This window comes from Planococcus sp. TJ-307 (genome assembly GCF_058268435.1).
In genome coordinates, this window is record NZ_JBZDOJ010000004.1 from 339,587 (window position 1) to 394,297 (window position 54,711).

Here is a 54,711-nt window from a genome sequence, read left to right on the forward strand (position 1 = left end):
ACATCCGGAATTTGCCAGATATAAAAAACGTCAATTTGAACTTTGGTGCATCCAAACTGACAATCGATGGGAATGCAACGATTGAAGCGCTTGAAAAAGCAGGCGCCTTTGACCATATAAAGGTTTATCCCGAAAAAGAAAAACTGCAGCACGTTCCGTTCTATCAGCGCCGCCAGACGATCGAGACGGCTCTTTCGCTCTTGTTGCTGATTGCAGGAATTCTTGTGTCATTCCAGACTAGTGAAACGCATCCGTGGTCCATCGCACTGTTTGGCGGTTCCATGGCAATCGGCGGATACCACATGTTCTGGACGGGGCTGAAAAACCTCAGCACCTTCCAGTTCGATATGAAAACTTTGATGACGATCGCAATTATCGGTGCCGTCATTATCGGCGAGTGGCGTGAAGGCGCTGTAGTCGTCTTCCTCTTTGCTGTCAGTGAAGCATTGGAATCGTTCTCGATGAACAAAGCCCGCCAGTCGATTCGGAGCCTGATGGATTTGGCTCCGGCACGCGCACTCATTCAACGCAATGGTGAATTGATCGAAATGGATACCGAAGACATTCGTATCGGAGATGTTCTAATCGTTAAACCTGGCCAGAAGATTGCCATGGACGGTACGGTCCTTCGCGGACAATCTGCCGTCAATCAGGCAGCTATTACAGGGGAATCGATTCCTGCAGTCAAAACTGTTGGAGATGAGGTGTTCGCCGGTACGATGAATGAAGAAGGCGCACTTGAAGTCTCTGTCACCAAACGTGTAGAAGATACCACCATCGCGAAGATCATTCATCTTGTGGAAGAAGCGCAAGCTGAAAAAGCGCCCACTCAGAAGTTTATCGATCAGTTTGCCAAATACTACACCCCGGCCATTATCGCCATCGCTTTTTTCGTCGCCGTAATTCCAGGATTTGTGACCGGCGACTGGGAGATTTGGGTGTACCAAGGTTTAGCGGTGCTTGTTGTAGGTTGCCCATGTGCGCTGGTTGTGTCAACACCGGTTGCGATTGTTACAGCCATCGGCAATGCTGCGCGCCAAGGGGTACTCATTAAAGGCGGCGTGCACCTGGAAGAGACCGGACGGATCAATGCCATCGCTTTCGACAAAACGGGAACCTTGACCAAAGGTTATCCGGAAGTGACGGACGTTTCTTCTCAAGACACCATCGCCGATGAAGAACTGTTGAAACTGGCAGCATCCGTCGAAGCCATGTCGCAGCATCCTTTGGCAAAAGCCATTACAAAAGCATCAGCGGGTGTCTATGCTTCAGAAGGGTTTAATTCTGTAACCGGCAAAGGGGCTTATGCAGATGTCAATGGACGGATCGTCTATGTTGGCAGTTTGGACTGGGCAGAAGAAAAAGGTTTACGCATTCCGGAAAAGGCCCGGAAATTGCAAGAAAGTGGAAAGTCCGTTACTGCCGTATTTTCAGAAACGGAGCTGCTTGGAACGATTGCAGTCGCAGACGCCATCCGAAACGAAAGTCCCTCAATTATCAAAAAGTTGCAAGCGATGGGAATTCGTCAGACAATCATGCTGACTGGCGACCATCCGGCAACGGCAAAAGCAATTGCCGCTGAAATCGGTGTAACAGATGTCCGTGCAGGATTAATGCCGGAAGACAAACTATCTGCCATTAAAGAGTTGAAAACGCAGTACGGTCGAGTAGCGATGGTCGGTGATGGCATTAACGATGCACCAGCGCTGGCAGCATCCAGTATCGGCATTGCAATGGGTGGGGCAGGGACAGATGCTGCGCTGGAAACGGCAGATATTGCTTTGATGGCAGACGATTTAGAGAAACTTCCCTATACAATTCGACTTAGCCGAAAGACATTGCGTATAATAAAAGAAAATATCGTCTTTGCATTAGGGCTCAAGATCCTTGCATTGCTGTTGATTATTCCGGGCTGGCTAACACTGTGGATTGCGATCTTCGCAGACATGGGTGCCACACTCTTGGTAATCTTGAATGCATTGCGTCTTGTGAAAGTTCAGAAGTGAGGTACGTTTGGGGGTTTTGTGTTGAAGTTAACAGAATGGACGATGGAAGAGCAAGAGCAGCTGATTCATTTTATGACGACAAATTCATGGCCTTTTCATGGACATGAGCATCCAGTCCGGGCTTTGATTGAAAAAACGATTGAAGAAGGCGGCTATAAGTCAGATCAAGTGACAACGTTTTGGATTGAAAATGAAGAAAATCAGCAGATTGGCTTAGTAAAAATATTCGATTTGCAGGATGACATTCCGCTATTTGATTTACGGATTGCCGATCCTTACCGCCGCAAAGGCTACGGCCCAAAAGCATTAAAATTGGTCGCTGACTTTGTCTTTTCATTGCCGGAGAAGAAAATTCGATTGGAAGGCAATACACGACATGATAATTTTGCGATGCGTAAAGCTTTTGAACGAACTGGTTTCGTGAAAGAAGCACATCTTCGACAAGCCTGGTTTTCGCCAAGAGAGAACCGCTACTACGATGCGGTAACGTATGGCATGACACGGGAAGATTGGCAAGCGGGCATCACAACGCCGGTGCTGTGGGACGACGCCATCATCGAATCCAAAGAACCGCTGTTCAATCCGGTATTGCTCGATTTTCCAGATGAATTCGAATCGGAGCGGCTATTGATCCGTGCACCGAGACGTGAAGATGCGCAAGCGAGCTACGAAGCGGTTATGCATTCGCTGGAAGCATTTCGTCCGTGGCTGCCATTTGCCCAGCAAAAACCGGATCTGTCTGAAACGGAAGCGACTTTGATTGAAGCTGCGGCCGACTTTAAGCTGCGCAAAGACTTGCGACTGCATTTTTTCCTGAAGGAAAACGGGCAGTTTATCGGATCTACAGGACTTCACCGCATTGACTGGGAAGTCCGTAAATTTGAGATTGGCTATTGGGTCGACAGCCGATTTGAAGGCCAAGGGTTTGTCACAGAGGCAGTAGAACGCATTACGCGCTTTGCGTTTGAAGAACTCGGCGCTAACCGTGTTGAAATTCGCTGCGATCCGGACAATGTCCGCAGCCGCGCAGTTGCCAACCGCCTGCATTTTGAACTGGAAGGGGTTCTGCGCAACGATAAAGTCTCCCGAGTCGGCAACAAACTTCGGGATACCTGTGTGTATGCGAAAATTAGGGAATAATAAACGTTTCAAAAACAGGAGAAAACCAATCGGTATTGGTTTTCTCCTGTTTTGATTAGAGCTATTAGGCAAATAAAAAAGTTGCCCCAAGCCGTTTACTTCAGCTTTTGAGACAACTTTTTATGTTTAATCGTTGCTAAGGCTATACGCCTTTACGTCCAGTAACCAAGTTGATAACTAAAACGATTGCTGCAATGATTAAAAGAATGTGTATTAGTCCGCCTGCTACGTCCAATAAGAATCCGACTAGCCATACTACGATAATAACCGCTAAAATAATCCAAAGAATGCGTCCCATGTTTTTCACCTAACCTTTCGTTGATAAGTAATTTGTGTATAGTAGAATATACCCTAAAGACAATTGTGTTAAACCTTTCTGAAAAAACGGACTGTTGTCAGGGCACTCAAGTCCAGTTGTTTCAATGATGGCGGTATAGTAAACTGAACATAGCTACGTGAGGGAGGAAAGAATTTTGCCTACTCCAAGTATGGAAGACCATATTGAAATCATTTACTCATTAATTGAGCAAAAAGGCTATGCGCGCGTATCAGATATCGCGGAGGCCTTATCGGTGTTGCCTTCTTCTGTCACCAAGATGGTGCAGAAGCTGGATAAAGATGGCTACTTGATCTACGAACGCTATAGAGGCCTTGTACTGACGCCAAAAGGCCAAAAATTGGGCAAGAGGCTGTTGCAGCGGCATGGCCTGCTTGAGCAGTTTCTTCGTGTTATTGGTGTGGAAGAAGAACGCATCTATGGAGACGTGGAAGGAATCGAACACCACTTGAGCTGGAATTCAATCGATCGGATTGCCGATCTGGTCCAATTATTGGAAGAAAGCCCGGATTTCAGGGACAAACTTGAACAGTTGAAACAAGAAGGAAAAGACAGTTAACAAAAATAGGAGGATCATAATATGGCTTTACATCCAGGATTAAAAGCAATGCTACAAGTAAAAGACCGTTCCACATCGCAATGGATCTTATCAGATGGTTCAGGCGACGAGGTAATGATGAACGCGTCCGAAATAGAAGAGGGACAGGAAATCGGAGAAGAGATTGAAGTTTTCCTTTACCGCAACCGCCAAGGAGGCGTTTCGGCGACACCGATGATTCCTCACATTCTGCCAAGTGAGTATGGCTGGGCAAAAGTGTTGAAAGTGTCTCAACGAGAAGGCGCCGTAGTGGATATTGGCACAACGCGGGAAGTATACTTACTGCCTGCAGATCTTCCGCAAATCCTGGAATTATGGCCGCAGCAAGGCGACCATATTTTCATGACGCTCCGTACAGATCGCCATGGCGACCTATACGGACGCCTTGCAACTGAAGAAAAAGTTTTGGAATTGATGCAGCCGGCACCAGAAACGGCCTTTAACCAAAACTTGCAGGCACGCGCGTATCGCTTGTTGCCGGTTGGTACCTTTATGTTGTCTGTTCCGGAAATGTACCGAATTTTTGTCCACGAAACCGAGCGGGAAGAAGAACCGCGTCTTGGGGAAGAAAAAACAGTCCGCATTATCGATGTTAAAGACGATGGCACGTTAAATGGTTCTTTGCTTCCAAGAAAACAGGAGCGTTTGTCAGATGACGCGGATGAAATCATGCGTTATCTCGAAGAATCAGGCGGCAAAATGCCATTTACCGATAAATCTTCACCGGATGAAATCCTTGAAATTTTTGGCATGAGCAAAGCGGCATTCAAACGTGCACTCGGCAAACTATATAAAAACCGACAGATCATTCAAGAAGAAGGCTGGACCAAGTCGACCAAGTAACGGAACCTTTTCAAATTAATTTCGTATTTATAGAAGTTGAACTATTAATCTATTACACGGTGACTTTGCAAAACTGCTTCGCTTTTAGGTGATGTGATATGGATCATGGCTCTAGGAGCGGGGAAATCGTACTAATTCTTAAGTTCAACTGGTAGTAATTTGGGGAAGGGGCAAATAAAAATGAAAAAACTACTCACTGTTATAGCCATACTGTTTGCGTTTTCTGTTACGTTGCCGTCATACAGCTCAGCAAATGTCGGCATCAATGAAAAATTTGGACTGCCAATCGTTGTATACGGAGGCGATTTATCAGCCGATGAAAAAACATCTGTTGCCGATAGCTTGGATGTTGCAGGAGAAGCCGACGTGGAAGAAATTGAAGTAACCGGCGAAGATTTGGTTAATTACATTGAAGACGGCGATTCTCGTGCCAATATGTATTCATCCGCAAAAATCACCCGTAAAGATGAAGGCGCAGGCCTGGTCATTGAAATTGTGACGCCAGATAATATCACTCAAGTTACATCTGAAATGTATGCGAATGCGATGCTGACTGCGGGTATAGAAAATGCCACTGTTGAAGTGGCAGCACCCAAAGCAGTTACTGGCCATTCAGCACTTGTGGGAATATACAAAGCTTACGAAGTGAACGGGGAAGAACTGGACCCGGAACGGACAGATGTCGCGAATGATGAATTAACTGTCGCAACCGAACTTGCAGACGGCGGCGTTGAAGATGCCAAAGTCAGCGAACTGTTGACAGAAATCAAAAAGCAAATTGCTGAACAAAATCCAGCTACGCGTGAAGAAGTAGAACAAATTGTCGAAGATCAGTTGAACAATCTGCAAATCGAATTAAGCCCAGAAGACCGTCAGTTGTTGGTGGACTTAATGGACCGCATTCGTCAACTTGACATTGATTTCTCGCAATGGTCAACGCAATTGGAAGATTTGAGCCAAACCATCGAAGACCAAATCGGAACAATTGTGAACGATGAAGGATTTTGGGAAAGTGTAAAAAGTTTCTTCCGAAATATAGCCGATACAGTACGCGGTTGGTTGAATTAAGTGGAACGAGCAAACCTTGAAAACAAGGCTTGCTCGTTTTTTAATGGAGTTTAATGGCTTGCGAACAGTAAAAGACAGTGATAATATGAAATTAATATCTCGAATTCAAGATAAATGGGAGGAATTTAAATGAAATTAGAAGGAATTCATCACGTTTCTGCTTTAACAGCCAATGCCGATGCCAATCATGATTTTTTTACACGCATATTGGGCATGCGCTTAGTGAAGAAAAGTGTCAATCAGGACAATCCATCTTCATACCACTTATTTTATGCTGATGCTGTGGGAACTCCAGGCACTGATATGACGTATTTTGATATTCCGATGGCCGGACGTACACATCCAGGGGTTTCGAGTATCAGCAACACAGCATTCCGTGTAAAGAGTGAAAGTGCACTGGATTACTGGATCAATCGCTTTGACGAATTGCAGGTTCCTCATGGCCATATTGAAAAGCGCTTTAACCGTTCAACCTTAACGTTCCAGGATTTCGAAGGTTCGAGATTAATGCTGGTTGTTGACGATGGCAGCGGAATTGAATATGGAATACCTTGGGAAAGAGCTGGAATTCCGGAAGAATTTGCGATTGTCGGATTGGGGCATGTTCGTTTAACGGTCCGGAAAAGTGAGAAAACAGCATCCGTGTTGACAGACATTATGGGGTTTGAACTAGTGGGGGACTACCCGTCTACTGTAGAAGGACAAAAAGATATTTTGGTCTTTTCGACAGGAAAAGGAGGGCCTGCTGGCGAAATACACTTAGAAGAACGTTCAGACCTTCCGCCGGAGCGTCCAGGAAGAGGGAGTGTCCACCACGTTGCATTCCGAGTAAAAACGTACGAAGATTACAGCAAGTGGAATGACTATTTGCGATCGAATGGTTTTGTAACTTCAGGTGAAGTAGACCGCTATTACTTTAAGGCAATCTATTTCCGTGAGCCCAATGGCATTCTTTTTGAACTATCGACAGATGAACCGGGATTTGCGACAGATGAGTCAATGGATGCTTTAGGAGAAGAGTTGGCACTGCCACCATTCTTAGAGCCGAAACGTGCAGAGATCGAAGCATCTCTTCGGCCATTAAGCATCAATCAGTGAATAGGAGGAGAAGAGGAAATGGATTTTAAATTAATCGAATTGGGCAGCGAAGAGTTTGCTTATCGTTTAGAAGAAGAAGGAAAGACACAGGCGGAAATAACATGGACAGAATTGGCAAACGTGATGGTCATCGAGCACACATTCGTCGACGAATCGCTGCGCAACCAAGGATTGGCTAAAAAACTGTTAGACCGGGCAGCAGACTATGCACGCGAACACGATTATAAAATGGAACCCGTTTGCTCGTACGCTGTAACGGCTTTTGACCGTTACAAAGAATACGATGACGTCAAAATATAAAAAAGATCCTGATGCCATAAAACTGCCATCAGCTGTTTGCGAGAACGGAATAAAGAACACACAAAAAGCAATCCGCTGTCAGTCGAGTGGATTGCTTTTTCTAATTAAAAAACATTATGTAGTTATTCATTCGGTACCTCCGCTTTAGATGCTAGTGATAAAGAAAACGATTGCCGTTAAAACTGAAGCTCCTCCGATGCCGTACAAGAAATCTGCTTGGTTAAAAATGATGTTTTTTTCCATTATTTAGAACCCCTTTCAAATGTTTGATATTAATAATCTACCCGCACCTCAATTTTTTAAACAGGTTTTATTAATTTTATTACGGGAACATTGTAATATAAGAAACCAAATCCCCATTGATACGTATACTAATGCAGGGATTCAAAGTAAAAAAAGAAGAGGTGGATTAAATGGAGCAAAACACAGTCAACAGAGCGGGAGAGAAAGTGCTCGGTATTATCGGAATTATTTTAAACATTTTAGTTATTGCATTGATTGGCTTTGCAATGGCGAGTTATGCCAGTGTCGAGGGAACACCCGAATTTCAACAGTTTATAGAAGACGAGATCATGTCGGATCCGGCGTTCTCAAATCCGGAAGAAGCCCAAATGGTTGTTGATATGATCTCCTCAAGCTTTGGTGTAGTGGGATGGACGTTAATTGCACTGTTAGTATTGAGTACAATCTTTGCAATTCTTGCTTTGGTCAATCTTCGGAAAAATGGAAAAGCGTCTACTGCAGGTATATTCTTTATTCTTGCTGGGGTTTTTGATGGATTGTTGTCGTTAACATCTATTATTTTCTACATTGCTGCAATTATGTGTTTCGTTCGCAAACCACGTGTACAAACCAATCAAAATTCGCGCGATGATGATTTCAAATACCAGGAAGATCAGCTTCGCCGAAAAGAAGAGTCGGTACGCCGAGATGATACACCAACCCGCAATGATGACGATACACCTTACCGCCCACTGTAAGACAGGCAACAAGGTGAAAATAGAAAGAGACGGTTAGGCATGCGTGCCTAACCGTCTCTTTTACTGTTTCTGCAAAAAAAAACCACCTATAAGGCAGCTTCTTTCAAATGATAAACATATTTAGCCGTTTGCAAAGGATGCCCTTCGAATAACTCTTCGAACTCCTCTAAAAATTTAAAGCCGTTTGCTTCATAAAAGTTTCGGCCTTTTGTATTTTCGCTTTCCACATAAACGAATAGCTGGTTGCCGTTAAGCAAATAACTCAAGCCGCTGTTAAGCAATTGTTTGCCGTAACCCGAGCGCTGAAATTCCGGCTTCATGTAAATGGCAATTAACTCTGCATCGCCATCTTCATCCACTTTCGTGAAATTAGCAAAGCCGACGGGCTGGCCTTCGTGTTCTGCTAACAAGATAATGGTTCTTTTTAAACGCATCTCCATCATTGGAGTAGAATAAGACTTATCCAGAAAACTTTGTTGGACGGTAGAGGGAATGATGCCAGCATATGTATCATTCCAGCTAATTTTGGCAATTTCCTGAACAGATGTGATATCTGCGGATGTACCGGTTCGAATCATGCAATCACCTCTGAAATTCTTTCTGCAATCATATCAAAAAAAGAGCCCAATAGCCACCAATGTGGAATAATAGAAGCAAAAGGAGGATGGATGATATGAACTGGAAGACCTATCAATTTGACGAACTAACAGCGAGAAAGCTATATGAGGTATTAAAGTTGCGTGTGGATGTGTTTGTGGTGGAACAAAATTGTCCTTACCCGGAACTTGATGATTTAGATCAGCAGTCTATTCATTTGCTTTACAGTGAAAATAATGAAGTTTTGGCCTACGCACGATTGGTGCCGGCAGACGTCAAATATGACCTGCCATCTATTGGAAGAGTCATCGTCCGTAAAGATGCCCGAGGGCGTGGACTGGCGAAAGAACTGATTGAGAGAAGCGTTGATTACATTTTGACAGAATGGAAAGCACCTGCCATTCAATTACAGGGGCAGGTTTATCTCCAGGAGTTTTATCAATCATTTGGGTTTGAACCTGTGTCAGATAGCTACGATGAAGATGGAATTCCACACGTTGACATGAAACTTACATGCATCAAAATGTAATACTTTTGACATGTAAAAGAAGGTTAACTTCATGAGAATAAGGGTAAATATTAAATATCAAACAAAATTATAAAGAGGAGTGCTGCAAATGGCAAGAGGAAGAGGTCTTTTATTAGCTGGGTTAGCTGCTGGAGCATATGCATATTTTAAGAACCCTGAAAACCGTGAAAAAGCCACAAAGGCTTTCAATGATACGAAAGTGAAGGTGAATTCTTATATGGAATCGCAAAACCTTGATAAAGATGGCAATCCAATTTCAAAAACTGCTGAAGAGCCAAGCACCACTGAAAAACGTGAAAACAAAATGGTCGCAGAAGGTGGAGCATCAGCAAGTGTTCAGTACTATAATGAGCAACAGCAACATAAGCAAGATAAAGAAAAAAGCGATGTGAAGCTGTCATCAAACGATAACAGCAGCGAAAAAACTGAAAACACCACTTCAGCCGCTTCAGAAAACAAAATAGGTACAGATAACTTATAAGAGAAGGATGGTCCCGGACCATCCTTTTTATTGACTATTATCTTTTGGAGGTTATCGCATTTGCCGTAGCGATAAGAAGCAATAGCGAACCACTAGCGATAAAACCTTGGTTCGGGTTTAATGCAAGGGCTCCTGTAATGCTTGAGCCGGCCACGACACCAATTGAAAAAAAAGCGTAGAAATAACCGTATGCCCGGCCGCGGGATGCAGTGTTTGTCGAATCGATCAAGATGGAATTGATTGAAGGGAACAATAATGCAAAGCCAAGTCCATAAGTGCACATGGTGGCATAGAGCGACGGTTCAACCGATGCAGCACTCAGGAAAAATAGAGAAGCACCCATTATTGCAAACCCGGCAATTAACGTATAAATCGGTTTGGCGGCATCGAAAATCCGATTGACTGGAAGCAGAAACACCAGAATGGCTGAAATTCCGAAAGTGCTCAGCAGCAATCCGCTGAGCTGCGAATTTAGCCCAAGCGACTCGACTTTAAGCGGCAACATATAAGCAAGGACGCCCTGTGAAAACATAAGAAAAAAAGCACCAGTAAAAGATCGAATCAATCCGATATTTCTTACACTGCCTGCAAAGGAACCATGATTTTTAGTAACTGGCTCTTTCTTTATAGTGGTTTGCCGCAATGTGAAAAATGCAGCAACTCCCAGTAACAAGATTAGCGTGCCTGTCAGCAGCATGGTTTGGGGAACATCGTTGCGGCTCGCATAAATGGCTCCATAAGCAGGGCCGAGTATGGCTGCTAAACCGACAAAAGCCCCTGATACAGCTGCACCTTTTCCGCGTTTCGCGGACTCGGTGCGATTGGCCAGGTACGTAAAAGCTGCAGGCACTGTAAGGCCGGCAGCAAGGCCGTGAAGAAATCTGACAGCCAGCAAACTGTATGGACCATCTATGGCTGAATAAGTAAACAAGGCTATGCTAGTCGATAGCAAACCAATAACTAAAACTGCAAAAGGCCCTTTTCGATCGGAAAAAACACCGGAGATAACGTTCCCAAACGTATTGGATAAAGAATACATGCCAACGGCTAATCCGGCAATAAAAGGACCAGCCCCTAAAGACATTGCATAAGTGCTCATGATGGGAAGTTGGGCAAATAGGTCAAAAAAGGCAAAAAAGATAATAACATAAATGAAAAGGCGCAAGACAGCTCCTACTTTCTTGGACAAATCGCAGTTAGTCGTTTTGTTCACCCTGATAAGGGGATAAAGATAATTATAGCTGTATTATACCATCGGAGGTCTGATGATGAAAAAAGCAATGTTTATACTAAACCCATCTTCTGGAAAAGAGCGTGCTGCGGAATACCGTGAAGACGTAGAAGAAATGCTTGCCTCAATGGGGTATGAAGTAGATACAAGAGAAACGCAAAAGGCAAAGGATGCCACCCATTTTGCAGCTGAAGCCTGCGAAAAAGAATATGATTTTGTTGTCGCTATGGGTGGCGATGGGACGATAAACGAAGCAGTATCCGGTTTAGCGGAACAGCCGCATCAACCTTTGTTTTCATTGATCCCACTGGGCACTGTCAATGATTTTGCGCGTGCTTTAGGGATCTCGCTGGATCCCCCAGAGGCTATCGAAGCCCTTAAAACCGGTTATGAAAAGCGGGTGGACATCGCCAAAGTCGGAGACCATTTCTTTATGAATATATTGGCAATTGGAGATATTGCAGAATCCACTTACGACGTTGATCCTGACTTAAAAACCAAATTGGGTGCTTTAGCCTATTTTGTTGAAGGGATAAAGGCCATTACAGCAGATACAGAAACTTACTTTGAAATCGAGCATGACCATGGTGTATGGTCAGGAGAAGCGAAGCTTGTATTGGTCGCGTTGACAAACTCAGTAGGCGGTTTTGAGAAGTTGGCACCGGAAGCATTGACTGATGATGGTCTTTTGCATTTGTATATTGTAAAAAATGCAGCTTTGCCAGGATTTATCCGCATTGCCACTTCCGTTATAAGAGGGAAGCTGGAAGAAGATCCTTCTGTAGAGGCCGTCCATACAACAAAAGTATCGATTAAAACCAATGAACCCTTGTCTTGTAATATAGATGGAGACGAAGGCGCCACCACTCCATTTGTCATCGAAGTATTGCCGAGGCATATTCGGGCACTTATCCCACCTGATAAAGACGAATGAAAGCAAAATGCTTTACCGAATAGTTTTCTGGGGATAAACTTAATGATTCAATGGACGCTAAACAGGAATTTAGGGCAATCAGTCTTTTTCTGACGTTTGCTTTATATTCCTGTTAAACTTTTGCTTAGATAAAGTGAAATGAAACCTTTTTAAAAAGAATACGTTATATATAGTATAAATTTTGTATTAAAACATTACTGATGGCATAAGAGGGGGTTTTGATTAATAGAACAAATTACATAAAAAAATTACAAAATTAGCAGCATAACTCTATTCTTTTTGGCTATTTCAGTATATAGTTGAGGTATTGCTGCAAAAACTTGTAAAAAGAAAGACGGGGAAACGATGAATATTATCACAGCACCATCTATTCAAGAAACGGTTTCGAAAATTTTTATGACTGAAACAGAAAATTTAAACCAAATTGAAGGGTTGGATAAATTTTTTGAAATCGAAACACAGTTAATGTACGAGATTCATCATTTGGAAAAAGAACGGGCTAAAGAAACATTGCGAGAATTAATCGACATGCTTTCGCTTCGTTCGGAAAAAGACATTATCCGCTCTATCCGCAACTATTACATCATTTTATCTTCTGTCATGGCACGCAAACTTTATGAAATGCGTGTACCTCCTAAAAAAGCATTCGCTTTCAACTCGGCTTGTGTGGAATTAGTAGATAAGCACATGAATGATTCAGAATTTATGTTTGTAGCTGATGAACTGATTGAGTTCTTTGTATCGATTATCTCTGAACGCAAACAGCCTTCTTTTGGTCATCAGACAGTAAATAAAGTCGTGATCTACATCAACGATGAAGTAGAGCGTGATTTATCAGTTGAAGAAATCGCCAAGCACTTCAGTATTTCGACAAGCCATTTGTCCCGTATTTTTAGAGAACATGCTGGCATTACGCTTGTTGAATATTTAAACGTTCGCCGTGTTGAAGAATCTCAATACTACCTTCGCCACTCGGATAAAGGCATTTCCGATATTTCCAAGCAATTTCATTTCTGTAACCAAAGCTACTTTACGCGGATTTTCAAAAAATATACTGCCGTCACACCAAAGCAATTCCGTGACAGCCAACACATTCCATATTTCCGCTACACATTGCCTAATGCCAAGTAAGGAGAAGAAATTCTCCTTTTTTTCTTGCTCATTTTTCATTTAAGTCAAGTTGGGTTTGTCTGATTCAATAAGTAGTCTTTCAACTGTTGGAATTGCTGTCTGCAAGCGCTGCGAATGCATAGTTGAGCAGTAAATCAGCGATCCATCTTGCGGTATGGAAAGCCGTAATGTTGTCACAAAAATTAAAAAAACCAAGAGTGTTCTATCCATGGATTGAATTTTGTCGCGCTTATCGTTATACTTCTTAGTAGTTGAAAAAGGTGAAGGTGACTAAATTGAAAAAGAAAATTACATTATTAATGATGATGGCTGCTGCTGCTGTTATTTTGAGTGGGTGTTCGGCTGTTGAAAACAAAGAAGGAATCTTTTACACGATTTTTGTAAAACCGTTTGATATCTCTTTGGATTATTTAGGTGGATTGTTTGGCGGTAGTTACGGTATGGCTATTGTTGTCATTACAATCATTATCCGTTTGGTCTTAATGCCTTTCATGCTGCGCACATATAAGCGTCAGCAAGGAATGAAAGTCAAGATGGATAAAATGCGTCCCGAAATGGAAGATATCCAAAAGCGCTTGAAAGAAACAAAGGACAAAGAAGAGCAGATGAAACTGCAACAGGAAATGATGGGTCTTTATAAGAAACACGAAGTAAATCCGCTTAATATGGGATGTTTACCAGTCATTATCCAAATGCCAATCATCATGGGTCTTTATTTCGCAATTTTGTACTCGCCAGATGTTCGTTCTCACGAGTTCCTATGGTTTAATCTTGGATCACCCGATGTCATCATGACGTTGATTGCTGGAGCTGTGTATTTCTTCCAAGCGAAAGTCTCGTTGTGGACTATGCCTGAACAGCAGCAAAAGCAGATGAAATTGTTTGTATACATTTCACCAATTATGATTATGTTCATTTCGTTTACATCGATGGCGGCTTTACCAGTTTACTGGGCAGTCGGAGGGATCTTGTTGATCATCCAGACCTTCATTGGCCGTAAATTCTATTCGAATCATCCGGAAATAGCGCTTGAAGCAGTAGAAGATAAAAAATAATAATTGAAAAGCCGGCAAATATTGCCGGCTTTCTTTTTTGGGGGATACTTACGTGAATATGAAAATTTTGCAAGGAATCGGCATTGCTCTTTTGAGTGTCACCGCATTAACTTTTCTGATATTCGGCTATCTGGAAGTGGCTGTCTTGTTCATGACCTTGTTATTTGTTCTGACAAACAGCTTCCGGTATCGTCATATGAAAGCCCAAGGCATGCACCGGGAAGCCAAGTGGATGCTTGGCATGAGCGCTATTTTCGGTATCTTGTTCTTTGTCGTGTTAGGAACTATTTTAGTATAAAATTGAAAAACAGCGCAAACTCAATTATTGAGCTTGCGCTGTCTCTGTATATTCGTGCTTTTGTTTCATTCGTTCTTCGAGTAGTGTATCCAACTGGTTCATCAGTGTCTGGATATCACGTTTAGTTATGCGATCCACTGTTCCCACTCCTTGTGTGTTTCTACTCATTTATTCGAAAAAACCATAAGTCTTATGGGGGTCGTTTTTTACTTGGATGATCGAATTTGGAAGTAGGAAAACCGGTGTGGCATTTAGTAAAGTTGCAGATTAAAAACCGAGGGAATACCACCCGTCGAAGAAGAAATTCAGTAATAAAAATGGTAGAATAATAACAAGTTGACAGAAGGAAGGCTTAACATGAAGTTTATGGAAAAGGCAAAACAAAAAGAAAAAAAGTTTTATATAAAATGGGCGGTGATTAGTGTGTCAGCAATTATGGCTGCATTAGCAGCAGTGTGGCTTTACATACATGACTGGGACGTTGAGCAGAGCATGAGAGCATTGACAGAGACTGCGGCAATTGAAGAGAAGGCAACAGAAGCGCCAACAGAGGAAGTCGCAGTGCCAACTGAACCTGAAGAGCCGGCAACATCGGAGGAAGAACCTGCAGCAGAAGCGGCGCCTGATGCCACTGTTTATCCGGAAGACAGTGCATTGCCCACAGAACCAACCTTGATTGATGGCGTCCTGCTTGCGAACAAGCAGCATCCGCTGCCCGAAACTTATGCGCCTGGGGAAGTGCTGGAAGCACGGACAGCTTTTGAAGCGATGAAAGCTGCAGCGGCCGAAGATGGCTTAAATCTTTCGGCATTTAGTACCTACCGTGACTTTGCGCGGCAAAAACAGTTGTATGAAGGCTATGTAGCAAAGGATGGCCAACAAGCTGCAGACCGGTACAGCGCACGTCCTGGTTATTCAGAACACCAAACAGGTCTGGCATTTGATATTGGAGAAGCTGGGCAGGAACAACATTGGGCATCCGCATCTTTTGGGGACACGGATGGTGGCAAATGGCTGGCAGCCAATGCCCATGAGTACGGCTTTATACTGCGCTACCCAGAAGGCAGCGAGCAGATCACAGGGTATATGCACGAATCCTGGCATTTCCGATATGTTGGGACAGATGTGGCTGCGGAAATTTATCAAAAAGGCATCACACTGGAAGAATATTTAGGGATTTAACAAGCAAAAACGTCTCCGAGAAATAAGGAGACGTTTTTTTGTGAGGAAAAATGCTGCTGGTAGCTAAAGACAAGCGATGTTTTTCATAAGATCGGCGCTAAAAGACGCGCAATCGATTCTTTGGTTTTGATCATTCGGGTACGGTGCAAATACATCTCGTACGTTAATTCGGTCGACAGCTTCATGTCTCGATGAAACAGTTCTGCCAGGTCACTGGATACTTTTTCGTCATAAATGAAGGCATTGACTTCAAAATTCAGTTTAAAGCTTCTGACATCGATGTTGGCAGTTCCGACAGTAGAGGCTTTATTGTCTGTCACAATCATTTTCGTATGAAGAAAGCCATTGTCGTAAATAAATACCCTGGCTCCGGCTCTTAACATTTGTCCAGCGTATGAATAAGTAGCCCAATAGACGAAAGGATGATCGGGTTTATTTGGAATCATGATGCGTACATCGATTCCTGATAAAGCAGCGATGCGGATCGCATCGTAAAAACTAGCATCTGGAATAAAATAAGGAGTTTGAATATAAATATACTCCCTAGCCAGATTGATTAGCTTTAGGTAGCCATCTTTAATCTGTTCCCATTCCTCATCAGGGCCACTGGAAACGATTTGCATGGAAGTGTTTCCTCTTGCTGGCTTGACCGGAAAGAAAAATTCATCATACTCAATATCGTGATGTGCAGAAGCCTGGTTCCAATCTCGAATAAAGCGTGTCTGCAGTGGATGCAAGGCACTGCCTTCAAGACGTAGGTGAGTATCTCGCCAATAACCAAACTTTCGGCTTAAACCAATGTACTCGTCCCCCACGTTAAATCCGCCGATATAGCCGACTTGACCGTCAATTACAACAATCTTCCGGTGATTTCGGTAGTTTAGACGGGGGTTGATGATTGGCAAAATGGAAGGAAAGAAAGTTTCCACTTCGCCTCCCGCTGCCGTCAGTTTCTTGAAATGTCGTTTGCTCAAGCTGCGCGAACCCATATCATCGTACAGCAAGCGCACTTTCACGCCCTCTCTTGCTTTTTCAGTTAAAGCATCCACAATACGAGTGCCCAGTTCATCCAATCGGAAAATATAGTACTGGATATGGATGTGGTTTGTAGCCTTTGCGATATCGCGCAGCAGCGAATCGAATTTAACACGTCCATCATTAAAAATTTGGATGCTGTTATCCTGTGTCAGCAAAGCACCATTATTTCGCAGATGCAGATAAATCAAATCTTTGTAATTTTTCGTATTGGCATTTTTAAAATGAAAACTGTTATCGTGCAGTTCATTCATTTGGTGAGCAATAAGGCTTTCGATGCCAATCCGTTTCCCGCTGCCTTCCCATTTGAAAAGCGTTTTTTGGCGCAGCTTTCTGCCTAAAAACAGGTAAATAAAGAATCCTAATATGGGAACAAAAAATAGAACCAGCAGCCAAGCCCACGTTGAAGATGCATCCCGTCTTTCGAGAAAGACGAGCGCTGCTGCCAGAATAATATTGAAAATAAAAATAGCCGCAGTGAAAATACTGATAAGGGTCACGGTCATGGGAATTCTCCTAACTGATAGTTGTTGTATAAGCTGAGCTAAAGAAATCTACTTTTCTTCATCACTGCAATTGCTCAGGGCCAACCTCCACCATTTAAACTTTCGCATCGGATTTTTATATAGCAGGCTGCGGAATCTCAAGAGATGGCATTACTAGTTCAACTTTTATCTCATTATAAAAAAACTTCCTATATTATACAAATAATGCGGAGGAATTCAAAAAAATCCGGCCTCTTCAGAAAGCTAAGGCCGGAATGTATCAACTTAAATGCTCTTCTTGTTTTAGTTGCTCAACGATGCCTTCGACTTCCTGGCGGCTCATTTTTTCTTTTCCTGACTTTAATGCTTTTAAAGTGCTGTGCGCCAAAGCTAATGGAACTTTACAGAACATCAAAATTCGTTTGTTTTTGATTGGCTTCACATACAAATCAGCTTTCGCCAAATTATTTTTCGCGTAATTGAACATATCTTCACGTGTCCATCCTTCTGGGACGAATGTAACTCCGCGCTCAAAATCTTCGTCATAATTCCGCAGCATATTGACTGCTTGCAGTCCGCGGCCAAAAGCAATGGCGTGATCGGGATCTGTCTCAGTACCATCATACCAGTACCAAATGTCTGACAGCATAGTGCCAACAAGGCCCGCCACGTAATAAGTATATTCATCCAAGTCTTCTTTTGTTTTAATGACCCAATCTTTTTCTACCCATTTGGACATGCCGCCGGCCATAATGGCAGTGGACTCCATGACTTTTCCTTTAATGTCTTCAGGGCATACGCTGATCCAGTCAGCCAGGCGCATGGTGACAGGAGGCAGAAATTGTTCATAAGGAGTGACAAGTTCTAAATAGCGCGCCTCATCAAAGTCAGTAGCCAACATCTGCTGAATGCTGCTCAGCAAGTTGATTTTCACTTGGTCATCCAGCTCTGGATGATCTTCAATTTCATCAATTGCTCGCATACAAAGGTAGGCAGAGCCGACAGTTTTCTTTAAAGTGGGTTCCAAAAAGCTGATTGGGATGAAAAAGGTCCGGCTTGTTTCTTTTAGCATAACCAAGGACTCTTTTTGTAAATTCGAAACTTTGCTCATCTCAATTTCCTCCTGTTGTGGATTGACGTTAACTAACTTTATGTATACAAATCTTCTGATTATAAAATGGCTTCTTACTAAATATAAACCATATAGGCAAAAAAACAAACGATTACCTGCAGGCTTCTCCAATGGCGAATAAAATAACCCCCTTGAACAAATTGGTATGCTCAAAGGGGAGAGTGGTTAGTCCGTATAAAAATATTTCCATGCCTCATGGATGCCGCCAGCATATTTTTGCTTGGCTCGGTAAATAGATGGATGTTCTGCTTGTTCAAGCAGTTCAGGCTGTGCATTTCCAACGATGACTGAAGGAAAGCCCATGGTGAGCATCTCTATATCGTTGCCGGAATCACCAGCTACCAGCAACTTTGCTTCAGCCAGATTGTATTTATCGAGAATGTACCGCAAAGCTTGTCCTTTGCCGCTGGCTGGTGGCAAAATATCAACATCCCGGCCGCCGCTGTAAATTAATTTATGTGGAATATTACTTTTACTCAACTCCACAGCGAATTCTTCCACAACAGCAGTATCGGAAGCGAAATAGGAACAGCGATTGGTAATAGGGAGATTCTGAGACGAGAGCCCTGAAACTCGGCTGGCAACTGAATTTATTTGTTGGGGGTTCCAGCACTGTTCGAGGCGTCTGGTCCATTCCAAATCCTGATGCAGCTGCTTACCTGTATATATCCTGGTTCCTACATCCGTAATAAGGACTTGGGGAACCGGCAAATTTTCTTCATTAATGAGGGATAAGGCGGACTCATAGTGGCGGCCCGTAATGTAAATTAGGGAAACTTGATAAGGTTGGCTGTCGTAAAACGCCAATAGCTCTTTTAAACTGTTGGCATTACCGACCAGTGTTCCGTCCAAGTCTGTTGCTAACAAATGCGTTGCTCCGTGCACCGATGATCACCTCATACAATGAATTTATGCGAGTGGAAATGGAATCCCAATCAAAGTCTTTGCGGGCGATTTGCACCGCTTGACGGCTCAACCGTTCTGTTAACAGCGTATTTGCTGATAAAACTTCCATCGCGATTGCTAAGTCGATTTCGTTTTTCGTTTCAACGAGCAAGCCTGTGATGCCGTCTTGAACAACGTTTTTCAATCCGCCGACATCCGATGCAATGATTGGACTGCCGCAAGCTTGAGCTTCTGCAGCCACCATTCCAAAAGACTCGTAGAAACTGGGCACAATTGTTGCTGTAGCTGAATTGAATAAGAGAGCAAGTTCGGCTTGAGACTGGGGCCCAAGAAACTCAATGCGGTCCTCGATGCCTCTGACTGCTTCACGCAGCTTTTCATCTCTTGGCAGTTTGGTTTCCAAATCGATGGAATCCGCATCTCCGCCTGCTATTACTAGGTGTGGAGTGTTGGAAGGACCTGTTTTTTCTGCCAGTAACTGAAAAGCTTTTAGTAAGGTGAAAATACCTTTAGTTACTTCTAATCTTCCAGCAAAAACAAAGAGAGGATTGCTGTAGCCGAATTTTTTCCGTAAATGCGTTCGGTTGCCACGCACTTTGAATGCCTGGTCTACTCCGATGGGGATAACTTTGATGGGAGAAGGAGAATCAACAAAAGTTTTAATCAATTGTTTTTCATTATTGGTGGTAGCCAATACCTGGTCTGCGTCTTTTAAAATTGCTTTTTCTGCGTTTATTCTGCGTTGGTCATGAACGCCGGTTGCTTTTTCTTTTGCCCATCCAAGTGAATGTGCAGTGTGTACATATGGGAGACCAAAGTCTTTTTTCAGTTTCTTGCCGATCAAGCCCGAAAGCCAATAATGTGTATGGACAATATCATAAGATTCAAGATTCATTGTACTTTTCATTTCCTCGTAGAAAGCTGGAAGCATTGAGTACATTTCATCTTTTGAGACAAATCCTCTATGTCCTGCTTCGAGTCGGATGACGCGGCATGCAGTTCCGAAGGTTTCTATTTGAGGGGCAGAAGAATCGCACCAATGTGTAGCGACATCAACTTGCCATCCTTTATCTTCTAATGCAAGTGCTAGTTGTTTAACGTAGTTATTTTGGCCACCCGCCTGTTTGCCACCGAGTTTAGCTAAAGGATCTCCATGATCCGAAATAAATAATGCTTTCTTACTCATCAAAGCTCAACTCCTTATTTGACTTACTTGCGTTTCTGTTATAGCAGAGACTGCTTTATTTGTTTACCCGTATATCCAAAAGGCTAAACATTTAATTGTGAAATTTTTTTGAATTATTTAAAGTCAGCAAAAAACAGCGGTTTGGTCCCCGCTGTTCTTGCCGCTTGATTCGTCTATTTTGTATGGACGTATTTTCCGTAAGCGGGTACAGCAGTTTTTTGAAAGTTCTTGGCGAGATCGACCAGGCCTTTAGCAAGAACGGCACCCGTCATTGGTTTGCCATGTCCGGTCGCGGCGATAGAAGGCTGCAAATCGGCCAATTTGCAGACAGATTCCCAGGCAGCACGCCAATTGGTTGTTAAATAGACAGGGGGGCCGTGAATTTCTTTTTTCTGGCGCAGCACTTTGTATAGTGAATCCTGTTTTACCGTTACAAAAGCATCTCCAGCAATCAGTATACGTCCTTGCTCACGGAACAGTGAAACATGGCCTTCTGAGTGGCCTGGGGTGTGAACCCATTGCCAGCCGGGCATAGCTGGCACAGTGCCGTCTGACGGGAGCTCGTGAATGTGAGCGGTGATATCGATTGCTTCGGTAGGGAAAATTTTTGATATTTTCGCTACCATCCCGCCTTCAACGGAAGTATCTGGCGCTGGATAATCGGTTATGCCTTTCAAATAGGAGAACTCCAGCGGATGTGCATACACCGGAACTTTGTATTGCTCCAGAATATCAATCAATCCGCCGACATGGTCAAAATGGCCATGCGTCAAAATGATCGCTTTGAGTTGATGGTCAGGCCCGAAACGATTTTCAGCCGCCTTCAGTATTTTTGATGCGGAATGTGGCATGCCAGCATCGACCAATACCCATTCGTTGCTGATATTAGGGTTCCCGATGAAGAAAACATTTGCCACCTGCACCGTATGGCAATATACGTCAGGAGCCATCTCGGTTCCAGACCCGCTTCGAATAGATGTCATCGGTAAAATGTTTTCGGTTGCTGTACTTCTTTCCATAAAACTGATTCCTCCTCTAGTAAACTTCCGGTAACTTCCTATTATAGCTTTACCCCAAAATTCAATTTTGAATCCGTTGGCTGTAAAATTTATGGAATGAGTTTGAGTCTCGTTGCTGACTGGACTAGAATAGAGGCACGAGACTTTGTGAAAATAGGTGTAGAGATGAAATCATTGATAATTATCGGTTCAGGAATTTTAGGAGCTTCTGCAGCGTATCATGCGGCAAAAGCAGGAGCCTTAGTAGTATTGGTGGATCGCGGAGACAAAGGGCAGGCCACTGGAGCAGCAGCTGGCATTGTATGTCCATGGATTTCACAGCGAAGAAATAAAGCCTGGTACGGCCTGGCTAAAAATGGCGCCAAATACTACCCAGAATTGATTCGGGAACTGGAGGATTTGGGTGAAACCAATACGGGCTATAAACAAGTCGGCATTGTCAGTATCCACGAAGACAGCAAGCTCGATAAAATGGAGCAGAAGGCATATGAGCGGCGGATAGATGCACCCGAAATGGGGGACATCAAACGATTATCGCCAGATGAAACAAGGGCGCTTTTCCCGTTTGCAACAGAAGAATATGGTTCATTATGGGTCAGCGGGGCAGCTCGTGTTGATGGGCGGGCCATTCGCGATGCGCTAATTTCCGCAGCGGTAAAGCTTGGGGCGAAACGCTTAACGGGTGATGCCAAATTGCTGATTGAGAATTCGCAAGTCGTTGGCGTAGATATAAATGGGGAGCACCTATTGGCAGATCGAGTCGTCTCGACAGGAGGCGCCTGGGCAGCTGATTTATTCAAGCCTTTGGGGCTTGACGTGGATATCGTACCACAAAAAGCTCAAATTCTTCATTTGCAGACGGAAAGCGAAGCAACTGGCAACTGGCCAGTGGCAATGGTGCCTTATGGCCAATACATCGTGCCTTTTGATGATGGCAAAATTGTCGCTGGAGCGACGCACGAAAACGGGGTTGGCTTTGATAACAAGCTGACAGCGGGTGGCGTGCATCATATTTTGAATAAAACCCTGGAAGCAGCGCCTGGGCTCAGCCAGGCAGAGATCGCAGGTGCGGCAACAGGTTTTCGGCCGGCAACCACAAGTGCTCTGCCATTTATTGGGCAGGTTCCTGGACATGCGAACTTTTTTGCAGCAAACGGGTTGGGGGCTTCAGGGCTGACAGCCGGCCCCTATTTGGGTGGCCAATTGGCGAAATTGGTTCTCGGGGAACCTGTGGAGATTGATTTAAGTCTTTATCAAGTAGAGGATGCATTCAGGAAGTAAAGGGAGGCGGCCGGCTGTGTATTGGTGCAAGATTGCCCGGACAAAAAAGGAGTTTGCTGAAATTGCCCGCTTGAACTATGAAACATTTGTCGAAGAAATTCCTCAACATCAGGCAGATGCCAGCGGCAGGCGGACAGATCCTTTTCATGAGCAAAACACCTACTTGATTGTGCTGTCGGATCAGGACGTAGTAGGGATGATTGCCTTGCGATCGGAACGGCCATTTTCTCTGGATTTGAAAATTGGAAAAGTGGAAGATTTTTTGCCGGATGCCGGCAAGGTCTGTGAAATCCGTTTATTGGCTATCCGTAAAGCACATCGCAACGGCCGTGTCTTTTTTCTGCTGGCGCGGGCGCTATCTGATTATTGCCTGGAGCAAGGCTTTGAATCGGCCATTATTTCTGGAACTACTCAGCAACTGAAATTATATGGCCAACTCGGATTTCGGCCATTTGCCGATTCGGTGGGCGCAGGCGAGGCAGTATTCGTTCCGATGGTCACAACACGGCGTCAGTATAACGATTCTGTGGCAGCGAGACTGCAGACAAAACGCCGATTGTTCCTGCCTGGGCCAGTCATATTGACGGAGTCCCTTGCAGCGCCCTTCCAACAGCCACCCATTTCCCATCGGTCTGCAGCTTTTCATGGTGTGCGGCAGGAGGTGGACCGCATGCTCGGTGAGATGGCGGGATCGACTCCTTATTTACTAGCGGGAAGTGGAACCTTGGCCAATGAAGCGATGCTTGCGCAAATCAAGCGACTGGACGCCAAAGGCCTGATTTTGGTAAATGGGGAGTTTGGCAGAAGATTGGTCAATCAAGCAGAACGTATGGGTTTGGACTATACAGTGGAAAGCGCGTCATGGGGCGAGGCTTTTGATAGTAAAAAAATTGACCAAACGCTGCAAACAGGAAACTATGCTTGGGTGCTTATGGTCCACGGTGAAACGTCGACCGGACAACTAAACAATTTTCACCTATTAGCTGATGTTTGTTTGCAGCTGGAGATCAAGTTATGCCTGGACTGCATTAGCAGCTTTGGTGCATTGCCATTTTCCTTGAAAGATGTTTGGATGGCAACGGCTGCAAGCGGCAAGGCCGTCGGAACAATGAGTGGAATCGCTGTTGTCTTTGCGCATCATGAAATTACATCAGATAATAAATTGCCAAGTTATTTAGATTTGGGGCTTTATGCCGCCGCAAATATTCCTTTTACGTTTCCATCAAGCTTGCTGGAGAGCCTAAAGCAAGCTTTAAACGCTTATCCGGAGCGTTATGAAATTTTGGAAAAGCGTTTCAAGCGATTGCAGGAAGATACGAAAGATTGGCCATCCCTGTCGACTGGCTACCCAACATCCCGGACTTTTAAGACGACTGAAGAAAATCGCTTTCTGTTTCAGGACGCTCATTTATCAGGTTTTGAACTTCATGCTGCGAGCAGTTATTTAAAAGACCGCAGTCTTTTTCAAATTTCTTGCATTCAACCAGAATTTGACCGAGACTGGCAGCAGTTTCGAGAGTTTTATAAAAATTATCAGCGTTATCATGCATAGCAAAACCCGCCATAAAAATATGGCGGGTTTTGCTATGCAGTCACTTGTTCGTAAACATTTAAGATGAATGTTTTGTACGGCAAATCAGGCATGGGCTCAATCAAATTTTTAGCGATCGTAGCATGTTTTACTGCAAGTTCGTTGTTGCCAAGCTTCATGTAAATTAATGCCATATAGGCATCTTTTTCGTAATGCATGGATAAATCATAAGGGTGATGAAGAAATTCCCAAAGTGTGTGTGTTTTCAGCCAGTCCAAAGCTTCTTCCAACTGTCCTAAGCCATACAAGGCTTTGCCTTTTTCCAGTGCGAATAAAAAGATTTTGTCCTCCTGGTGCTTCTCCAAATTCTTCTCAATCAGTGCGTTAGCTGCCTTATAGTCGTGTGCAAAAGAGTTTAAGTAATGAATTTCGATGGCATCTGCCACCGCTTTAATTTCTTCATCGTCTGTAAAATCAGCGAATAGGCGAAGCTTGGAAATATAGTGGTCTTTGTTGGCGGTGTCGTTATTTAAAACTGCTTGAAAGCCGGCGAGTCGATAAAGCGCGTCAATACGGTAAAACAGTTGCTTTTTTTTAGAGTAATCAATCGCGTCTTTCATCAAGCGCTTAGAGCTATCCGTATCTCCAACTGCCGAATAGAGGATAGACTCATAATAATCAAAATCCAGTTTTTTCAGTGGATCTAAAATGCCGGTGCGCTCTTCAAAAATCCGCCTGGATGTTTGGATCATATCCAAAGCCTCGCTGTAGCGGTGCTCCGTGAAAGCCATCATTGCCCTAAAGATATGGAGATCTGCACTTTGATTAATCATGTGCAGAGTTTCATAGATTTCCTCGGCTTTTGCTAAATGCTCTTTCCAGCCATCCTGCTTAGTATGGTAACTGCAACGGCTGTAGATTTCGAGGAGCCGAGCGGATTCGTAGCGAAAGGGCAGTTTATCGATGTGAGGCTTGATTTCACGGACAATTTCTTTGTATTTCACAATCAGCTCATCACTGATCATTTCCTGCGTATAAAGCTGTTCGATCTTTTCCAATAAGTTTCGCAGTTCATTGGTCGAGATATCTTCAAGCAGTTCATTGCGATCCACACCCAACCGTTCTGCTATATAAGCGAGACTTTCCATTGAAGGATTCGCCTTATTGTTTTCAATCAAACTCAGCATACCTTTAGTCAGTTGATTGCCCGCTAAAGACTGCAGCGTCAATCCCTTTTGTTTGCGTAAATCTTTGATGCGTTCGCCTAAAGTAGCCATGTGATCACCTTTCCTTTCAGTAGTTTAATTATATTAAACTTTTACTTGCAACGCCAATTTTTCTGTGTTATATTTTGTTTAATTAAATTAAACTTTCTCTAAGGGAGTGAAAGCATGCAGGAAGCAGTACGCATCAAACGGGCGACTTATCACTTGTACACGTTTACGGCCAGCAAGTTGATTTCGACATTTGGGAGCTCTGTCTATGCATTTGGCATCAGTTTATATGTATTAGCCTTGACTGGTTCAGCCGCAAGTTTTGCGATTAACTTGATTTGCAGCATACTGCCAAGATCTTTATTGGCGCCGTTTGCCGGATACGCTGCGGATAAGTATTCGAAAAAAGTGATTGTAATTCTGTCGCAACTGGCAAGTGTACTTGCAGTAGCGGGCTTACTGGTGTTTGGTTTGATGAACAGCTTGTCGTTAACAGCCATTTACACGACGACTGCGCTTCTGTCGGTGAGTTCGATGTTTACGAGTGTCACATTTTCTTCGTCAATCGCTAATCTCATTGACCCGGATCGTATACAACGCGCAATGGGCTTTAACCAATCGGCCATTTCGATTGCCACGATAGGCGGGCCGGTGGTTGGCGGCATCCTCTTCGGTTTTGTGTCAATGAACGTATTCTTGCTGATTCAAGTCGCTGCCTATGCTATTGCTGTCTTGTTGGAATCGACGATGAACTTCCGGTTGTTTACAGTACGCGGCGAAAAACCAGCGGATGAAAAGAAAAAAACGATGTTGACGGAGATGAAAGAAGGATTTTCTTACTTGAAATCCAATCGCGTCATTATGGTTATCGTAACAACCGCTATCGGCATCAACTTCTTTTTCTCTTCATTGATGATTGGCCTGCCATTTATTGCAGTTCAGCAACTGCAAGTGGAAGCGACGCATTTCGGGATGATTGAAGCGATGATTGCGGTGGGTATGCTGGCAGCGTCCATCCATTTCTCTGTCAGCAAAGAAGTGAAGTTTCCTTTGCAGTTTGCTAAAAGAGGGATATTGGCGATGTCTGTGCTGCTTACGGGGATGAGCGTTCCGCTCGTTATTGGCATGTCCTACGGTGTAACCGTTGTTTATTTCCTTGTGCTGATGCTTATGTTTGGTGTCACCAATGTGTGTGTGAATACGCCGATCGGTGTCATGATGCAAAAGGATGTAGAGGAAGAATACCGTGGCCGCGTCTTTGGAATTCTGGAATCGATGGCAATGGCCATGATGCCGCTTGGTTATCTGGTGTTCGGATTACTCTACGATTTAGTACCGGCAGAATACATTGTTGGTGCAAGCAGCCTTTGCCTAATTGGACTAACGAGCTATTTAATGCGCCCATCTGTGTTGAAAGAAGCGCATCCTAAACTTCAAAAAAATATTTTAGACGAGCCAGAAATTTTGTAATACAAAATTTCTGGTTTTTTATTTTTTGCATACGATATTGATATTTATTTTTAAAAAATTTGTGATTAAATACCTAATTTTTGATGTATAATATTATTATCATTCGGGTATTCCAGTACTAAATGCATATGACTGATCAAGTGAGGGTGTGGCACATGGGGATGGGAAAAAGCAAAGCACCTTTAAAAAAGCATATCTGGAGTTTGATGATCTTGAACTTCCTTGATGGGGTGCTGACTTATGTGGGGCTACTATCGGGTGCTGTAACTGAGGCGAATCCATTATTGGCATCATTTTCTCCACTAACGCTTTTAGCGATAAAAATTTTTTTATCTCTTTGTCTTTTTGCCTTTCTGTACACACCGTTTGTTTGGATCCAATCCCGGGGTTGGCGTTACGCTTTTATTGGTGTTAACACGCTATACACGCTTATTTTGCTGCTGCATGTATTTTGGCTGACTCTTTATTTGTAAAGCAAGGCTGCTATATTTTTTTCATATTAAAGGCATCGCGCTCAGCGATGCCTTTAAAGTTGATCTTATAATTTTTATACAGAAGTACTGGTTTCTTCAGCAGTTCGCAAAGTTTTAGTGGAGGATCTGTAGAACAGGATCAGCAGAATGCTGGCAATCGCTAGTGCGGCAGATAAATAGTAGATGCTGCCGGATTGCATTGTCAGGAGCCATGTGAACGTCAATGGCCCGATAATGCGGCCAAGGTTGTCCATTGAATACGTCATGCCGGCAGCCGTTCCGTACTTTCCGCCTGATTCTTTTGACGTCAGTGATACCAATGCAGTGCGTGCCAAGGCATTGCCGGCAGTAAAAATACTGAGGGCAACCCCTGCAAAAATCAGACTGCTGGTAAAGGGAAGAATCACTAGGCCGAGAGCTGTGACGATCTGTGCTCCAATAATCCATTTTGTTTCGGCACCATCTTTAATTCGGCGAACAACGCCGCCTTGGATGGCAGCGTCCACAAATCCGCTGGCCATGAACAAGTAACCGAGCTGAAGCGGTGTGATTTCAATCTGGTCGATCTGGAACAGTTGGAAGGTAGACTCCAATCCTGCCAACAGGAAAGTCACCATAAAAGAAAATAGAAACAAGTAGCGGATGCGGAATTGCCAAAGTGTGCTGGAACCTTTCGGCAAAAGCGCGCGTTTCACGGCTTCGCCTTTTCGAATAGGTTCTTTTAAAACAAGGCTCGCATAACCCATTAACAGGAGGACCAGAACTGCGGAAGCCGTAAACGGCAAAGACAAGGAAACTGCACCGAGAAGTCCGCCAATTGCAGGCCCAAAAATGAAGCCGAGGCCAATTGACATGCCGAGAAGCCCCATGTATTTATTGCGCTCTTCATTTGTCGTGATGTCTGCCACATAGCCGGTCACAGCAGTATAAAGGGCACCGGAAAACAAGCCGCCGACAATGCGTGAAAGATACAGCAGCACCAAGTTATCAAGGAACAGCGAAAATAGGAAGAAGCTCAAGCTGAATCCAGCCAAGCCGACAAGAATCAGTTTCTTTCGTCCCGTTTTATCAGAAAGCTTTCCCCAAAGCGGTGCGGTAAAAAAGGAAGACAGGGCATAGATGGTGATTAGTCCACCGACGTGGATTTCCGAGTAGCCTTGCTGAACAACGACTTCGGGCAAAATAGGGATGATGATGCCGAATCCCAAGTACACAAAAAACTGGACGGACATCAGCAGTAAAATGGTTTTTTTCATAAGTAGAGATTCCTGCTTTCTCAAAAGAATATGCCCTTATTTTACTCTTGTTTCACTTATAGAACAATGACAGGAAAAAGAGGTCCATTTCTGGACCTCTTCGATAAACTAATCATCATTTATCCAGTTTTACACGCTGAAGGCGCAAAGCATTCATGACAACTGATACGGAGCTAAATGCCATCGCGGCACCTGCAAGCCACGGGGCCAGAAAACCAGCTGCCGCAATCGGGATACCGATGGAGTTGTAGGCAAGTGCCCAGAACAAGTTCTGTTTAATATTCCGAACAGTGAGTCGGCTCATCCGAATCGCGTCGACCACACGCATTAAATCGCCTTGCATCAAGGTGATGTCGGCCGCTTCCATGGCAATGGCTGTTCCTGTGCCCATGGCCATGCCAACGTCAGCGCTGGCCAGTGCGGGCGCATCGTTCAAGCCATCTCCAGCCATGGCGACGCGTCGGCCTTGAGCTTGGAGTTTCAAAACCACATCTGCTTTTTCTGCAGGCAAGACCCCAGCAAACACTTCATCAATGCCCACTTGTTTGGCAATAGCTGAAGCTGTGCGCTCTTGATCTCCCGTCAGCATGACCACATGAAGCCCCATACTTTTCATTTCCTGGACTGCTTGTTTTGCAGTGTCTTTGATGGTGTCTGCTACTGCAATGAGGCCGCTGTATTGCCCATCTACAGCGATGAACATGACCGTTTTGCCATCGCTCTCAAAAGCTTCAGCTTGTGCTTCATCAACCGAAAGTCCATCCATTAAGCGGCGGTTGCCCATAACCACTTCCCGGTCCGCTACGGTAGCGCGGATGCCATGGCCTGGCACTGCACTAAAAGCACTAACGTTCAGTGTGGATTCCCCAAAATCAGAGATGGCTTGAGCCACCGGGTGTTCAGATTGGTTTTCTGCACTGGCCGCCAAGTTTTTCAATTCATCCAAATCAACATTACCTGCTGGAATAAAATCTGTTACGACAGGGCGCCCATTGGTGATGGTGCCCGTTTTATCCAGAACGACAGTATCAATGTGTTTAGTATTTTCCAAAGATTCTGCGGTTTTGAACAAGACGCCTTGTTCGGCAGCCCGTCCGGAGCCAGCCATAATTGAAGTCGGTGTAGCCAAGCCAAGTGCACAGGGGCAGGCAATGACCAGAACTGCGATGGTGCTTTCAAGAGCAGCCGCAAAGTTTCCGGGTGCCACAAGGAAATACCAAACAAGAAACGTAATGATGGCGATGCCCACGACAATTGGAACAAAGATGCTTGAAATTTTGTCAGCCAGCCGCTGAATCGGCGCTTTGGAACCTTGCGCTTGTTCAACGACGCGAATGATATTCGACAACACAGTATCTTTGCCGATTTTATCGGCTCGCACACGAAGCGATCCGTTGGAGTTGACCGTTGCCGCAAAAACGGCATCCCCCGTCTCTTTGTCGACAGGCAAGCTTTCGCCGGTCAACATGGATTCATCTACGGCTGAGTTGCCTGAAAGGACAGCCGCATCAACCGGGATGGATGCCCCTGGTTTAATCAACAAAATATTTCCGGTTTTAACTTCTGAAATCGGCAAGCTGATAAACTCATCACCGCGTTCAACCAAAGCATGCTGCGGCTGCAGTTTCATCAGTTTTTTAATAGCATCAGAAGAACGGCCTTTTGCACGTGCTTCAAATACTTTTCCTAAGATAATTAAGGTGATTAATACGGCGCTGGTTTCAAAATACAAGCCCATATTATGTCCCATATTCCAATTTGCCAACACCAGGTAAACGCTGTAGAAATAAGCAGCGGAGGTGCCGAGAGCAACCAGAACATCCATATTTGCGGATTTATTTCTTAATGCAAAGTAGGCTCCTTTGTAAAAGGAAGCCCCGATCCAAAATTGGACAGGTGTTGCCAATGCCCATTGAACCAGCGGATTCATGAGAATCTCAGGTACGTACATCCAGGACGTAAAGGAAAAATGACTGAACATGGTCCATAGCAATGGAAAAGAAAGGGCGGCAGAAATCCAGAACAAGCGTGTTTTCTTTTTAATTTCCTGTTCTTTGTGGTCTGTCGCTTCTTCAGTTTCTTGATTGAGGACTGCATCGTAACCCAGCGACTGAATTCGTTTGACAAAGTCCTCGGGAGTGACGGTTCCAGGATTGTAAGATACATGGCCGGTTTCCATTGCCAAATTGACGTTAGCCAATTGGACACCTTCCATCTTATTTAAAACTTTTTCGATGCGCGCAGAACAATTAGCGCAGGTCATGCCCTGTATGGAAAAATCAATTTCTTCCTGTTGCACGCCGTATCCCAATTGTTCTACTTTGTATTGGACATCGATCATAGATGCCTGGTTGTCATCATAAGTTACTGAAGCTTTTTCAGTGGCAAAATTGACGGTGGCTTCCGAAACGCCAGGCAGTTTTTGCAGTCCTTTTTCGACGCGGTTCGCGCAAGCAGCACACGTCATGCCGGTAATCGCCAGTTCAGTTTGTTTAGTACTCATAACAATCCCGTCCTTTTAAAGTTATATACCTGTTGGGGGTATATTATTTTGAAAAAAATAACTGCGTTTCCGCAGTTATTCGCTTAACATTGCCACATCGTATCCTTGATCTTCAATAGCTTCTGCAATTTGGTTGACTTCAACTGTCGCGGCGTCGTAAGCGACGTCAACAGAACCGTTTTCTAAAGACACTTCGACTTTGTCTATGCCCGGTAAAGCCATAACGCTGTCTTTTACGGAACTTACACAATGTTGGCATGTCATGCCGCTAACTTGTAGATTGATTTGTTCTTTCATAAAAAATTCCTCCTATTATTTACGCATCATTTTTTGAATGGTAATAAGCAATTCGTCCAACACTTCTTCTTCTCCATTTTCCAGACGTTCTTTGACGCAGCCCTTCAAATGGCCTTCCAGCAAAACTTTGGTGACGCTATTTAAAGCAGATTGTGTAGCAGCCAGTTGCGTGATGATGTCATCGCAATAAACGTCCTTTTCCACCATGCCTTTAATGCCGCGGATCTGACCTTCAACGCGATTCAATCGATTGGTTAAATCTCTTTTGACAGATAGGGGATGATGGCTTTTCCTGCAAGAGGTATCCAGTGCAAAGGGTTCTTCAATTAATTCGCTCATCTGAAGATCCTCCAATCTTTATTCTAAACCCAATATACCTCTAAGGGGTATATAAAGCAACCGATTTACATCAGATTCTTAAATGTCATCAAAATGATAAGTTTAAAATCCTGAAAAGATGGTATTATAAACATAGACACAGAAAAGTCAACAATTTATACCTTGCCCCTGAAACACGGCAAGTTCAAATACGTCTTTATAAGTAATGAAAAACACAAAGAGGTGATATGGATGGCGAAAAACGTAGATGTTCGCAATATCGTTTCAAATTTGTCGAAACTTGGAATCCAAGCAAAAATCACAAAATCCCGCGTTGAATTAATCAAAGCGATTGCTTTGCCTCAACCAGTTCACACACAGTCTCAACAATAAAAACTCCGACGCAGGATGTCGGAGTTTTTATTTTTTGTTTTTATCGAACATGTAAGTTTTATGATGGAATTTCATGCTGAAAACAATCCCGAGAGCCAGCATGTTCCCGATTAACGAACTTCCTCCATAGCTGATAAAAGGAAGAGGGATGCCTGTGATCGGCAAAAGTTGAATCGTCATGCCAATGTTTTGGAATACGTGGAACGTAATCATTGCAATAATTCCTGCGCATACATAGGTGCTGAATGTGTCCTTGAATTGCAGCGTAACTTTGGTCAAGTGATAGATTAGCATGAAAAATAGAATGATAACAGCGCTGGCGCCGATAAACCCGAAGTCTTCCGAAATAACCGTGAAGATAAAGTCTGTATGATTTTCCGGCACATAGACTTGGCGTCCTTGGTAGCCTTTTCCGAACACTTCTCCTGAACCGATAGCGTTCATTGCGGCAATCAGATTGTATCCACCGGCTTCTGCATAGGAGTATGGATCAAGCCATGTATAAATCCGTTCAAACATATAAGGCTGCAAACCAAAGACATTAGACAGGAAGTCTTGGGCATTGATGGTCATCCAGAGCAATAAGGCACCGATAACAGCGACCCCGCCAAAGCTTGGTGCAATAATTTTCCAGGAAATTCCCGAGACTACAACAACCGCTAATGTAATGGCGATAAATACTAATGCAGTTCCCAAATCGGGCTGCAGAAGAATAAAGCCCAACGGAATAATTAAACAAAGTGCGATTTTCCCTAATAAATAAAAATCGGATTTGATGGTTTTGATCAGATGTTGTTCGTGGTGAGTAGAGATCATTTTTGCCAATGCCAATATATAGAAGGTTTTCATGAATTCTGCGGGCTGAATATTGACGAATGGTGTATGGAACCAAGCTTTTGCCCCATTAACCGGTTCAGCGATTTGGCCTACCCCATCCGGTGAAATCATTAAAAGGACGAGCAGGAGAATGCCGAAGCCGTATAAATAATAGGCCATTTTTTTATATTGTTCTGGGTCGAAATACATCAATATTCCAATCATCCCGGTGGAAATGATATAAAATAAAGCTTGCCTTGGAACAAAATTCGTCAAATATTGACCGGAAGTTTGGGCAGAAGAAATAGCTACCAGGCTGACAATAAAGAACAGAAATAGGATGAAAGCCAGCGACCAATCAATGCGGTCGGTAAAGCTTTTGTTAGTTTGCATGTATTTTCCACCTGTACTTTTTATTATTATGAGTCGGAATATATTATAACGTATATATCTGTAATATGCGCATGACAAAAGTAATGACGCATTTGGAGTAGGTATGTTTCATATTTGGATGTTTTGGTCGTATAATAGAAAATGGAATGGAGTGGGGGATATGGTAAAAAAACCGTTGAACACGGATGCGTACATACAGCATTTATATATTTATCTGAACGAGTCTGATCAATTTGCCTTATTCAGCGGACTTACCTTTGCCCATTTTTTGGATGCCATGAAATTGCCCAAAAATCTGTTGCTGCTAAAACACCCATATGAAGATGCATCTTTTAATATGCACACTCACATGGAATTCGCTACACAGGAAGAGTTCGGGCAATTGCGGAAAGCGCGAGCAAACAAAAAGAGCGAATTTTGCTGGATTGATTTCAAGAGTGAAAAACAACTAAATTCCCTGACGCCCCAGGAGCAGGCCGAATTATTGTACATCGGCCATAAAAAAGAACCAGTGAAGACGCCGTTTTATTCGACGCTTCAAAATGAATTCGTTTATTTGTCCAGCGAAGAAGAAGAAACCACAAAAATTTACTTCCGCAAATTAGAACGCCTGAATGAGCTTGTCGGAAACTATTTCACGTATTTAATTCGCAGGGAAGAGAATGGACAGAATTTTTGGCGTCGAAAAGCTAAGGACCTGATACCGGAGCTGCCAGCTGAAATTCTGCAATCCTTGAAGAAAAATTACCGTGAAGGCGTGCTCATCTCATTGGCAGACCCCGAAAAAACCAAAAGCACCATTGAATTGCATATTCGTCCAGTAGAGGAAATCTCTTTTCTCGACGAGTTCTGGTCCGATATTGAAGAGTACACCAAACAGGGGATTTCACGTAAGATCATCTACGACAGAAAACAAAAAGTATGGAAATAATACCTGGAAACAGGTATTATTTTTTTCGAGTTGATTTTTGATTACACTATAGGTTGAGTTGCGAGTCTTTGCTTGCTGACCTGCCGGAAGCTATATAAAGAGATGAAAGTTAAATGCGTTTGAAAATGAAAGAAGGAAAGCATATGGCTTGGATTTATCTTTTGATTGCAGGAGCCACAGAAATTGTATGGGCAATCGGCTTGAAACTTGCTGACGGCTTTACTAATTTGGCTCCCTCTCTTGTCACATTGGTTTTTATCGTCATCAGCTTCTTGTTGTTTTCCATTGCGATGAAGACGATTCCTATCGGTACGGCTTATGCGGTTTTCACTGGCATTGGTGCTGCTGGAACGGCTATTCTTGGAATTTGGCTATTCGGTGAAAATGCCAGTTTGGAAAAACTGTTCTTTTTGAGTTTGCTGCTGTTTGGAATCGTTGGGCTAAAAGTGATGGATGGAAAAGAAGAGGCAAGTAAGCAGGTGAAATCATGATAGATTGGCTAATTTTAATTGCTGCTGGATTGTTTGAGGTCGCTTTTGTCACCACGATGAAATTATCGAATGGCTTTAAAGTGAAGTTGTATACTGGCCTGACCGTTTTGTCCGGTGCACTCAGCTTCTATTTATTGTCGCTGGCTCTGACGACTATTGCACTTGGAACAGGGTATGCAGTATGGACAGGCATCGGGGCTGCAGGCAGTGTGTTGGTTGGCATGCTGTTTTTTAATGAAAGCCGGCAGCCGGCGAAATTGTTTTTCTTGTCATGCATCCTTGCCGGAGTAGCCGGCTTGAAAATTTTCGGGGGCTGACAGGAAAAAAATATTCGTCGTTAAAGGTTCGTGATAAACTAAGCAATATGGATAATGAAATGAGGTTTCTTGGATGAAAAAAAGAATTGGTTTATTATATGGAGGCAAATCAGCAGAGCATGAAGTTTCTCTGTCAACAGCCCTTGCAGTTACAAAAGCAATTGATTTTGATGCGTATGAAGTGTATCCGATTTACATTACACAAGATGGTGAATGGAGAAAAGGCGACCGCCTCGAAGAAACGGCAAAATCGATTGGACAGCTTCAATTGGCTGGGCAGTCGTCAAAGCCAAATGACATCTCCGGATTTCTTCCCGCCGAAAGCGGGAAAGCACTGGATGTCATTATTCCTTTATTGCATGGACCGAACGGAGAAGATGGGACCGTTCAAGGCTTGCTTGAGGTCATGAATATTCCGTACGTCGGAAACGGTGTGCTGGCATCTTCGGCAGGCATGGACAAAGTAGTCATGAAGCAGCTGTTCGAGCAGGCAGGTTTAAAACAAACGCCTTATGTGTATTTTATAAGAAGAGAATGGGATAAAGATCAGGGCTTGTGGCTGGATAAGGTAGAAGCAGAACTTGCTTGGCCGGTATTTGTGAAACCTGCTAATTTAGGATCAAGTGTTGGCATCAGCAAAGCCGAAAATCGTGAAGAATTGATTGCTGCCGTAAAAGAAGCCTTGAAATTTGACCGCAAGATTGTCGTTGAACAGGGAGTAGTTGCCCGCGAAATCGAGGTAGGCGTGCTTGGAAATGATGAGCCAGCTTGTTCAGTTGCAGGGGAAATCAAGCCGCTAAAAGCTTTTTATGATTACCAGGCAAAATACAAAGATGGCGATACAGCGATGATTATTCCCGCGGAGCTGGATCATGCAGTTTATGAAAAGTTGGAAAGAGACGCCAAAAAAGCCTTTAAAATCTTGGACTGCTCAGGACTTGTGCGCGCAGACTTTTTTGTCACAGAAGCCAATGAAATCTTGATTAACGAAGTCAATACCTTGCCGGGATTCACGCCTTACAGCATGTTCCCGCTGCTTTGGGAACATACCGGATTGCCGTATCCGGAACTGATTGAACGCCTGATCGCTTTAGCGATTGAACGTCATGAAGATAAACAATTACTGCAAGTTAAAATAGATTGAGTGGAGAAACCAAATGAAAAAAAAGATTGAGCAAGTAGCCAAATGGCTTGATATCAAAACTAATTTAAAAGGCTTTGACGTAACAGGGGCCTCAATTAATACGAGAACGCTCAAGCCAGGCGATTTGTTCATTCCTTTCCGTGGCGAGCAAGTGAATGGGCATAAATATGTCCGTTCAGCCATCGAATTAGGTGCAGCCGCTTCGTTATGGCAGCGCGATGAACCGGGTGCTCCGGAAGATTTGCCTTTGCTTTTCGTAGATGACTGCGAGGTCGCTTTGCAGGAAATGGCCCGTGCTTATCGGGACGAATTGTCGGCACTCGTTGTGGGGATTACAGGCTCCAACGGAAAAACTTCGACAAAAGACTTGGTGGCCAGTGTTTTAAAGCCTTATTTCAAGGTTCAAAAAACACCTGGAAATTTCAATAACCAATTAGGTCTGCCATTAACCATTTTATCTTTAGAAGAAGATACCAAAGTCGCGGTGTTGGAAATGGGTATGAGCGGCAAAGGACAGATTGAATTTCTGTCTGAGCTGGCCCGTCCTGATTATGCCATCATCACCAATATTGGAGAAGCGCATTTGCAGGATCTTGGATCTCGTGAAGCCATTGCAGAAGCAAAATTCGAAATCACTGCTGGTCTCCAGCAACATGGCAAGCTGTTCTATGACGGCGATGAGCCATTGCTGCAGCCGTTCATGGAAGATTTTCCGCAAGGAGTTTCTTTTGGATTCGACGACAATAACGAATTGACAGTGACCGATATCAAAGCCACTGAAAATGGCAGCAGCTTTATGGTCAGTGGAATCATCGATGCAGCCTTTACCATCCCGGTATTGGGTGAGCATCAGGTGAAAAACACGTTAGCGGCTATTTTAATTGCGCTTGAAGCAGGTTTGTCAGAAGAACAAATTCGCAAATCGCTGAAGGACGCAGCTTTAACCGATATGCGCATGCAGATGGTTCAAGCAGAAAATGGCGCTATGTTCATCAATGATGCTTATAACGCTGCGCCTTCATCGATGAATGCAGCTTTAAACTTTATCCGGGAAACGACGATGAAAGACAAAAAATGGGTCGTTCTTGGCGACATGCTGGAACTCGGAGATGATGAGCAAACCTATCACGAAGAGCTCAGCAAATACATTTCCGAAAGTCTGGCTGGCGTCTGCCTTTATGGCCCGCGTATGAAATGGCTATATGACAAGTTGCAGCCGGACTACACGGGCAAGCTATTGTGGAGTGAAAATGATTATGGGCCGATTATCGACCTGTTGAAGAAACACACAAATAAAGATTCGGTAGTTTTAGTGAAAGGTTCCCGCGGCATGGCACTGGAAAACATCATCGAACCTTTTACTAAAGCTGAATAAAGAAAAGCGCAAGTGCCCATCGAATCTGGGCGCTGGAGTCTGGACAATAAGAAAAGCGCAAGCGCTCGTATAGATTCGACGGGCATAAGACGCACTGGCGAAGCGCTGCTCTTTGCCACAAAGCTATACTGCTTATCAGTGAAAAGAGGAGAACAATTTGAAGACTGGCGTTCTTTGCATCCATGGTTTTACAGGAGGCCCGTTTGAAGTTGAACCATTTGCTGATTTTTTGACGGAGCAAACCGATTGGATAATCGAAATACCAACGCTTCCCGGCCATGGCGAAAAATTGGCTTTAAAAAGTATTTCGGCTGAAAGCTGGATGATGGAAGCAGAACTGGCGCTCAAAAGGCTAAAAAAATCAGCAGATCGCATCATCATTGTTGGTTTTTCAATGGGTGGCTTAATTGCTATGTACTTAGCGATGCGCTACAAAATCGATCGTCTGGTTTTATTAAGTGCCGCAGCTAAATACATTAGCCCTGCACAGATTTTTGAAGAAGTGCAGGAAACGATGCGGGATGCATTGGCTGGCAGAATAGCGGAAAACCCATCTTTTCATTTGTATGAATACAAGTTAACAAATACGCCTGTCAGTTCAGCTGTTGAATTTCTGCGAGTCGTCAAGATGGTGGAACCCTACTACGATAAAATCAAAGTTCCAGTTTGTATTGTTCAGGGCGGCAAGGACAGTGTTGTCCCAGCTTCTGCCGCAGACTTTATTTATGACCACATCGGCTCTGATGAAAAACACATGGTCCATTCAGAAACGGGCAAGCACTTGATCTGCTACAGCGATGACTGCGACGATTGGTTTAAGGAAGTTTATGCGTTTATGAACAAAGGCGCAGAGTAAACTGATTATTAGAACCTTTGCAGATTGATTGCAAATGATAAAAAAACGTGGTATTCTTTTGAAAGCAATGGATACATTTTTGAAACACTCTTCCCTGTGAAGAGTATTTTTTTGAGCAAAACGGTTTGTTCTATAGATAGGGTAGTAACTGCCCGTCGTTCAGACCGCTCGGCAAAGCCCGAGCTTTTCCTGTTCACACATCCCCTCTGACTTAAAACTACAGAGTATGATTTTCGACGTGAAACTTCCTCATAAAGGCTCGCCCTTGTCACTATTCATCTAAAATGTACACCATTTGTAAATCAGATGAAGACAAAAGGAGATTGAAAAAATTTGGTAAAATTTTCAGAGTTAAATATTAGCGAAACAACTTTAAAGTCCGTAAAACGCATGGGGTTTGAAGAAGCAACACCAATTCAAGAGGGAACAATCCGTCTTGGAATGGAAGGCAAGGACATCATCGGACAAGCACAAACGGGTACTGGTAAAACAACCGCTTTTGGTATTCCTTTGATTGAAAAAATCGACACTAAAGACGGTAATGTTCAAGGATTGATCATCGCACCAACACGCGAATTGGCTATCCAGGTTTCTGAAGAACTTTACAGATTGGGCCAAGATAAAAACGTGCGTATTCTTTCAGTATACGGCGGCCAAGAAATTAGCCGACAAATCCGTGCACTTAAAAACCGCCCGCAAATTATCGTTGGTACTCCAGGACGTCTATTAGACCATATCAACCGCCGTACTCTTAAATTGGACAACGTAAACACATTGATCCTTGACGAAGCAGACGAAATGTTGAACATGGGCTTTATCGAAGACATTCAAACAATTATGTCAAGTGTTCCTGACACTCGCCAGACATTGTTGTTCTCAGCAACTATGCCGGATGCAATCCGCCGCATTGCAGAGAAATTCATGAAGACTCCTGAAATCGTTAAAATCAAATCAAAAGAAATGACTGTTGAAAACATTGAGCAATTCTATGTTAAATCAGTAGAACGCGAAAAATTCGACATTCTTTCACGTCTTTTGAATATTCAACAGCCTGAACTTGCGATCATTTTTGGACGTACAAAACGCCGGGTTGACGAATTAGCAAAAGCTTTGAATATCCGCGGCTATTTGGCTGAAGGAATTCATGGCGATTTAAGCCAAGCAAAACGCATGTCCGTTTTGAAGCAGTTCAAAGCAGGCAAAATCGATATCTTGGTTGCAACAGATGTAGCAGCTCGTGGACTTGACATCTCAGGCGTATCACACGTATACAACTTTGATATTCCTCAAGATCCTGAAAGCTATGTTCACCGTATTGGCCGTACTGGCCGTGCAGGTAAAAAAGGAGTCGCAGTCACGTTTGTAACACCACGTGAAATGGGCTACTTGGGCATCGTTGAGCGCACAACTAAGAAAAAAATGGAAGCTTTAGTTCCTCCAACTGCTGATGAGGCTGTACTTGGCCAAAAACGCGTTGCTATGGAGCAATTAGTTGAAATGACTGAGAAAAACAATCTTGGCGACTACCGTGAATTTGCAACTCAAATGTTGGAAAAACACGAAGCAGTTGACTTGATTGCAGCAGCTCTTAAAACAATGACTAAAGAACCGGAAGATGTTCCAGTCTCTATCTCTGAAGAACGTCCTTTGCCATCACGCGGAGGCGGCGGATACAAAGGTAAAGGCGGAAGCGGACGCAGTGGCGGAGGCGGCGGCTATAAAGGCAATCGCTCTTCAAGCTCATCTCGTCCATCTTCATCAAGCCGTGGAGCGAGCTCAGGCGCAAGCCGACGCCGTGAAGGCGGAAGTGGAACTGGCGGCGGACGTCCAGGACGTACAACTCGCCGCAGCGAATCTTAATACCGATCAACTCGAGGATGGATGCAAACAGGAAACTGTTTGCATCCATCCTTTTTTGCTGTCCGGATATCAGTTACAATTGAATGAAACGTAACGATGAGCAAATCGTATAATGGATAGGAAAGCGATTGGAGAGAAGCAAATGGACAACCAACCAAAAAATCAAATTTCACGTAAAGGCTTAACTGTTTGGCGTGTATACGGCAGCATGGAAACTGCAGTAATCGCACTGATCGCAATTGGAGCTGGGGTATTAACGTATTTCTTCGACTGGCCGCAATGGCTGTATGCTGTTTATGGCGCAATTATTGTGCTGCTGGGCTTTTTGCTGATTTACTGGTTTCCCAAAATTCGCTGGCAACGCTGGCGCTATGAAGTAAGAGAACAAGAAATCGAATTGCAGCACGGCTTGTTTGTCGTAACTCGAACATTGGTGCCAATGGTCCGGGTGCAGCATGTGGACACTGAACAGGGACCGATTTTGCGAAAGTATGACTTGGCTGAGATCTCCATTTCCACTGCTGCAACGACACATACCATTCCCGCATTGGTCACGGCAGAAGCGGATGAATTAAGAGCGAGAATCTCTGTATTGGCAAGGGTGGCGGAAGACGATGTATGAAGAACGTTATAAGCTGCATCCCATTTCTGCGTTTTTAAATTTTATTAAAGGTCTGAAAGAATTAATCGTTCCGTTTGTCATCGTTTTTGGTGTCAATATATTTAGAGACGGCGGCATTAGCTCGATGTTTAACCAAGGGTGGCAGGGCTTGATTCCTCTTATCGTGAGCAGCGTGGCGCTGATTTTCCTGCTGGTTGCTGGAATCATTAAGTGGAAACGTTTTGTTTACTGGTTTGAAGATGGAGAGCTGCGCATTGAGTACGGTCTTTTTGTGAAGAAAAAGAGGTATATTCCTTTTGACCGGATCCAAAGCCTGAATTACACAGAAGGCATCTTCCATCGTCCACTTGGCTTGGTAAAAGTGAAAGTGGAAACAGGAGGTTCTGGCAAAGCAGGACAGGCCGAGGCTGAGTTGACAGCCATATCCCGAGAAGATGCAGACCGAATCGAAAACGAAATGGAAAAGGCAAAATACCGGCTTCCAGAAGACGACCTTCCAGTGATGGGACCGGTGGAATACGTAGAAGCACCGACTCCGGCTAAAAAAGAAACAAAAGTGCTTTACACCATGTCCATGAAAGAGTTGTTGATTCTTGCTACAACTTCTGGTGGGATCGGAGTGGTGATTTCGGCGGTTGCGCTTTTCCTGTCGCAGTTTTCAGAACTGATTCCGTATGATGCCATTTACGAGGAAGTTATGCTGTTTTTGCGTTTTGGGGCATTGATTGTAGTACTGACAATCTTTATTGTCTTGTTGATTGCGTGGATTATTTCGGTTGTGATGACCATCGTAGCAAACTACCAATTCACCATTCAGCGGGATGAAGACCATATCTACATTACGAGAGGATTACTGGAAAAAAAGAAAGTATCTGTGCCATTAAAGCGCGTGCAAGGGATTAAAGTAAGCCAAAATCCGCTGCGTGAAATTTTTGGGTATGCAACGGTCCTTGTTGAAAGTGCAGGAGGTTCAATTGGAGATAAGGATGAAAAAATCCGCTTGTTTCCTCTGGTCAAAGCAGAGCGGATGATCCCCATACTGGCTGATTTGTTTCCGGAACTCGAATGGGCGCCTGAATTGAATAAGGCACCAAAGCGCAGTGTTCACTTTTTCTACCGACTGGACTTGCTTTGGCTATCGCCAGTATTAGCGGTGGTTGGGTATTTTTTCTATCCGTACGGTCTGTTAGCGCTGATTCTCGTGCCGTTTGTTGTGGCTATTGGAGTTTGGCAGCACCGGACAGCAGGTTATGCACTTGGCGAAAAACAACTGACCATGCAATTCAGAGGAATCAGCAAACACCGTTACTTCATGCTGAAAAAACGTGTGCAAGTCGTTCAAGTGACGCAAAGCTATTTTCAGCGCCGGAGAGGGCTCGCTTCCATCAATTCGACAATCAAATCCGGTATGATGGGAGCCACTGCGTCCACTCCGCACATGGAGAAAGATGACGCGAGCCGAATTTTGGCCTGGTATGAACCATCTGGAACCAAAAACTTTGAAAATTAAACCATTATATTTCCAAAAAAAAGCAGCCGGAATAATTCATTCCGGCTGTTCTTATTTTTTAGCTCGCCAACTGACAATTCGTTTTGGATGGAAATAACTGAGTCCGATCAAAAACCCTGTAATCATTCCGGCGATATGAGCGGTGACATTGACGTTAGGTGTCAAGAAAGTCATCACTATACTAATGACGATAATTGGGAGTATAATTTGTTTGAGTTGCGGCAAAGCACGTCCTCCGTAATACACCAATGCACCGAATGCTCCAAAAACACCGAAAATAGCGCCACTGGCTCCGACGTGAGCATAATCGAGCGGCTGCAAGAAGTAAGTAGCTGCCGAAGCAAACAATCCTGCCAGCAGGTAAATCGTGATAAAGCGAACTTTACCGGTTAAGCGCTCCAATTCTGGTCCGAATAGGAACAAGGAAAACATATTAAACAGCAAATGCATCAATCCGCCATGCAGGAAAATTGGGGTAAAGAAGCGCCACCATTGACCTTCTGCAATGTAAAAGTTGGAGCCGAGACCATAAAAATAAATCCAATCCCCCAATAATGGCAGCAATCCCAAGAGATAAACCAATAAGTTAAGGGCGATCAAGGTGGAAACGACCGGATACATACGCAAGTATTGCTTAAAGCTTTCTGTACGAATAAACATTTTGTCACCTCTATTTCATATCTTTAATTATACCTGTTACCTGTTTGCGATTGAAAGGAGAAACATTTATGATTACAGGAATCGGATTGGATGTCGTTGAATTGTCACGAATCCGGCGATTAGATACTAAATCCCCAAAATTTCGGGAGCGCATTTTAACCGAATACGAGCAAGATGAGTACAACCAATTAACAGCAAATCGAAAAATTGAGTTTTTAGCGGGCCGTTTTGCAGCAAAAGAAGCGTTCTCAAAAGCAAATGGTACGGGAATCGGCGGTGAATGTTCTTTTCAAGATATTGAAATCAGGAAAGATGCCAAAGGCAAACCGTCTGTTTATTTCCGGAATATCGAAATGGGTCTAGTATCCATTACTCATTCAAAAGAATTTGCGGCAGCGCAAGTTCTGATACAAACAAATTAACTGGGCGGTGTGACGATGACAGAACAATACCGGCCGACAAAAGCGGTCATTGATTTAGGTGCGATCAAAAAGAATTTAATAGCGTTTCAACAGCAAAGCGGCAATGCTCAAGTGATCGCAGTCGTAAAAGCCGATGCATATGGTCATGGAGTTTTGGCAGTTGCCAAGACAGCAATCGAAAGTGGCGTGAGCATGCTGGCTGTTGCAACACCGGATGAAGCGCTTTTTCTTCGAAACGAAGGCATCGAAACAGAACTGCTTGTAATGGGAGCAACCCCGGCGAGGTTTTTGCCGGTCGCGCAGCAGCGCAATATTATTGTTACTGCGGTTTCTTTGGAGTGGCTGTCGATGGCAGCGGCTCACTTGTCGGCTGAATTGAATAAGTTGAAGATTCATTTGAAAGTAGATACCGGAATGCGGCGCATTGGTGTTCAGTTGGAAGAAGTGAACGAGGCTCTTGGTTTTATTGCTGGCCACGATTTTGACTTTAAAGGGATCTTCACACATTTTGCCACGGCGGATGAGCAGGATTCCCCGCTATTCCTGGAACAGGTGCGCGCAATGAATAAAGTGATCGATCAATTAGACGATCTTTCTGTTATGGTTCATGTATCCAATAGTGCAGCTTCGGCCATGAATCCGGAGTTGTCATGTGACGCGGTTCGTGTTGGAATTTCGTTGTATGGCATTGCTCCTTCTCCTTACGTAGGAGAGGCAATGGGATTTGAATTGCATCCTGCGCTCAGCCTGGAAACAGAAATTGTTCATGTGAAAAAAGTAAAGGCTGGAGAAGGTCTCAGTTATGGAGCAACTTATCGCGCTGAGCAGGATGAGTGGATTGCGACATTGCCAATTGGTTATGCGGATGGCATGCTTCGTGGGCTGCAGGGACAAGATGTCCTGATAAAAGGACGGCGCATGCCAATCGTTGGCCGAATTTGCATGGATCAGTGCATGGTTCGTCTTTCTGAAAAATTACCGGTTGGAGAAAAAGTCCAGTTGATCGGCAGTCAGGGCGGGCAGCGAATTTTCATCGATGAATGGGCGCGCAGACTGGAAACCATCCCTTATGAAATCCCTTGTATTTTAACAAAAAGGGTGCCACGGGTTTACTCGGACAGCACCAAAGTTGCCGATTTGCCTTTTCAGGAGCCTGATACAATGTTAAGATAAGAAAGATAAAGACAGAAGAACGGGATTTTCGGAGGTGTCGGCTGTGTACGAGAAGTCAAAGACAAAAGAAGTGGTTGTAAAATTGCCAAAACAATTTATTTCGGAGTTGACAACTCATTCAGATGAACGTGTTCAAGAAAGTGGAGATTTTATTTACGTTTCCACGCATCGAGTGACTAAGAATCTGTACGACTCATATCATATTCGGGAAGCGATGATCAAGGGCTACGTGGAGATGTCACAAATCAATCTATCGATTGCTTGTGAATGTTCTCACGCTGAGTACGAAGCGGAGCACACGACAGTGCGACTCGTAAGCGGAGGGTGACAACTTGATTGTAAAACGCGGGGATGTTTTTTTTGCAGAACTATCACCGGTCGTCGGGTCTGAGCAAGGTGGGACCCGCCCTGTCCTGGTGATTCAAAACGATATAGGGAATCGTTTCAGTCCCACTGTCATCATTGCTGCAATTACAGCACAGATTCAAAAAGCCAAATTGCCGACTCACGTAGAGATTAACGCCAAAAAATATGGCTTTGAGCGTGATTCAGTTATTCTGCTTGAACAATTGCGGACCATTGATAAGTCGCGGCTAACCGATAAAATCACCCAACTTGACGATACACTGATGGAAAAAGTAGATGAAGCATTGGAAATCAGCGTGGGTCTCGTAAAATTTTAAGCATACATACTCCATTAAAGGCGCTTCGAGAATTTTTCTCGAGGCGCCTTTTTTCCAGTAAATGGGCTTGCCGACAAAAAAGATGTGAAAAAAACGAATTTCCGATACAATAAAGAGTAGCAGATAAAATTTGAGATACATAGTGTCACAGGGAGGGTTTTTTACCAGTATGAATAAACAGATGGCTCAATATATACAGGGCAATTTAACCGAAATCATTTCGCAATGGCAGCAAAAAATGAAAGAAGAGGAAAACGAACGTTCTTTCCAAATGATGCCTGAAGAACTGATGAATCAAACAAGTCATGAGTTTGCGGAGTTGATGATTTCACATTTACTCGAAAGCCATCAAGCTTACGAAAGCCGATTAAACGACTTCGCAGAAAAGGTGGTTCGTCTCGGGTGGTCGATTACATTCGTGACAAAAGCAATCACTCATTTTGCTGAAATTATTTATGACAATATGAGCAAGGAAGAAATAATACATGAAGGCAATATTGCCGCTTACGTGAAAGAGTTCAGCAATTGGATTTCACCGATTCGCGAAAGCACCATCCAAGCGTATTCTAAAACGTGGGAACGCACAGTCAGCTTGCAAAAAATTGCGTTGCAGGAACTTTCCGCTTCGCTTATTCCCGTTTTTGAAAAAGTATCCGTTATGCCATTAGTCGGAACAATCGATACAGAGCGCGCAAAATTGATTATGGAGAATTTGCTGGAAGGTGTTGTGAAGCATCGTGCAGAAGTGGTGCTGCTTGATATTACCGGCGTTCCTGTAGTCGACACAATGGTTGCTCATCACATTATTCAGGCCGCAGACGCTGTTCGCCTGGTCGGAGCAAAATGTATGTTAGTTGGGATTCGTCCCGAAATTGCACAGACCATCGTGACGCTTGGAATCAATTTAAATGACTTTACGACAACAAGCACATTGCAGCGGGGCGTGGAACAGGCGCTGGCTTGGACAAACCGAAAAATTGTGGAGGTTGAAGACTAATGAATTTTAGAATTCCAATTTTAAAGTTACGAGATACATTAATTGTTTCGATTCAATGGGAACTTGATGATCAGACAGCTCTTCAGTTTCAAGAGGACTTATTAACAAAGCTGCATGAAACAAGTGCGCGGGGCGTCGTAATCGATTTGACGTCCATTGACTTCATCGACTCATTTATCGCGAAAGTTCTGGGAGACGTCATCAGTATGTCAAGCCTGATGGGGGCCAGAGTAGTCATTACCGGTATCCAGCCAGCAGTTGCTATCACTTTGATCGAGTTAGGAATTCGACTTGAAGATGTTATGACAGCACTAGATTTAGAAAATGGTTTGGATAAACTTCAATTGGAATTGGAGGCTTAAAAATGAGCGACCAGTCCTCGGTGGAAATTTTGACAGAATGGGATATTGTTGCTGCAAGACAACTCGGACGCAATGTAGCGAAAGAGCTTGGCTTTGGCACAGTTGACCAGGCCCGCATTACGACGGCCATCAGCGAGCTTGCTCGCAATATTTATTTATATGCCGGTAAAGGCCGAATTGAAATTCAGCAATTAACCGAAAATGGCATGAAAGGGATTTTGATCATTGCTGCAGACAGCGGCCCTGGAATCCCGGATATCCGCAAAGTAATGGAAGATGGTTTTACGACTTCCGGCGGATTAGGAGCAGGATTGCCTGGCGTTAAGCGGTTAATGGATGATTTCAAAATCGAAACAATTTTAGGCGAAGGTACAGATATAAGAGCTACAAAGTGGCTTCGTTAGGGGGAACGCCTAATGTCTCAAGAAATTGAGGTTCAATACAAAGAAATTTTAAAAGAATACACAAAAAAACAGACAGAGCAAAATTTATATGTCGGCCAAAATTTCAGCCGCCAGCTTATTCTGGAGAATATTGCACCCGAAGAAGTCATCAGCATGCACAAGGCGGCAATTCAAGAGCTTTACGGTGAATTGCCGGATGTTGTATGGCACTCTTTTGATTTTTTAATTGAAATGATGATTAACTATGGGTTGGCGCTTCAGGAACGGCAAAGCCTACTGAAACAGCAGGAAGAACTGAAAGTGGAAATGGATCTTGCAGCAAATGTTCAGGAAACGTTGCTGAAAACCAAATTGCCTGTACTGGAAGGTCTGGAAATTGGCCTTCTTTCTATTCCTGCGCGCAAAATGAACGGAGATTACATTTACTTTGTCAGTGACCATGACGGCTATGCTGGAGTGGCAGTGGCGGATGTTATTGGTAAAGGCTTGCCAGCTGCTCTTTGCATGTCCATGATCAAATTCGGGATGGACAGTTTAAACAGTGCGTATGCATTACCGAAAGACGTTCTGGGCGTCATCAACCGGATTGTTGAAAAAAGTGTGGATGATTCGATGTTCGTCTCGATGTTCTACAGCAACTATGATGCTAAGAAGGCGCGCTTGACTTATGGTTCTGCAGGGCATGAACCAGCGATTCTTTACCGCGCCAAAGACGAGGAATTTGTCGAGTTAAATGCCAGAGGATTATTGCTTGGTGTTTCTCCGGCAGCCGTCTATGAAGAACATACAGTGGATTTGGAAAAAGGCGATCTTGTCATTATGATGACGGATGGCGTAACAGAAGGCCGCAACGATGAAGGCTTTATTGAGCGTGAAGTTATTTATGAATTGATTGAACGAAAGAAAAAAGAATCCGCACAAATGATTGTTCAGTATGTCTACGATGAACTCGAACGCATGCAAAGCGCTCAGTTTCAGGATGACTTCACATTGGTGATTTATAAAAAAGTGTAGACAAGGTTTAGGCATAGGCAATTTGTGGTATAGAGGCTTAGAATAGCTTTTTATGAACGGATTGAATTTTAAAAAACGGGGTGTCGAATCACAATGAATATTCAAGTGGACTTAACTGAAGAAAACAATATCTTAGACGGATTTATCCGCGGGGAAATCGATGCACATACTGCACCGGTCCTACGTGAAAAATTAGAAGCTTACCAAAATCATCAAGGATTGAAAGCAGAGTTGGATCTTTCCGACGTTAACTATATGGATAGCACAGGATTGGGAGTTTTTGTGGCTTTTTATAAATCGGTCAATGCAAATGGCGGCCATGTAAAGTTAAAAGGACTCTCTGCACGACTAAAACGACTGTTCGATATTACAGGTTTAGGCGATATTATGGATATCGAATCTGTCGGGAAGGGTGGTAACTAACATGCGTCCTTTCGATTATGTGGAAATGAGAGTTCCTGCAAAATCCCAGTATGTCGGGGTTGCAAGACTGACTATTTCAGGTTTAGCCAGCCGTATCGGTTTTTCGTTTGATGATATAGAGGACTTGAAAATCGCTTCAAGCGAGGCTGTGACCAATGCGGTCCAACATGCTTACACAGAAGGCGAGGAAGGCGAAGTTGTCATCGGCTGCGCCCTTTATGAAGACAAGATTGAAATTATGGTAGCGGATCATGGCCAAAGCTTTAATTTCGAAGAAACAAAGGCAAAAGTGGGTCCGTATCACGATCAAGAAGAAGGTGCTTTTCTTCGTGAAGGAGGTCTCGGCTTGTATTTGATTGAAACATTAATGGACGAAGTCAAAGTTCATCATCAAGAAGGAGTAACAATCTTCATGACAAAGCATGTTGAAGGAGAGCAGGTGGAGAAGGATGTCGAAACAGTCTCATCCTAATCAGCCTACTAAAGAGCAGGTGCTTGAGTGGATTGAAGCTTATCAAAAGACAGAAGATGAAGAGGCCCAAACAAATTTAGTGTTGAATTATAAGCGTCTTGTCGAATCCATTGCACGTAAATATTCGAATGGTAAATCTTATCATGAAGATATTGCGCAAGTGGGCATGCTGGGACTTTTAGGAGCTATCAGACGTTACGATCCTTCATTTGGCCGTAGCTTTGAGGCTTTTGCTGTGCCTACGATTATCGGCGAAATCAAACGCTTTTTGCGTGACAAGACATGGGCAATCCATGTTCCGCGGCGCATAAAGGAATTGGGTCCCCGTATTAAAGCGACGGTCGAAGTGCTGACCACAGAGCTGCAGCGTTCGCCGCAAGTATGGGAAATTGCCGAATACCTGGATGTTGAAGAAGACGACGTATTGGAAGCAATGGAAATGGGCAAAAGCTATCAGGCACTTTCAATGGACCACTCTTTGGAGGCAGATTCAGATGGCAGTACCGTAACATTGTTTGATGTAGTCGGCCAGGAAGACGACGGATACGAGAAAGCGGATCAGCGGATGCTTGTAGCTGAAGCGATGAGCGTGCTTTCTGAACGGGAAAAGCAAATCATCCAGTTCACCTACATAGAGCAGTTGAGCCAAAAAGAAGCTGGCGATAAGCTTGGCATTTCTCAAATGCACGTATCCCGTCTGCAAAGAAAAGCCATTAAAAAACTTCAGGAAGCTATATTAGCAGCCGGCGGAGTTTCGTAGTGGAAAAGATTCAGCATAGTTTTGTAGATGCTTATATTTTCAATGAAGCAAAAAAAGGGAATTATGAATCCGGCGACAGCTACCATACCGTGTTGACGGAAGATTATTTTATTTGCTCTGTAGCTGATGGATTAGGCAGTGGTCCAATTGCGCGGGAGTCGTCTCAAGTCATTCCTCAAATCTTACGGGAATTTCACCATGAAACCATTGATCAATTAATGTTTCGTTTTAATGGATTAATGCTCCAAAAGCGCGGTGCTGCTGTTGCTATTTTTAAAGTTGATTTCAAGGAAAAAACACTTGAATACAGCTGCGTTGGCAATATCCGATTTTATGTGTACCGCAAAGCGACAGATGAAATCATTTACCCGTTGCCGGTGATGGGGTATTTGTCAGGGCGTCCGCAAAAATTACGGACACAGCTTTACACATACGTGGAGGACGATTTGTTCTTGATGCATTCCGATGGCGTAGATCTAAGAAATCCAAAAGCCATGATGCGCAAAGCCGGACTGCCAGAGCAATTATATCGTGACATTCTGACATCCATTGAAACGGGTGACGATGCAACATTCATAACAGGAAGCCTTCTCAAATGAGCAGGCTTCTTTTTTCATGTCCAGCACCTGTTGAGATTGTTCGGGGACTCCTGTACAGCTTGGTTGTGACGCGCGTCTCCTTTTGCGAATGTGTTAAAATGAAAAAGAACTGAAGGGAAGTGTCCAGATGGAAATGCAACAGATTCATACATTAATCGCAAAAGAAACGGGCGTACGCAATAACCAAGTCGCACAAGTGATTGCCTTGATTGAAGATGGCAACACGGTGCCTTTTATCGCGCGTTACCGAAAAGAAGCAACGGGCTCTTTAGACGAAGTCCAAATCAAAGCAATCGATGACCGATATACATACATTCAGAATTTAGAACAGCGAAAAATAGACGTGATCCGTTCCATCTCGGAACAGGAAAAACTGACGGACGAACTGGAGAAGGCGATTCACAATGCCACTGTCTTGCAGCGAGTCGAAGATTTATACCGGCCGTACAAGCAAAAGCGCCGGACCAAAGCAACCATTGCAAAAGAAAAAGGGCTGCAACCACTGGCAGACTGGTTGATGGAGCCTGGCAATGAAAAGTTAGCAGACAAAGCACAGTCATTTGTAAACGAAGAATCAGGTGCCGCATCCACGGAAGAGGCGATTCAAGGAGCGCAGGATATCTTAGCGGAACTGTTTGCAGATGATCCGGATATCCGCGAAAAAATCCGTTACATGACACGAAAAGACGGAACGATTGCCACCGTCGCCAAGAAAAACCACGAAGATGAGAAGCAAGTCTTTCAAATGTATTATGAGTACGAAGAAGCCATACAGAAAATTGTCCCACACCGAATTTTGGCCATCAACCGTGGTGAAAAAGAAGAAGTTCTAAAAGTTTCCATCAATCCGCCAGCCGATCGCATTGTCACGTTGATGAAAAACAAATGGATGAAGCAGGCGAGTGCGGCAAGTGAAGCTGTAGCAGAAGCGATTGAAGACAGCTACAAGCGATTGATCCAACCATCAGTTGAGCGGGAAATTCGGACCGAACTGAGTGAGAAAGGCGAAACCCAAGCCATTCACATTTTCTCGGAAAATCTCCGGAATTTATTGTTACAGCCGCCGATGAAAAACAAAATGGTATTGGGTGTTGACCCGGCATACCGGACCGGCTGTAAACTGGCGGTCATTGATGAGACAGGCAAGCTGCTGGAAGTGGCAGTCATTTATCCGCATCCGCCAAAATCAGACCAAGCAGGATCAAAAAAAATCATGGAGCGTTTAACTGCGAAGTACCCGATTGAAATTATGGCAATCGGAAATGGTACCGCATCACGCGAGACCGAGCAGTTTGTGGCAGATTTTCTTTCAGAAACGTCGGCTGACATATCGTATGTCATTGTCAACGAAGCAGGTGCCAGTGTGTATTCGGCATCTGACATCGCCCGTGCCGAGTTTCCTGATTTGAAAGTTGAAGAGCGCAGTGCGGCATCGATTGCACGCCGTCTACAGGACCCGCTATCGGAATTGGTGAAAATCGATCCAAAAGCAGTCGGTGTTGGACAGTATCAGCACGACGTCTCACAAAAGAAGTTGGCAGATCAATTGACCTTTGTTGTAGAGACCGCTGTTAACCAAGTCGGCGTCAACGTCAATTCGGCGTCCTCCTCGCTGTTGCAATACGTAGCTGGATTAAGCAAAACTGTAGCGGAAAATGTCATCAAAGTGCGGGATGAAAACGGCCGCTTTACATCACGTGTTCAGCTGAAAAAAATTCCACGCTTAGGTGCAAAAACCTATGAACAGGCAATCGGATTTCTGCGGATTCCAGAAGGCAAGAATCCGTTGGACGCAACCGGCATCCATCCGGAGAGCTACGACATCGCAGAAAAGTTGTTGAACTTGGTTGGAGAAGACAAGAAATCTGTTGGGAAAGCAGGGATCTCTGAAAAGCTCGAAGCGCTTGAATTGCCAGAGTTAAGCGGAAAATGGGATGTAGGGGAAATTACGTTGAAAGATATCGTAGACGCCTTAAAAAAACCATTCCGTGATCCGCGTGACGAATTCCCGCAGCCATTATTGAAAAATGACATTTTGAAAATGGAAGATTTGCTGCCGGGCATGGAAGTGCAAGGGACTGTCCGCAACGTTGTGGACTTTGGTGCGTTTGTGGATATTGGGGTAAAACAGGATGGACTGGTTCATATCTCGAAATTGAAGAAAGGCTTTGTAAAGCATCCGCTGGAAGTAGTGGCAGTTGGAGATATTGTTACCGCCTGGGTGGAAAAAGTAGAAAAAGACAAAGGGCGCATTGCTTTGACGATGCTGCAGCCGAAAGAGCAGACCCTTTAACACGGAACATAGGGGAGTTAACATGACCAACGAAGAACTGACTGGACTAATCAAAGAGATTTCATGGACAAACTTTCAGAAGGCATTCAAGCATGAAGGTGTTTTCAATTCCAGGCTTCGGACGACAGGAGGCAGATACTTGCTGCGTTCCCACAATATCGAAATCAACCCAAGCTCTTATGAAAAGTTTGGCTATGCCGAACTTGAAGGCATTATTAAACATGAACTATGCCATTATCACCTTCATATAGAAGGAAGAGGATACAAGCACCGGGATCAGGATTTCAGAGAATTGTTGAAGAGAACAGGGTCACCGCGCTTTTGTTCCATGCTCGAAAACAAAGCAAAGCAGCGTTCCACAAAATCATATGTTTACCAGTGCGTGGCATGCAAAACAAATTACACACGCAAGATCCGAATGAATACAGAGCGTTATAGATGTGGGCGCTGTTCAGGAAAGCTGGCAGCACAATAACATTTTCAATAGAAAAAGGATGTCCGTAGGATGGGCATCCTTTTTGATTGCTATTCTGTTCCTTTGTTTTAGTAAGAAACAGAGAATAATAAATATAAATGAAAAAGGTATTGACGATTGTCTCAGGTCTCTTTATAATAGAAAAAGTCGACAAGTACTTAAACATTATTCCGAAGTAGCTCAGTGGTAGAGCACCGCACTGTTAATGCGATGGTCGTAGGTTCGAGTCCTACCTTCGGAGCCATTCACGGCCCCTTGGTCAAGCGGTTAAGACACCGCCCTTTCACGGCGGTAACACGGGTTCGAATCCCGTAGGGGTCACCATCTTACAAACAGCAACTAATCTGAAAAGTTATATTTGAATAACTTGTGTGTTACACTTGTACACAAGGCAAACAAGTATACGGCAAAAAACACGGAAGCTAAAGTTGCGAAGTGAAATGATTGCTGATGCAGTTGAAATGATTATAAGAAACTATCATCTATATTATTGTCGCGGGGTGGAGCAGTTCGGTAGCTCGTTGGGCTCATAACCCAAAGGTCGCAGGTTCAAATCCTGCCCCCGCAACCAAATGGTCCCGTGGTGTAGCGGTTAACATGCCTGCCTGTCACGCAGGAGATCGCCGGTTCGATCCCGGTCGGGACCGCCATTTTTTATTGGGGTATAGCCAAGCGGTAAGGCAACGGGTTTTGATCCCGTCATGCCCTGGTTCGAATCCAGGTACCCCAGCCATTATTCAGTTGAAACGCAACGGCGACGAATTAGAATTTTTCATTGACATTGAAGTGATTAAGTAGTATAATAGAGTTTGTCCTTAAAAATAACTCAATGCGGTCGTGGCGGAATGGCAGACGCGCTAGGTTGAGGGCCTAGTGGGAGAAATCCCGTGGAAGTTCGACTCTTCTCGGCCGCACCATTATCTCTCGAACGCGCCCGTAGCTCAATTGGATAGAGTACTTGACTACGAATCAAGCGGTTAGAGGTTCGAGTCCTCTCGGGCGCACCATATTTTTCTTTATAATAACGCGGGTGTAGTTTAGTGGTAAAACCTCAGCCTTCCAAGCTGATGATGGGGGTTCGATTCCCCCCACCCGCTCCAAATTTTAAACTTGAACCTTGAAAACTGAACAGCAAAACGTCAACAAAACGCAACGGTCGCGCAAAACGGCCCGCGCAAAACTACTGATCAGCGTTATGCAGATCACGAGCGAATCGCGCGTCTTTTCAGACCGCGAAACGCCAGCAAGTATTTGAGCAATCAATACTACTCTATAATGGAGAGTTTGATCCTGGCTCAGGACGAACGCTGGCGGCGTGCCTAATACATGCAAGTCGAGCGGAACCATTGGAG

Annotated in this window: 58 protein-coding genes, 8 tRNA genes and 1 rRNA gene (1 of these 67 running past the window's edge); 52 read left to right on the plus strand and 15 right to left on the minus strand. The window is 44.0% G+C overall.

Going from position 1 to position 54,711, the window contains the following annotated elements; all coding sequences use genetic code 11:
• Positions 1–2,006, plus strand: partial view of a heavy metal translocating P-type ATPase gene (locus AC4EHK_RS15600; RefSeq protein ID WP_490979711.1) — the 3' portion only. Its footprint begins 64 nt before the window's first position; 2,006 of the gene's 2,070 nt are visible here — the last part of the coding sequence; the start codon falls outside the window, past its left edge; the stop codon is at positions 2,004–2,006.
• A gap of 21 nt (positions 2,007–2,027) precedes the next feature.
• A complete protein-coding gene (locus AC4EHK_RS15605; RefSeq protein ID WP_490979712.1) occupies positions 2,028–3,146 on the plus strand; it encodes a GNAT family N-acetyltransferase in 1,119 nt (372 codons plus the stop codon).
• Positions 3,147–3,288: 142 nt separating this feature from the next.
• Here the strand turns inward: AC4EHK_RS15605 and AC4EHK_RS15610 are convergent, their stop codons facing one another.
• A complete protein-coding gene (locus AC4EHK_RS15610) occupies positions 3,289–3,444 on the minus strand; it encodes a lmo0937 family membrane protein (RefSeq protein WP_142827293.1) in 156 nt (51 codons plus the stop codon).
• A gap of 175 nt (positions 3,445–3,619) precedes the next feature.
• On the opposite strand from AC4EHK_RS15610, the gene mntR reads away from it, so the two are divergent.
• From mntR to AC4EHK_RS15640, 6 genes are all read left to right on the plus strand, one after another.
• The gene (mntR, locus tag AC4EHK_RS15615) at positions 3,620–4,042 is read left to right on the plus strand and encodes a transcriptional regulator MntR (protein WP_490979713.1); all 423 of its coding nucleotides are present in this window, start codon (positions 3,620–3,622) and stop codon (positions 4,040–4,042) included.
• Between the two features lie 21 nt (positions 4,043–4,063).
• A complete protein-coding gene (locus tag AC4EHK_RS15620) occupies positions 4,064–4,924 on the plus strand; it encodes a CvfB family protein (protein ID WP_490979714.1) in 861 nt (286 codons plus the stop codon).
• A 180-nt stretch (positions 4,925–5,104) separates the two neighbouring features.
• Entirely contained in the window at positions 5,105–5,992 is an 888-nt protein-coding gene (locus AC4EHK_RS15625) for a DUF1002 domain-containing protein (RefSeq protein ID WP_490979715.1), read from the plus strand.
• A gap of 129 nt (positions 5,993–6,121) precedes the next feature.
• Positions 6,122–7,090, plus strand: coding sequence for a ring-cleaving dioxygenase (locus AC4EHK_RS15630; RefSeq protein WP_490979716.1), 969 nt, complete (start codon positions 6,122–6,124; stop codon positions 7,088–7,090).
• An 18-nt stretch (positions 7,091–7,108) separates the two neighbouring features.
• Positions 7,109–7,390, plus strand: coding sequence for a GNAT family N-acetyltransferase (locus AC4EHK_RS15635; RefSeq protein ID WP_490979717.1), 282 nt, complete (start codon positions 7,109–7,111; stop codon positions 7,388–7,390).
• Between the two features lie 413 nt (positions 7,391–7,803).
• Entirely contained in the window at positions 7,804–8,370 is a 567-nt protein-coding gene (locus tag AC4EHK_RS15640; RefSeq protein ID WP_490979718.1) for a DUF4064 domain-containing protein, read from the plus strand.
• Between the two features lie 86 nt (positions 8,371–8,456).
• Here AC4EHK_RS15640 and AC4EHK_RS15645 read toward each other — a convergent pair whose 3' ends face one another.
• A complete protein-coding gene (locus tag AC4EHK_RS15645; protein ID WP_490979719.1) occupies positions 8,457–8,948 on the minus strand; it encodes a GNAT family N-acetyltransferase in 492 nt (163 codons plus the stop codon).
• A 95-nt stretch (positions 8,949–9,043) separates the two neighbouring features.
• Between AC4EHK_RS15645 and AC4EHK_RS15650 the strand changes: the two genes are divergently transcribed.
• Positions 9,044–9,496, plus strand: coding sequence for a GNAT family N-acetyltransferase (locus tag AC4EHK_RS15650; protein ID WP_490979720.1), 453 nt, complete (start codon positions 9,044–9,046; stop codon positions 9,494–9,496).
• Positions 9,497–9,584: 88 nt separating this feature from the next.
• Positions 9,585–9,977: a YbyB family protein gene (locus tag AC4EHK_RS15655; RefSeq protein ID WP_490979721.1), complete on the plus strand. Its 393-nt coding sequence runs from the start codon at positions 9,585–9,587 to the stop codon at positions 9,975–9,977.
• Between the two features lie 37 nt (positions 9,978–10,014).
• On the opposite strand, the gene AC4EHK_RS15660 is transcribed toward AC4EHK_RS15655, so the two are convergent.
• Positions 10,015–11,142: an MFS transporter gene (locus AC4EHK_RS15660; protein ID WP_490979722.1), complete on the minus strand. Its 1,128-nt coding sequence runs from the start codon at positions 11,140–11,142 to the stop codon at positions 10,015–10,017.
• A gap of 103 nt (positions 11,143–11,245) precedes the next feature.
• Here AC4EHK_RS15660 and AC4EHK_RS15665 point away from each other — a divergent pair, with 103 nt between their 5' ends.
• The 5 genes from AC4EHK_RS15665 (at position 11,246) to AC4EHK_RS15685 (ending at position 15,808) form a co-directional block, all read left to right on the plus strand.
• A complete protein-coding gene (locus tag AC4EHK_RS15665; RefSeq protein ID WP_490979723.1) occupies positions 11,246–12,142 on the plus strand; it encodes a diacylglycerol/lipid kinase family protein in 897 nt (298 codons plus the stop codon).
• 345 nt (positions 12,143–12,487) lie between these two features.
• Positions 12,488–13,273 (plus strand): helix-turn-helix domain-containing protein, encoded by a 786-nt coding sequence (locus AC4EHK_RS15670; protein WP_490979724.1) that lies wholly within the window; start codon positions 12,488–12,490, stop codon positions 13,271–13,273.
• 275 nt (positions 13,274–13,548) lie between these two features.
• Positions 13,549–14,328 carry a membrane protein insertase YidC gene (gene yidC / locus AC4EHK_RS15675; protein WP_490979725.1) on the plus strand — a complete coding sequence of 260 codons (780 nt, stop codon included), beginning with the start codon at positions 13,549–13,551 and terminating at the stop codon, positions 14,326–14,328.
• A 58-nt stretch (positions 14,329–14,386) separates the two neighbouring features.
• Positions 14,387–14,626 carry a hypothetical protein gene (locus AC4EHK_RS15680; RefSeq protein WP_490979769.1) on the plus strand — a complete coding sequence of 80 codons (240 nt, stop codon included), beginning with the start codon at positions 14,387–14,389 and terminating at the stop codon, positions 14,624–14,626.
• A gap of 357 nt (positions 14,627–14,983) precedes the next feature.
• A complete protein-coding gene (locus AC4EHK_RS15685; RefSeq protein WP_490979726.1) occupies positions 14,984–15,808 on the plus strand; it encodes a M15 family metallopeptidase in 825 nt (274 codons plus the stop codon).
• A gap of 83 nt (positions 15,809–15,891) precedes the next feature.
• Here the strand turns inward: AC4EHK_RS15685 and cls are convergent, their stop codons facing one another.
• From cls to AC4EHK_RS15710, 5 genes are all read right to left on the minus strand, one after another.
• Entirely contained in the window at positions 15,892–17,349 is a 1,458-nt protein-coding gene (gene cls, locus AC4EHK_RS15690; RefSeq protein ID WP_490979727.1) for a cardiolipin synthase, read from the minus strand.
• Positions 17,350–17,608: 259 nt separating this feature from the next.
• Entirely contained in the window at positions 17,609–18,439 is an 831-nt protein-coding gene (locus AC4EHK_RS15695; protein WP_490979728.1) for a squalene/phytoene synthase family protein, read from the minus strand.
• 186 nt (positions 18,440–18,625) lie between these two features.
• Positions 18,626–19,327 (minus strand): HAD-IIB family hydrolase, encoded by a 702-nt coding sequence (locus tag AC4EHK_RS15700; RefSeq protein ID WP_490979729.1) that lies wholly within the window; start codon positions 19,325–19,327, stop codon positions 18,626–18,628.
• On the minus strand, positions 19,290–20,552 hold the full coding sequence (locus AC4EHK_RS15705; protein ID WP_490979730.1) for a glycosyltransferase: 1,263 nt from the start codon (positions 20,550–20,552) through the stop codon (positions 19,290–19,292). The genes AC4EHK_RS15700 and AC4EHK_RS15705 overlap by 38 nt, the downstream gene beginning before the upstream one ends.
• 173 nt (positions 20,553–20,725) lie before the next feature.
• Positions 20,726–21,571 (minus strand): MBL fold metallo-hydrolase, encoded by an 846-nt coding sequence (locus AC4EHK_RS15710; protein ID WP_490979731.1) that lies wholly within the window; start codon positions 21,569–21,571, stop codon positions 20,726–20,728.
• A 165-nt stretch (positions 21,572–21,736) separates the two neighbouring features.
• On the opposite strand from AC4EHK_RS15710, the gene AC4EHK_RS15715 reads away from it, so the two are divergent.
• Complete coding sequence (locus AC4EHK_RS15715; protein ID WP_490979732.1) at positions 21,737–22,852, plus strand: NAD(P)/FAD-dependent oxidoreductase; 1,116 nt, start codon at positions 21,737–21,739, stop codon at positions 22,850–22,852.
• Between the two features lie 16 nt (positions 22,853–22,868).
• Positions 22,869–24,404: a GNAT family N-acetyltransferase gene (locus AC4EHK_RS15720; protein ID WP_490979733.1), complete on the plus strand. Its 1,536-nt coding sequence runs from the start codon at positions 22,869–22,871 to the stop codon at positions 24,402–24,404.
• A 32-nt stretch (positions 24,405–24,436) separates the two neighbouring features.
• Here AC4EHK_RS15720 and AC4EHK_RS15725 read toward each other — a convergent pair whose 3' ends face one another.
• Positions 24,437–25,660: a helix-turn-helix domain-containing protein gene (locus tag AC4EHK_RS15725; protein ID WP_490979734.1), complete on the minus strand. Its 1,224-nt coding sequence runs from the start codon at positions 25,658–25,660 to the stop codon at positions 24,437–24,439.
• Positions 25,661–25,774: 114 nt separating this feature from the next.
• On the opposite strand from AC4EHK_RS15725, the gene AC4EHK_RS15730 reads away from it, so the two are divergent.
• Both AC4EHK_RS15730 and AC4EHK_RS15735 read left to right on the plus strand, forming a co-directional pair.
• Positions 25,775–27,067 (plus strand): MFS transporter, encoded by a 1,293-nt coding sequence (locus AC4EHK_RS15730; protein ID WP_490979735.1) that lies wholly within the window; start codon positions 25,775–25,777, stop codon positions 27,065–27,067.
• 155 nt (positions 27,068–27,222) lie between these two features.
• Positions 27,223–27,540, plus strand: a complete 318-nt coding sequence (locus tag AC4EHK_RS15735) for a DUF5658 family protein (protein WP_490979736.1) — start codon at positions 27,223–27,225, stop codon at positions 27,538–27,540.
• Positions 27,541–27,614: 74 nt separating this feature from the next.
• Here AC4EHK_RS15735 and AC4EHK_RS15740 read toward each other — a convergent pair whose 3' ends face one another.
• The 4 genes from AC4EHK_RS15740 to AC4EHK_RS15755 form a co-directional block, all read right to left on the minus strand.
• The gene (locus AC4EHK_RS15740; protein WP_490979737.1) at positions 27,615–28,796 is read right to left on the minus strand and encodes an MFS transporter; all 1,182 of its coding nucleotides are present in this window, start codon (positions 28,794–28,796) and stop codon (positions 27,615–27,617) included.
• A gap of 115 nt (positions 28,797–28,911) precedes the next feature.
• Positions 28,912–31,299 carry a heavy metal translocating P-type ATPase gene (locus AC4EHK_RS15745; protein ID WP_490979738.1) on the minus strand — a complete coding sequence of 796 codons (2,388 nt, stop codon included), beginning with the start codon at positions 31,297–31,299 and terminating at the stop codon, positions 28,912–28,914.
• A gap of 75 nt (positions 31,300–31,374) precedes the next feature.
• Positions 31,375–31,596 (minus strand): copper chaperone CopZ, encoded by a 222-nt coding sequence (copZ, locus tag AC4EHK_RS15750; RefSeq protein WP_490979739.1) that lies wholly within the window; start codon positions 31,594–31,596, stop codon positions 31,375–31,377.
• 15 nt (positions 31,597–31,611) lie between these two features.
• Positions 31,612–31,935: a metal-sensitive transcriptional regulator gene (locus tag AC4EHK_RS15755; RefSeq protein WP_490979740.1), complete on the minus strand. Its 324-nt coding sequence runs from the start codon at positions 31,933–31,935 to the stop codon at positions 31,612–31,614.
• A 231-nt stretch (positions 31,936–32,166) separates the two neighbouring features.
• Here AC4EHK_RS15755 and AC4EHK_RS15760 point away from each other — a divergent pair, with 231 nt between their 5' ends.
• Positions 32,167–32,307: an Lmo0850 family protein gene (locus tag AC4EHK_RS15760; RefSeq protein ID WP_490979741.1), complete on the plus strand. Its 141-nt coding sequence runs from the start codon at positions 32,167–32,169 to the stop codon at positions 32,305–32,307.
• Between the two features lie 27 nt (positions 32,308–32,334).
• Here the strand turns inward: AC4EHK_RS15760 and AC4EHK_RS15765 are convergent, their stop codons facing one another.
• Positions 32,335–33,516, minus strand: coding sequence for an FtsW/RodA/SpoVE family cell cycle protein (locus tag AC4EHK_RS15765; protein ID WP_490979742.1), 1,182 nt, complete (start codon positions 33,514–33,516; stop codon positions 32,335–32,337).
• 160 nt (positions 33,517–33,676) lie between these two features.
• On the opposite strand from AC4EHK_RS15765, the gene AC4EHK_RS15770 reads away from it, so the two are divergent.
• The 9 genes from AC4EHK_RS15770 to AC4EHK_RS15810 all read left to right on the plus strand — a co-directional run bounded on the left by AC4EHK_RS15770 (position 33,677) and on the right by AC4EHK_RS15810 (position 42,622).
• Positions 33,677–34,447 carry a hypothetical protein gene (locus AC4EHK_RS15770; protein ID WP_490979743.1) on the plus strand — a complete coding sequence of 257 codons (771 nt, stop codon included), beginning with the start codon at positions 33,677–33,679 and terminating at the stop codon, positions 34,445–34,447.
• A gap of 143 nt (positions 34,448–34,590) precedes the next feature.
• Positions 34,591–34,938 (plus strand): DMT family transporter, encoded by a 348-nt coding sequence (locus AC4EHK_RS15775; RefSeq protein ID WP_490979744.1) that lies wholly within the window; start codon positions 34,591–34,593, stop codon positions 34,936–34,938.
• Complete coding sequence (locus AC4EHK_RS15780) at positions 34,938–35,255, plus strand: DMT family transporter (RefSeq protein WP_490979770.1); 318 nt, start codon at positions 34,938–34,940, stop codon at positions 35,253–35,255. Before AC4EHK_RS15775 ends, AC4EHK_RS15780 begins: the two co-directional genes overlap by 1 nt.
• Positions 35,256–35,328: 73 nt before the next feature.
• Positions 35,329–36,399, plus strand: coding sequence for a D-alanine--D-alanine ligase (locus tag AC4EHK_RS15785; RefSeq protein ID WP_490979745.1), 1,071 nt, complete (start codon positions 35,329–35,331; stop codon positions 36,397–36,399).
• A gap of 13 nt (positions 36,400–36,412) precedes the next feature.
• The gene (locus AC4EHK_RS15790) at positions 36,413–37,774 is read left to right on the plus strand and encodes a UDP-N-acetylmuramoyl-tripeptide--D-alanyl-D-alanine ligase (RefSeq protein WP_490979746.1); all 1,362 of its coding nucleotides are present in this window, start codon (positions 36,413–36,415) and stop codon (positions 37,772–37,774) included.
• 157 nt (positions 37,775–37,931) lie between these two features.
• Positions 37,932–38,630, plus strand: a complete 699-nt coding sequence (locus AC4EHK_RS15795; RefSeq protein WP_490979747.1) for an alpha/beta hydrolase — start codon at positions 37,932–37,934, stop codon at positions 38,628–38,630.
• A 333-nt stretch (positions 38,631–38,963) separates the two neighbouring features.
• Positions 38,964–40,490: a degradosome RNA helicase CshA gene (gene cshA / locus AC4EHK_RS15800; RefSeq protein ID WP_490979748.1), complete on the plus strand. Its 1,527-nt coding sequence runs from the start codon at positions 38,964–38,966 to the stop codon at positions 40,488–40,490.
• A 142-nt stretch (positions 40,491–40,632) separates the two neighbouring features.
• Positions 40,633–41,112, plus strand: coding sequence for a PH domain-containing protein (locus tag AC4EHK_RS15805; protein ID WP_490979749.1), 480 nt, complete (start codon positions 40,633–40,635; stop codon positions 41,110–41,112).
• On the plus strand, positions 41,105–42,622 hold the full coding sequence (locus tag AC4EHK_RS15810; RefSeq protein ID WP_490979750.1) for a PH domain-containing protein: 1,518 nt from the start codon (positions 41,105–41,107) through the stop codon (positions 42,620–42,622). Before AC4EHK_RS15805 ends, AC4EHK_RS15810 begins: the two co-directional genes overlap by 8 nt.
• A gap of 51 nt (positions 42,623–42,673) precedes the next feature.
• On the opposite strand, the gene AC4EHK_RS15815 is transcribed toward AC4EHK_RS15810, so the two are convergent.
• On the minus strand, positions 42,674–43,282 hold the full coding sequence (locus AC4EHK_RS15815) for a rhomboid family intramembrane serine protease (protein ID WP_490979751.1): 609 nt from the start codon (positions 43,280–43,282) through the stop codon (positions 42,674–42,676).
• 68 nt (positions 43,283–43,350) lie between these two features.
• Here AC4EHK_RS15815 and acpS point away from each other — a divergent pair, with 68 nt between their 5' ends.
• From acpS to AC4EHK_RS15930, 23 genes are all read left to right on the plus strand, one after another.
• The gene (acpS, locus tag AC4EHK_RS15820) at positions 43,351–43,704 is read left to right on the plus strand and encodes a holo-ACP synthase (protein ID WP_490979752.1); all 354 of its coding nucleotides are present in this window, start codon (positions 43,351–43,353) and stop codon (positions 43,702–43,704) included.
• Between the two features lie 15 nt (positions 43,705–43,719).
• A complete protein-coding gene (alr, locus tag AC4EHK_RS15825) occupies positions 43,720–44,877 on the plus strand; it encodes an alanine racemase (RefSeq protein WP_490979753.1) in 1,158 nt (385 codons plus the stop codon).
• Between the two features lie 43 nt (positions 44,878–44,920).
• Positions 44,921–45,205, plus strand: a complete 285-nt coding sequence (locus AC4EHK_RS15830) for a transcriptional regulator (protein WP_490979754.1) — start codon at positions 44,921–44,923, stop codon at positions 45,203–45,205.
• 4 nt (positions 45,206–45,209) lie between these two features.
• Positions 45,210–45,560, plus strand: a complete 351-nt coding sequence (locus AC4EHK_RS15835) for a type II toxin-antitoxin system PemK/MazF family toxin (RefSeq protein WP_008432415.1) — start codon at positions 45,210–45,212, stop codon at positions 45,558–45,560.
• A gap of 169 nt (positions 45,561–45,729) precedes the next feature.
• Positions 45,730–46,557: an RsbT co-antagonist protein RsbRA gene (locus AC4EHK_RS15840; RefSeq protein ID WP_490979755.1), complete on the plus strand. Its 828-nt coding sequence runs from the start codon at positions 45,730–45,732 to the stop codon at positions 46,555–46,557.
• A complete protein-coding gene (locus AC4EHK_RS15845) occupies positions 46,557–46,919 on the plus strand; it encodes an STAS domain-containing protein (protein ID WP_008432419.1) in 363 nt (120 codons plus the stop codon). The genes AC4EHK_RS15840 and AC4EHK_RS15845 overlap by 1 nt, the downstream gene beginning before the upstream one ends.
• Before the next feature lie 2 nt (positions 46,920–46,921).
• On the plus strand, positions 46,922–47,323 hold the full coding sequence (locus tag AC4EHK_RS15850; protein ID WP_142827250.1) for an anti-sigma regulatory factor: 402 nt from the start codon (positions 46,922–46,924) through the stop codon (positions 47,321–47,323).
• Positions 47,324–47,335: 12 nt separating this feature from the next.
• Positions 47,336–48,337, plus strand: coding sequence for a PP2C family protein-serine/threonine phosphatase (locus AC4EHK_RS15855; protein WP_490979756.1), 1,002 nt, complete (start codon positions 47,336–47,338; stop codon positions 48,335–48,337).
• A 93-nt stretch (positions 48,338–48,430) separates the two neighbouring features.
• Entirely contained in the window at positions 48,431–48,760 is a 330-nt protein-coding gene (locus AC4EHK_RS15860; protein ID WP_490979757.1) for an anti-sigma factor antagonist, read from the plus strand.
• 1 nt (position 48,761) lies between these two features.
• Positions 48,762–49,232, plus strand: coding sequence for an anti-sigma B factor RsbW (rsbW, locus tag AC4EHK_RS15865; RefSeq protein ID WP_490979758.1), 471 nt, complete (start codon positions 48,762–48,764; stop codon positions 49,230–49,232).
• Positions 49,210–49,992 carry an RNA polymerase sigma factor SigB gene (gene sigB, locus AC4EHK_RS15870; protein WP_490979759.1) on the plus strand — a complete coding sequence of 261 codons (783 nt, stop codon included), beginning with the start codon at positions 49,210–49,212 and terminating at the stop codon, positions 49,990–49,992. Before rsbW ends, sigB begins: the two co-directional genes overlap by 23 nt.
• The gene (locus AC4EHK_RS15875) at positions 49,992–50,591 is read left to right on the plus strand and encodes a PP2C family serine/threonine-protein phosphatase (RefSeq protein WP_490979760.1); all 600 of its coding nucleotides are present in this window, start codon (positions 49,992–49,994) and stop codon (positions 50,589–50,591) included. Before sigB ends, AC4EHK_RS15875 begins: the two co-directional genes overlap by 1 nt.
• Before the next feature lie 127 nt (positions 50,592–50,718).
• Positions 50,719–52,884, plus strand: coding sequence for a Tex family protein (locus AC4EHK_RS15880; RefSeq protein WP_490979761.1), 2,166 nt, complete (start codon positions 50,719–50,721; stop codon positions 52,882–52,884).
• Between the two features lie 22 nt (positions 52,885–52,906).
• Positions 52,907–53,359 carry a SprT family protein gene (locus AC4EHK_RS15885; RefSeq protein ID WP_490979762.1) on the plus strand — a complete coding sequence of 151 codons (453 nt, stop codon included), beginning with the start codon at positions 52,907–52,909 and terminating at the stop codon, positions 53,357–53,359.
• A gap of 169 nt (positions 53,360–53,528) precedes the next feature.
• Positions 53,529–53,603: transfer RNA gene (locus AC4EHK_RS15890), tRNA-Asn, on the plus strand.
• Positions 53,604–53,608: 5 nt separating this feature from the next.
• Positions 53,609–53,683: transfer RNA gene (locus tag AC4EHK_RS15895), tRNA-Glu, on the plus strand.
• Positions 53,684–53,853: 170 nt separating this feature from the next.
• Positions 53,854–53,930: transfer RNA gene (locus tag AC4EHK_RS15900), tRNA-Met, on the plus strand.
• 3 nt (positions 53,931–53,933) lie between these two features.
• A tRNA-Asp gene (locus tag AC4EHK_RS15905) sits at positions 53,934–54,009 on the plus strand.
• An 8-nt stretch (positions 54,010–54,017) separates the two neighbouring features.
• Positions 54,018–54,092: transfer RNA gene (locus AC4EHK_RS15910), tRNA-Gln, on the plus strand.
• Positions 54,093–54,190: 98 nt separating this feature from the next.
• Positions 54,191–54,276, plus strand: a tRNA-Leu gene (locus AC4EHK_RS15915).
• Positions 54,277–54,289: 13 nt separating this feature from the next.
• Positions 54,290–54,366 (plus strand) — tRNA-Arg (locus AC4EHK_RS15920).
• 19 nt (positions 54,367–54,385) lie between these two features.
• Positions 54,386–54,459, plus strand: a tRNA-Gly gene (locus AC4EHK_RS15925).
• A 172-nt stretch (positions 54,460–54,631) separates the two neighbouring features.
• Positions 54,632–54,711 (plus strand): 16S ribosomal RNA (locus AC4EHK_RS15930); the annotation flags it as partial.

Bases quoted from the DNA above. Each gene is read 5' to 3' on its own strand.
- AC4EHK_RS15610 (WP_142827293.1), bottom strand. From the start codon at position 3,444: ATGGGACGCATTCTTTGGATTATTTTAGCGGTTATTATCGTAGTATGG.
- AC4EHK_RS15620 (WP_490979714.1), top strand. From the start codon at position 4,064: ATGGCTTTACATCCAGGATTAAAAGCAATGCTACAAGTAAAAGACCGT.
- AC4EHK_RS15625 (WP_490979715.1), top strand. From the start codon at position 5,105: ATGAAAAAACTACTCACTGTTATAGCCATACTGTTTGCGTTTTCTGTT.
- AC4EHK_RS15630 (WP_490979716.1), top strand. From the start codon at position 6,122: ATGAAATTAGAAGGAATTCATCACGTTTCTGCTTTAACAGCCAATGCC.
- AC4EHK_RS15635 (WP_490979717.1), top strand. From the start codon at position 7,109: ATGGATTTTAAATTAATCGAATTGGGCAGCGAAGAGTTTGCTTATCGT.
- AC4EHK_RS15640 (WP_490979718.1), top strand. From the start codon at position 7,804: ATGGAGCAAAACACAGTCAACAGAGCGGGAGAGAAAGTGCTCGGTATT.
- AC4EHK_RS15645 (WP_490979719.1), bottom strand. From the start codon at position 8,948: ATGATTCGAACCGGTACATCCGCAGATATCACATCTGTTCAGGAAATT.
- AC4EHK_RS15650 (WP_490979720.1), top strand. From the start codon at position 9,044: ATGAACTGGAAGACCTATCAATTTGACGAACTAACAGCGAGAAAGCTA.
- AC4EHK_RS15655 (WP_490979721.1), top strand. From the start codon at position 9,585: ATGGCAAGAGGAAGAGGTCTTTTATTAGCTGGGTTAGCTGCTGGAGCA.
- AC4EHK_RS15665 (WP_490979723.1), top strand. From the start codon at position 11,246: ATGAAAAAAGCAATGTTTATACTAAACCCATCTTCTGGAAAAGAGCGT.
- AC4EHK_RS15670 (WP_490979724.1), top strand. From the start codon at position 12,488: ATGAATATTATCACAGCACCATCTATTCAAGAAACGGTTTCGAAAATT.
- AC4EHK_RS15680 (WP_490979769.1), top strand. From the start codon at position 14,387: ATGAAAATTTTGCAAGGAATCGGCATTGCTCTTTTGAGTGTCACCGCA.
- AC4EHK_RS15685 (WP_490979726.1), top strand. From the start codon at position 14,984: ATGAAGTTTATGGAAAAGGCAAAACAAAAAGAAAAAAAGTTTTATATA.
- cls (WP_490979727.1), bottom strand. From the start codon at position 17,349: ATGACCGTGACCCTTATCAGTATTTTCACTGCGGCTATTTTTATTTTC.
- AC4EHK_RS15695 (WP_490979728.1), bottom strand. From the start codon at position 18,439: ATGAGCAAAGTTTCGAATTTACAAAAAGAGTCCTTGGTTATGCTAAAA.
- AC4EHK_RS15705 (WP_490979730.1), bottom strand. From the start codon at position 20,552: ATGAGTAAGAAAGCATTATTTATTTCGGATCATGGAGATCCTTTAGCT.
- AC4EHK_RS15710 (WP_490979731.1), bottom strand. From the start codon at position 21,571: ATGGAAAGAAGTACAGCAACCGAAAACATTTTACCGATGACATCTATT.
- AC4EHK_RS15715 (WP_490979732.1), top strand. From the start codon at position 21,737: ATGAAATCATTGATAATTATCGGTTCAGGAATTTTAGGAGCTTCTGCA.
- AC4EHK_RS15725 (WP_490979734.1), bottom strand. From the start codon at position 25,660: ATGGCTACTTTAGGCGAACGCATCAAAGATTTACGCAAACAAAAGGGA.
- AC4EHK_RS15730 (WP_490979735.1), top strand. From the start codon at position 25,775: ATGCAGGAAGCAGTACGCATCAAACGGGCGACTTATCACTTGTACACG.
- AC4EHK_RS15735 (WP_490979736.1), top strand. From the start codon at position 27,223: ATGGGGATGGGAAAAAGCAAAGCACCTTTAAAAAAGCATATCTGGAGT.
- AC4EHK_RS15740 (WP_490979737.1), bottom strand. From the start codon at position 28,796: ATGAAAAAAACCATTTTACTGCTGATGTCCGTCCAGTTTTTTGTGTAC.
- AC4EHK_RS15745 (WP_490979738.1), bottom strand. From the start codon at position 31,299: ATGAGTACTAAACAAACTGAACTGGCGATTACCGGCATGACGTGTGCT.
- copZ (WP_490979739.1), bottom strand. From the start codon at position 31,596: ATGAAAGAACAAATCAATCTACAAGTTAGCGGCATGACATGCCAACAT.
- AC4EHK_RS15755 (WP_490979740.1), bottom strand. From the start codon at position 31,935: ATGAGCGAATTAATTGAAGAACCCTTTGCACTGGATACCTCTTGCAGG.
- AC4EHK_RS15760 (WP_490979741.1), top strand. From the start codon at position 32,167: ATGGCGAAAAACGTAGATGTTCGCAATATCGTTTCAAATTTGTCGAAA.
- AC4EHK_RS15765 (WP_490979742.1), bottom strand. From the start codon at position 33,516: ATGCAAACTAACAAAAGCTTTACCGACCGCATTGATTGGTCGCTGGCT.
- AC4EHK_RS15770 (WP_490979743.1), top strand. From the start codon at position 33,677: ATGGTAAAAAAACCGTTGAACACGGATGCGTACATACAGCATTTATAT.
- AC4EHK_RS15775 (WP_490979744.1), top strand. From the start codon at position 34,591: ATGGCTTGGATTTATCTTTTGATTGCAGGAGCCACAGAAATTGTATGG.
- AC4EHK_RS15785 (WP_490979745.1), top strand. From the start codon at position 35,329: ATGAAAAAAAGAATTGGTTTATTATATGGAGGCAAATCAGCAGAGCAT.
- AC4EHK_RS15790 (WP_490979746.1), top strand. From the start codon at position 36,413: ATGAAAAAAAAGATTGAGCAAGTAGCCAAATGGCTTGATATCAAAACT.
- AC4EHK_RS15805 (WP_490979749.1), top strand. From the start codon at position 40,633: ATGGACAACCAACCAAAAAATCAAATTTCACGTAAAGGCTTAACTGTT.
- AC4EHK_RS15810 (WP_490979750.1), top strand. From the start codon at position 41,105: ATGTATGAAGAACGTTATAAGCTGCATCCCATTTCTGCGTTTTTAAAT.
- AC4EHK_RS15815 (WP_490979751.1), bottom strand. From the start codon at position 43,282: ATGTTTATTCGTACAGAAAGCTTTAAGCAATACTTGCGTATGTATCCG.
- acpS (WP_490979752.1), top strand. From the start codon at position 43,351: ATGATTACAGGAATCGGATTGGATGTCGTTGAATTGTCACGAATCCGG.
- alr (WP_490979753.1), top strand. From the start codon at position 43,720: ATGACAGAACAATACCGGCCGACAAAAGCGGTCATTGATTTAGGTGCG.
- AC4EHK_RS15840 (WP_490979755.1), top strand. From the start codon at position 45,730: ATGAATAAACAGATGGCTCAATATATACAGGGCAATTTAACCGAAATC.
- AC4EHK_RS15845 (WP_008432419.1), top strand. From the start codon at position 46,557: ATGAATTTTAGAATTCCAATTTTAAAGTTACGAGATACATTAATTGTT.
- AC4EHK_RS15850 (WP_142827250.1), top strand. From the start codon at position 46,922: ATGAGCGACCAGTCCTCGGTGGAAATTTTGACAGAATGGGATATTGTT.
- AC4EHK_RS15855 (WP_490979756.1), top strand. From the start codon at position 47,336: ATGTCTCAAGAAATTGAGGTTCAATACAAAGAAATTTTAAAAGAATAC.
- AC4EHK_RS15860 (WP_490979757.1), top strand. From the start codon at position 48,431: ATGAATATTCAAGTGGACTTAACTGAAGAAAACAATATCTTAGACGGA.
- rsbW (WP_490979758.1), top strand. From the start codon at position 48,762: ATGCGTCCTTTCGATTATGTGGAAATGAGAGTTCCTGCAAAATCCCAG.
- sigB (WP_490979759.1), top strand. From the start codon at position 49,210: ATGTCGAAACAGTCTCATCCTAATCAGCCTACTAAAGAGCAGGTGCTT.
- AC4EHK_RS15880 (WP_490979761.1), top strand. From the start codon at position 50,719: ATGGAAATGCAACAGATTCATACATTAATCGCAAAAGAAACGGGCGTA.
- AC4EHK_RS15885 (WP_490979762.1), top strand. From the start codon at position 52,907: ATGACCAACGAAGAACTGACTGGACTAATCAAAGAGATTTCATGGACA.